53 protein-coding genes and 1 riboswitch are annotated in these 49,552 nt (G+C 31.7%); of the genes, 19 read left to right on the top strand and 34 right to left on the bottom strand.

The features are described from left to right. A partial coding sequence (locus RR539_RS02600) for an RMD1 family protein (RefSeq protein WP_332500178.1) occupies window positions 1-260 on the top strand: 260 nt, incomplete at its 5' end. Window positions 261-302: 42 nt separating this feature from the next. Here RR539_RS02600 and RR539_RS02605 read toward each other — a convergent pair. Beyond that, window positions 303-1,463 carry a class I SAM-dependent methyltransferase gene (locus RR539_RS02605; protein WP_332473089.1) on the bottom strand — a complete coding sequence of 387 codons (1,161 nt, stop codon included), beginning with the start codon at window positions 1,461-1,463 and terminating at the stop codon, window positions 303-305. Between the two features lie 131 nt (window positions 1,464-1,594). Between RR539_RS02605 and RR539_RS02610 the strand changes: the two genes are divergently transcribed. Next, complete coding sequence (locus tag RR539_RS02610) at window positions 1,595-1,897, top strand: Dabb family protein (protein ID WP_332473088.1); 303 nt, start codon at window positions 1,595-1,597, stop codon at window positions 1,895-1,897. A gap of 94 nt (window positions 1,898-1,991) precedes the next feature. Here RR539_RS02610 and RR539_RS02615 read toward each other — a convergent pair whose 3' ends face one another. Continuing rightward, entirely contained in the window at window positions 1,992-2,396 is a 405-nt protein-coding gene (locus RR539_RS02615; protein WP_332473087.1) for a hypothetical protein, read from the bottom strand. Window positions 2,397-2,490: 94 nt separating this feature from the next. Further along, entirely contained in the window at window positions 2,491-2,874 is a 384-nt protein-coding gene (locus RR539_RS02620; protein ID WP_332483392.1) for a universal stress protein, read from the bottom strand. Window positions 2,875-3,079: 205 nt separating this feature from the next. On the opposite strand from RR539_RS02620, the gene RR539_RS02625 reads away from it, so the two are divergent. Beyond that, window positions 3,080-4,201, top strand: coding sequence for an AlbA family DNA-binding domain-containing protein (locus RR539_RS02625; protein ID WP_332473086.1), 1,122 nt, complete (start codon window positions 3,080-3,082; stop codon window positions 4,199-4,201). A gap of 227 nt (window positions 4,202-4,428) precedes the next feature. Here RR539_RS02625 and RR539_RS02630 read toward each other — a convergent pair whose 3' ends face one another. The 3 genes from RR539_RS02630 to RR539_RS02640 form a co-directional block, all read right to left on the bottom strand. Next, window positions 4,429-4,797, bottom strand: a complete 369-nt coding sequence (locus RR539_RS02630) for a DUF6762 family protein (RefSeq protein WP_332473085.1) — start codon at window positions 4,795-4,797, stop codon at window positions 4,429-4,431. A gap of 24 nt (window positions 4,798-4,821) precedes the next feature. Beyond that, entirely contained in the window at window positions 4,822-6,210 is a 1,389-nt protein-coding gene (locus RR539_RS02635; protein WP_332473084.1) for a glycine--tRNA ligase, read from the bottom strand. Between the two features lie 269 nt (window positions 6,211-6,479). After that, window positions 6,480-6,800: a HesB/IscA family protein gene (locus RR539_RS02640; protein WP_332473083.1), complete on the bottom strand. Its 321-nt coding sequence runs from the start codon at window positions 6,798-6,800 to the stop codon at window positions 6,480-6,482. A 125-nt stretch (window positions 6,801-6,925) separates the two neighbouring features. Between RR539_RS02640 and RR539_RS02645 the strand changes: the two genes are divergently transcribed. Continuing rightward, the gene (locus RR539_RS02645) at window positions 6,926-7,192 is read left to right on the top strand and encodes a hypothetical protein (RefSeq protein ID WP_332473082.1); all 267 of its coding nucleotides are present in this window, start codon (window positions 6,926-6,928) and stop codon (window positions 7,190-7,192) included. Window positions 7,193-7,214: 22 nt separating this feature from the next. Here the strand turns inward: RR539_RS02645 and RR539_RS02650 are convergent, their stop codons facing one another. Then, the gene (locus RR539_RS02650; protein WP_332473081.1) at window positions 7,215-8,027 is read right to left on the bottom strand and encodes a pyruvate, water dikinase regulatory protein; all 813 of its coding nucleotides are present in this window, start codon (window positions 8,025-8,027) and stop codon (window positions 7,215-7,217) included. A 115-nt stretch (window positions 8,028-8,142) separates the two neighbouring features. Between RR539_RS02650 and RR539_RS02655 the strand changes: the two genes are divergently transcribed. Beyond that, window positions 8,143-9,036 (top strand): DMT family transporter, encoded by an 894-nt coding sequence (locus tag RR539_RS02655; protein WP_332473080.1) that lies wholly within the window; start codon window positions 8,143-8,145, stop codon window positions 9,034-9,036. Window positions 9,037-9,082: 46 nt separating this feature from the next. On the opposite strand, the gene RR539_RS02660 is transcribed toward RR539_RS02655, so the two are convergent. The 4 genes from RR539_RS02660 to pdxR form a co-directional block, all read right to left on the bottom strand. Beyond that, window positions 9,083-10,414, bottom strand: coding sequence for an MATE family efflux transporter (locus RR539_RS02660; RefSeq protein WP_332473079.1), 1,332 nt, complete (start codon window positions 10,412-10,414; stop codon window positions 9,083-9,085). A gap of 29 nt (window positions 10,415-10,443) precedes the next feature. Further along, window positions 10,444-11,349, bottom strand: a complete 906-nt coding sequence (locus RR539_RS02665) for a DMT family transporter (RefSeq protein ID WP_332473078.1) — start codon at window positions 11,347-11,349, stop codon at window positions 10,444-10,446. A 151-nt stretch (window positions 11,350-11,500) separates the two neighbouring features. Beyond that, entirely contained in the window at window positions 11,501-12,406 is a 906-nt protein-coding gene (locus RR539_RS02670) for a D-alanine--D-alanine ligase (RefSeq protein ID WP_332473077.1), read from the bottom strand. Between the two features lie 3 nt (window positions 12,407-12,409). Then, window positions 12,410-13,849 carry a MocR-like pyridoxine biosynthesis transcription factor PdxR gene (gene pdxR, locus RR539_RS02675; RefSeq protein ID WP_332473076.1) on the bottom strand — a complete coding sequence of 480 codons (1,440 nt, stop codon included), beginning with the start codon at window positions 13,847-13,849 and terminating at the stop codon, window positions 12,410-12,412. Window positions 13,850-14,019: 170 nt separating this feature from the next. Between pdxR and RR539_RS02680 the strand changes: the two genes are divergently transcribed. The 3 genes from RR539_RS02680 (at window position 14,020) to RR539_RS02690 (ending at window position 16,366) form a co-directional block, all read left to right on the top strand. Further along, the gene (locus RR539_RS02680) at window positions 14,020-14,376 is read left to right on the top strand and encodes a phenylpyruvate tautomerase MIF-related protein (protein WP_332473075.1); all 357 of its coding nucleotides are present in this window, start codon (window positions 14,020-14,022) and stop codon (window positions 14,374-14,376) included. A 92-nt stretch (window positions 14,377-14,468) separates the two neighbouring features. Continuing rightward, complete coding sequence (locus RR539_RS02685) at window positions 14,469-15,191, top strand: HAD-IB family hydrolase (RefSeq protein ID WP_332473074.1); 723 nt, start codon at window positions 14,469-14,471, stop codon at window positions 15,189-15,191. Window positions 15,192-15,211: 20 nt separating this feature from the next. Continuing rightward, the gene (locus RR539_RS02690; RefSeq protein WP_332473073.1) at window positions 15,212-16,366 is read left to right on the top strand and encodes an aminotransferase class V-fold PLP-dependent enzyme; all 1,155 of its coding nucleotides are present in this window, start codon (window positions 15,212-15,214) and stop codon (window positions 16,364-16,366) included. A gap of 46 nt (window positions 16,367-16,412) precedes the next feature. Here RR539_RS02690 and RR539_RS02695 read toward each other — a convergent pair whose 3' ends face one another. After that, window positions 16,413-17,306, bottom strand: a complete 894-nt coding sequence (locus tag RR539_RS02695) for a carboxypeptidase-like regulatory domain-containing protein (protein WP_332473072.1) — start codon at window positions 17,304-17,306, stop codon at window positions 16,413-16,415. 229 nt (window positions 17,307-17,535) lie between these two features. Between RR539_RS02695 and RR539_RS02700 the strand changes: the two genes are divergently transcribed. Further along, on the top strand, window positions 17,536-18,306 hold the full coding sequence (locus RR539_RS02700; RefSeq protein ID WP_332473071.1) for a carboxypeptidase regulatory-like domain-containing protein: 771 nt from the start codon (window positions 17,536-17,538) through the stop codon (window positions 18,304-18,306). Here the strand turns inward: RR539_RS02700 and RR539_RS02705 are convergent. The 5 genes from RR539_RS02705 to RR539_RS02725 are packed head-to-tail and all read right to left on the bottom strand — an operon-like array spanning window position 18,303 to window position 22,003. Continuing rightward, window positions 18,303-18,728 (bottom strand): hypothetical protein, encoded by a 426-nt coding sequence (locus tag RR539_RS02705; protein WP_332473070.1) that lies wholly within the window; start codon window positions 18,726-18,728, stop codon window positions 18,303-18,305. The two genes, RR539_RS02700 and RR539_RS02705, sit on opposite strands and share 4 nt — an antisense overlap. Next, window positions 18,728-19,483, bottom strand: coding sequence for an EFR1 family ferrodoxin (locus tag RR539_RS02710; RefSeq protein ID WP_332473069.1), 756 nt, complete (start codon window positions 19,481-19,483; stop codon window positions 18,728-18,730). Before RR539_RS02710 ends, RR539_RS02705 begins: the two co-directional genes overlap by 1 nt. A 12-nt stretch (window positions 19,484-19,495) precedes the next feature. Continuing rightward, window positions 19,496-19,669 carry a hypothetical protein gene (locus RR539_RS02715; protein ID WP_332473068.1) on the bottom strand — a complete coding sequence of 58 codons (174 nt, stop codon included), beginning with the start codon at window positions 19,667-19,669 and terminating at the stop codon, window positions 19,496-19,498. Between the two features lie 46 nt (window positions 19,670-19,715). Beyond that, window positions 19,716-20,861 (bottom strand): tRNA uracil 4-sulfurtransferase ThiI, encoded by a 1,146-nt coding sequence (gene thiI / locus RR539_RS02720; protein WP_332473067.1) that lies wholly within the window; start codon window positions 20,859-20,861, stop codon window positions 19,716-19,718. Next, complete coding sequence (locus tag RR539_RS02725) at window positions 20,861-22,003, bottom strand: cysteine desulfurase family protein (RefSeq protein WP_332473066.1); 1,143 nt, start codon at window positions 22,001-22,003, stop codon at window positions 20,861-20,863. The genes thiI and RR539_RS02725 overlap by 1 nt, the downstream gene beginning before the upstream one ends. 157 nt (window positions 22,004-22,160) lie before the next feature. Here RR539_RS02725 and iadA point away from each other — a divergent pair, with 157 nt between their 5' ends. The 4 genes from iadA (at window position 22,161) to RR539_RS02745 (ending at window position 25,686) form a co-directional block, all read left to right on the top strand. After that, window positions 22,161-23,309 (top strand): beta-aspartyl-peptidase, encoded by a 1,149-nt coding sequence (iadA, locus tag RR539_RS02730; RefSeq protein WP_332473065.1) that lies wholly within the window; start codon window positions 22,161-22,163, stop codon window positions 23,307-23,309. A 21-nt stretch (window positions 23,310-23,330) separates the two neighbouring features. After that, a complete protein-coding gene (locus RR539_RS02735) occupies window positions 23,331-24,647 on the top strand; it encodes a methyl-accepting chemotaxis protein (RefSeq protein WP_332473064.1) in 1,317 nt (438 codons plus the stop codon). 104 nt (window positions 24,648-24,751) lie between these two features. Continuing rightward, complete coding sequence (locus RR539_RS02740; protein ID WP_332473063.1) at window positions 24,752-25,195, top strand: cell wall hydrolase; 444 nt, start codon at window positions 24,752-24,754, stop codon at window positions 25,193-25,195. A 17-nt stretch (window positions 25,196-25,212) separates the two neighbouring features. After that, window positions 25,213-25,686, top strand: coding sequence for a hypothetical protein (locus RR539_RS02745; RefSeq protein ID WP_332473062.1), 474 nt, complete (start codon window positions 25,213-25,215; stop codon window positions 25,684-25,686). 59 nt (window positions 25,687-25,745) lie between these two features. On the opposite strand, the gene lysA is transcribed toward RR539_RS02745, so the two are convergent. The 6 genes from lysA to RR539_RS02775 form a co-directional block, all read right to left on the bottom strand. Then, entirely contained in the window at window positions 25,746-27,035 is a 1,290-nt protein-coding gene (gene lysA, locus RR539_RS02750; RefSeq protein WP_332473061.1) for a diaminopimelate decarboxylase, read from the bottom strand. A 100-nt stretch (window positions 27,036-27,135) separates the two neighbouring features. Continuing rightward, entirely contained in the window at window positions 27,136-27,816 is a 681-nt protein-coding gene (locus RR539_RS02755; protein ID WP_332473060.1) for an ABC transporter ATP-binding protein, read from the bottom strand. Window positions 27,817-27,818: 2 nt separating this feature from the next. After that, window positions 27,819-28,508, bottom strand: a complete 690-nt coding sequence (locus RR539_RS02760; protein ID WP_332473059.1) for an ABC transporter permease — start codon at window positions 28,506-28,508, stop codon at window positions 27,819-27,821. A gap of 48 nt (window positions 28,509-28,556) precedes the next feature. Beyond that, window positions 28,557-29,384, bottom strand: coding sequence for an extracellular solute-binding protein (locus RR539_RS02765; RefSeq protein WP_332473058.1), 828 nt, complete (start codon window positions 29,382-29,384; stop codon window positions 28,557-28,559). After that, a riboswitch (molybdenum cofactor riboswitch) is annotated at window positions 29,377-29,495 on the bottom strand. It overlaps the preceding gene by 8 nt. Before the next feature lie 65 nt (window positions 29,496-29,560). After that, window positions 29,561-29,905, bottom strand: a complete 345-nt coding sequence (locus RR539_RS02770; protein ID WP_332473057.1) for a DUF1634 domain-containing protein — start codon at window positions 29,903-29,905, stop codon at window positions 29,561-29,563. 1 nt (window position 29,906) lies between these two features. After that, on the bottom strand, window positions 29,907-30,740 hold the full coding sequence (locus tag RR539_RS02775; RefSeq protein ID WP_332473056.1) for a sulfite exporter TauE/SafE family protein: 834 nt from the start codon (window positions 30,738-30,740) through the stop codon (window positions 29,907-29,909). Between the two features lie 204 nt (window positions 30,741-30,944). Between RR539_RS02775 and RR539_RS02780 the strand changes: the two genes are divergently transcribed. Then, entirely contained in the window at window positions 30,945-31,985 is a 1,041-nt protein-coding gene (locus RR539_RS02780) for a hypothetical protein (protein ID WP_332473055.1), read from the top strand. A gap of 25 nt (window positions 31,986-32,010) precedes the next feature. Here the strand turns inward: RR539_RS02780 and RR539_RS02785 are convergent, their stop codons facing one another. Further along, window positions 32,011-33,432, bottom strand: coding sequence for a DUF445 family protein (locus RR539_RS02785; protein WP_332473054.1), 1,422 nt, complete (start codon window positions 33,430-33,432; stop codon window positions 32,011-32,013). Window positions 33,433-33,599: 167 nt separating this feature from the next. Here RR539_RS02785 and RR539_RS02790 point away from each other — a divergent pair, with 167 nt between their 5' ends. Beyond that, window positions 33,600-34,991, top strand: a complete 1,392-nt coding sequence (locus RR539_RS02790) for a L,D-transpeptidase family protein (protein WP_332473053.1) — start codon at window positions 33,600-33,602, stop codon at window positions 34,989-34,991. Between the two features lie 131 nt (window positions 34,992-35,122). Here RR539_RS02790 and RR539_RS02795 read toward each other — a convergent pair whose 3' ends face one another. Further along, complete coding sequence (locus tag RR539_RS02795) at window positions 35,123-35,377, bottom strand: hypothetical protein (RefSeq protein ID WP_332473052.1); 255 nt, start codon at window positions 35,375-35,377, stop codon at window positions 35,123-35,125. A gap of 167 nt (window positions 35,378-35,544) precedes the next feature. On the opposite strand from RR539_RS02795, the gene tyrS reads away from it, so the two are divergent. Next, a complete protein-coding gene (gene tyrS, locus RR539_RS02800; RefSeq protein WP_332483390.1) occupies window positions 35,545-36,762 on the top strand; it encodes a tyrosine--tRNA ligase in 1,218 nt (405 codons plus the stop codon). Between the two features lie 63 nt (window positions 36,763-36,825). Next, a complete protein-coding gene (locus RR539_RS02805; RefSeq protein WP_332474302.1) occupies window positions 36,826-38,322 on the top strand; it encodes an EAL domain-containing protein in 1,497 nt (498 codons plus the stop codon). A 36-nt stretch (window positions 38,323-38,358) separates the two neighbouring features. Here the strand turns inward: RR539_RS02805 and RR539_RS02810 are convergent, their stop codons facing one another. The 5 genes from RR539_RS02810 to queD all read right to left on the bottom strand — a co-directional run bounded on the left by RR539_RS02810 (window position 38,359) and on the right by queD (window position 42,835). Beyond that, complete coding sequence (locus RR539_RS02810) at window positions 38,359-40,215, bottom strand: LTA synthase family protein (RefSeq protein ID WP_332474303.1); 1,857 nt, start codon at window positions 40,213-40,215, stop codon at window positions 38,359-38,361. Window positions 40,216-40,387: 172 nt separating this feature from the next. Then, a complete protein-coding gene (folK, locus tag RR539_RS02815; RefSeq protein WP_332474304.1) occupies window positions 40,388-40,846 on the bottom strand; it encodes a 2-amino-4-hydroxy-6-hydroxymethyldihydropteridine diphosphokinase in 459 nt (152 codons plus the stop codon). Continuing rightward, complete coding sequence (folP, locus tag RR539_RS02820) at window positions 40,839-41,684, bottom strand: dihydropteroate synthase (protein WP_332474305.1); 846 nt, start codon at window positions 41,682-41,684, stop codon at window positions 40,839-40,841. Before folP ends, folK begins: the two co-directional genes overlap by 8 nt. A gap of 17 nt (window positions 41,685-41,701) precedes the next feature. Continuing rightward, window positions 41,702-42,478, bottom strand: a complete 777-nt coding sequence (folE2, locus tag RR539_RS02825) for a GTP cyclohydrolase FolE2 (RefSeq protein ID WP_332474306.1) — start codon at window positions 42,476-42,478, stop codon at window positions 41,702-41,704. Between the two features lie 3 nt (window positions 42,479-42,481). Further along, window positions 42,482-42,835: a 6-carboxytetrahydropterin synthase QueD gene (gene queD / locus RR539_RS02830; protein WP_332483388.1), complete on the bottom strand. Its 354-nt coding sequence runs from the start codon at window positions 42,833-42,835 to the stop codon at window positions 42,482-42,484. A gap of 466 nt (window positions 42,836-43,301) precedes the next feature. Here queD and RR539_RS02835 point away from each other — a divergent pair, with 466 nt between their 5' ends. Together RR539_RS02835 and RR539_RS02840 are read left to right on the top strand one after the other, a co-directional pair. Next, window positions 43,302-43,451 carry a zinc-ribbon domain-containing protein gene (locus tag RR539_RS02835; protein WP_332474308.1) on the top strand — a complete coding sequence of 50 codons (150 nt, stop codon included), beginning with the start codon at window positions 43,302-43,304 and terminating at the stop codon, window positions 43,449-43,451. A gap of 93 nt (window positions 43,452-43,544) precedes the next feature. Further along, window positions 43,545-43,976 (top strand): DMT family transporter, encoded by a 432-nt coding sequence (locus RR539_RS02840; protein ID WP_332474309.1) that lies wholly within the window; start codon window positions 43,545-43,547, stop codon window positions 43,974-43,976. A gap of 48 nt (window positions 43,977-44,024) precedes the next feature. Here the strand turns inward: RR539_RS02840 and mnmA are convergent, their stop codons facing one another. The 4 genes from mnmA to RR539_RS02860 all read right to left on the bottom strand — a co-directional run. After that, complete coding sequence (gene mnmA / locus RR539_RS02845) at window positions 44,025-45,146, bottom strand: tRNA 2-thiouridine(34) synthase MnmA (RefSeq protein ID WP_332474310.1); 1,122 nt, start codon at window positions 45,144-45,146, stop codon at window positions 44,025-44,027. A gap of 161 nt (window positions 45,147-45,307) precedes the next feature. Further along, a complete protein-coding gene (locus tag RR539_RS02850; protein WP_332474311.1) occupies window positions 45,308-47,443 on the bottom strand; it encodes a YhgE/Pip domain-containing protein in 2,136 nt (711 codons plus the stop codon). Between the two features lie 264 nt (window positions 47,444-47,707). After that, window positions 47,708-49,480, bottom strand: a complete 1,773-nt coding sequence (locus RR539_RS02855) for a sensor histidine kinase (protein WP_332474312.1) — start codon at window positions 49,478-49,480, stop codon at window positions 47,708-47,710. Then, window positions 49,458-49,552, bottom strand: a 95-nt coding sequence (locus RR539_RS02860; RefSeq protein ID WP_332500179.1) for a winged helix-turn-helix domain-containing protein, incomplete at its 5' end; no start/stop codon positions are given. The genes RR539_RS02860 and RR539_RS02855, both read right to left, overlap by 23 nt.

Consider the following 49,552-nt stretch of genomic DNA (forward strand, 5'->3'; position numbering starts at 1 on the left):
TATCCTATATTACTCTATTTGAAAAACCGGATATAGCCTGGGAAAACGAAGATGCAGAAAAACTCTTCCTAAAGGCTTCAGATTTATTTGAACTTGAAGATAGATATGATGTTATTAGACATAAGTCTGAAGTGCTTTTAGATGTTATAGAGACCTTTTCAGACCTATCACATTCTAAACGTACAACTAGACTTGAATGGATAATTGTTATATTTATTATATTTGAAATTTTAACAACAATAATCAATGCATTTAATTAAATGAAATAGGCTGCCTTAGTAGGCAGCCTATTAATTTTCTTATTAAAATGCTTCTATATAAGTTTCAAGTGATGGATATACTGAGAACATATTCTTAATATTATGATAGTCACTATAAGCCTTCTCATTAAAATCACTTGTTTTAACTGCTCTTAAAAGAAGGTTCTTTGGAGTTTCTAGTGGTGATATATACTCAACTGCTGAAACCTTATATCCATATGCTTCTAAAAGCAGACTTCTTAACGAATCTGTAAATACATCATTGAATCTAGCCTTAAATACTCCCTGCTTAAATAATGGTGAAAGTTCCCCGAATTGAATCTGAGGAAGTAATTCCTTATGACAACATGGTACACACATTAAAGCCTTAGCCTTAAGTCTAACCCCAAGCCCTAGTGCCATATCCGTTGCTGTATCACATGCATGTAAACTTAAAACAATATCTATATTTCTATCTGGTTCAAAGAAGTTCATATCCTCTTCGATAAACTCCATATTCTTGTATCCAAGGTTCTTTGCCATTTCCCTTGATGAATTAATAACATCCGGGTTTCTGTCTACTCCTATAAAGTAGCAATTTTTCTTCTTTACATCTTTAATATAATAATTAAGTACAAATGTAAGATAAGACTTACCACATCCACAATCAAGTATTGTTATAGCATCATTACCTGTTGACACCTCATCTATCATAGAATCAATAAGTTCTACAAAATGGTCAATTTGATTGTACTTTCTAATCATGTCGTTTTTGATTTTGCCTTCTTTAGTAAGTATTCCGATTTCCTTAAGCAGTCTATCAGCCTTGCCAACCTTAACGAAATAATTTCTCTTTAGAACCTGTGCAGTATTATTTTTAACTACATCTTTTTCCTTTTTAACCTCATCTACCTTGCGGGTCTTAACTTCTTTAGTGTTTGCAGTAACAATAGTTGCTGCTCCTCTTTCTTCTAGAACAAACTCAAGTTCATCATAGTTCATGGCCTCATTGCTTATAGCATCAGGTAAACTTCCTATACTTACATCCTTGCTTACCCCATTAAAATGAAGGGTCTTATTCTCTAAGTTATACTCTCCATTAAAACATTTAAGCCCTGTTTTAAATGTAAACTTAATTGAATTTATATAATCTATATTTTCTTCTATTCTTCCTGATAATCCCCATAAAATTAACTTTAACTTATCACATATACCTTTATTCACTTATAAATTACCTCCTAGTTAGGTCTAAAGATTATTATATATGCTTAGAAACTAATATTCAAATATATCCTATGAAATTTTTGCATTATATTGTAAAATTAATATTAAGCTTTATTTAGGAGGTAGAAATAATGATTAGACACATTGTGATGTGGAAACTTAAAGATAATGCACTTTCATCATCTAAAATAGAAAATGCAGTGAAACTTAAGAATTTACTTATTAATCTTAAACATGATATTAAAGAAATTAAATCAATATCCGTTAATGTTGACTCAAGTAATATTGAAGATAACTACGATATTATATTAACAGCTGATTTTGATTCATTTGAGGATCTTACTACATACCAAAACCACCCAAAACATGTTGAGGTAGCTAAGTTTGTATCTGAAATAAGACTATCAAGGGCATGTATAGACTATAAAATATAAAAAGTAGTATTATTACAATACTACTTTTATATTTTACTTAGTCTAGCCGTTAACTAAGTATGCGGGGATTATTTGTTGTATCCTATTTCTAAGTCTAGTCAATTTCCTCTATTCCTAAACCTGTTATAGAATTTTTATTTTCTCTTTCAAGTCCAAATAAAACCTTTACATTGCTTTTTTCTGAAATTTTATCAACTTCCTTTAAAAACTTCTCAATTTCATCATCCTTAAGCATTTTTGATAAATTATCAATTAAAATGATTTCAGTAGTTGAACTTTCATAACTAAGCTGTTCTACAACTGATGCTAAAACCCTTGAAGATAAAAACTCTATTTCAGATAAATCTAGAAACTTAATGTTATCATTTAAGTGGTTTTTAGCCTCATTACAGTTGCTAATATATATGATGTCTCCCTTTGATGAACTTGAAAGTTCGTTTGCAAGAGAAGCTACCTTCTTTGTCTTATCCTCTTTAAATATAAGTCCGTCTATTGTCATATAACACACTCCTTAAGTAATATTCTTTATTATGTATATTAGCCTAAGGCTTTTATTATTCCAAAAATAAAAAAGGAAGCAATGCTTCCTTTTATTACTTTGCTGGTATAATATGAAATTTTAAATCATTTGAACTTTCTTTTAGCATATCAACTACACAATTCTTAGCTGACTTAGGTGGCTGACCTAAAACTATATGTCCAATTGACCTATCACGTGCAAACTCCTTAAGTGTATCAACAACATCATCACTTCTTAGTACTGTAAGCTCTGCACCTGCTTCCTTAGAAACATTAAACAAATACTGTAGTGCATCTGGTTCACTATCATTGTATAAGAAATTATCCCTTTCCCTAACTACATGGATAACAAAAAGATCTGAACCAATTTCTTTTTTAAGTGCTGCTCCACTACTAATAAGTCTCTCACAAGTTTTTTGTTGAGTCACACATACCATTATATTATCCCTATTAAACATCTACATAACCCCTTTCACGGGTATACCGAACATAATTAATTTATTAACTTCTAGATAATTGTATCAAAAATATTATTTTAATACAACGAAGGTAACAACATCTTAACCTTTCCTTATCATAAGTTTCAATACTATTTATATTGTTTAAAAGCGCTCTTCATGCATACTATGAACTAATCCTAATATTTTTTAGTGAGGTATTGATATGGATAAATCAAAGCTAAAGTATATTATTACAAAGGGAGAAACCAATAAAATAGATTTTAAAAGAAAGCTAGTACTTGAATATGAAAGTAATAAAAAGGAATTTGTTAAGGATATTAGTGCAATTGCAAATACTAATGGTGGACGTGGATACCTTATTTTTGGTATTGAAGATAAAACAAAGGATGTTGTTGGAATTGATAAAAGTGACTTTAATGAAGAAAAGCTTCAACAGATCATATCCTCAAGGGTTGATCCCCCTGTTCCAATAAAGGTTAACTTTGTTGAAATGGAAGGCCTTGATATTGCTGTAATTACTATATTAAACTCTATTCATAAACCTCATCAGATGAGGGAAAATGGTGCTTTTTATACTCGGCGAGGTACGATTACTGATATTATGCGTAAAGATGAGATTGCATCAATGATTCATGAATATGGAATCCTTCCCTATGAAACTATTCCATTGCAAGCTGCAACTATTGAGGATTTAAGTGAAATTCTACTTTTAAAATACTTAAAAAAATTCAATATAACAAATAACGTTAACCATGAAATATTAGTGGGCCTTGGTGTGCTTCACCGTGAGCCTAATCACTCAAAACTTATTCCAACCTATGGTGGGATTATGCTTTTTAGTGATTATCCTCAAAAATTCATTCCTCATAACATAATAAGAATAAACCCATCACCTAAAAATCCCTATTTTTCACCTATAATATGTCAAGGAAACACCCTAGAAATGCTTAATAAGGCGTCTAATGAAATAATGACCTATATGTGTCCAAATATTCCAATCGATATAATAAACCACCTTCTAGGCAATTCTGTTGTCCATAGAGACTACTTTTCTAGTAATGATATTATAGATATTACTATAACAGATAATTCTATAGAAATAATAAACCCAGGATATAAAAGAAATTCTGACAATACCTGTTCCTATGTTAAAAGAAATATGTGGCTTTATTTGAAGCTACTAACCTTAGATGATGATAATAGATTTTTTAGTAATAATAAAAAAGAGGTATGTAAACTATATCCTGATATTAAAATACGCTTTTATAATATTAAATCAACAAATCAATTTAAGGCTGTAATAAAATATAAGCCCTGCAATTAGCAGGGCTTCAGATTTTAACAAACAAATATTTTAAATTCATGGTCAAGGGGGACATGTGCCGCCGCAGACCATACCTTTTAAGGGGTCAAGTGACGCTTTAGCGTCGTGCAGTAGCTTTAGCACCCCTTAGCAAAACTCATGAAAAACCTGTTTTGCATGACATGCTGTTGCCAAAGTCAACAGCATAAGCCCTGCAATTAGCAGGGCTTATAAAGTGAATAGCCTTCTTAGATATTATATATTCTCTCTAGCTCGTCAATATGGTGACTTATAACCATGTTTATAGTATCTTGCATTTCTCCATGTTCAGTGGAAAAAGGTAGCTTAATAACCCAAATCGGATTATAGAAACCATCTACCTCTTCAATTTCAAAATCGTGGTCTTCATAGAATTTAAAATCATATTCTTCAAATATCATCTCATACTCTTCATCGCTAACCTCTTCCTTATCAATTGTTAAGAATAGATTTAGCACATTGTCCTCAACAAAAACCTTGAAAACAAGCTCTAGTCCCTTATCTAGCTTATAACTTGCAACCTCTCTTGCGAGTATTCCTTCTTCTTTTTCCATTATTACTATACTTGACGTGTCCATTATATAATCCCCCAGCTCCTTTTATTAAAATTCAAGTTTAGATTCAATATATGCACAAACCTCATCTATTGGTATTCTAACTTGCTCCATAGTATCTCTCTCTCTTATTGTAACACATTTGTCTTCCTTTGAGTCAAAATCATAAGTTATACAGAATGGTGTTCCAATTTCATCTTGTCTTCTATATCTTTTTCCTATACTTCCAGCTTCGTCAAACTCAACATTAAACTTCTTAGAAAGCATAGTAAATACCTCATCAGCCTCTTCACTTAGCTTCTTTGATAGTGGAAGTATTGCAGCCTTAATAGGTGCTAGTGCAGGATGAAGCTTAAGAACCACTCTAGTGTCTCCCTCAGAAACTTCTTCCTCTTCATATGCATCTACTAAGAATGCTAGTGCTAATCTATCTGCACCAACTGATGGTTCAATGCAATATGGAACAATTTTTTCGTTAGTTTGTTGGTCCATATAAACCATATCTTCGCCTGAATGTTCCATATGCTTTTTAAGGTCGTAATCAGTTCTATCAGCAACTCCCCAAAGCTCACCCCATCCAAATGGGAACTTATACTCTATATCAACTGTAGCATTACTGTAATGGGCAAGTTCTTCCTTATCATGCTCACGAAGTCTCATATTCTCTTCCTTCATTGAAAGGTTAAGAAGGAAGTCTTTACAGTAATTCTTCCAGTATTCATACCACTGAAGATCCTCTTCTGGTCTACAGAAGAACTCAAGTTCCATTTGTTCAAACTCTCTAGTTCTAAAAATAAAGTTACCAGGAGTTATTTCGTTTCTAAATGACTTACCAATTTGACCAATACCAAATGGTAACTTCTTTCTACTTGAACGTTGAACGCTTTTAAAGTTAACAAATATACCCTGTGCAGTTTCTGGTCTTAGGTAAACCTCTGCCTTAGCATCCTCTGTTACACCTTGGAATGTTTTAAACATAAGGTTAAATTGTCTAATATCTGTATAGTTGTGTTTTCCACACTCTGGGCATACAACGTTGTTATCATTAATATATGTGGCCATTTCCTCTTTTGACCATCCATCTACACCAACAACCTCATCACCCTTAGCTGCAGCGAAGTCTTCAATAACCTTGTCTGCTCTAAATCTTGACTTACATTCCTTACAGTCCATTAGTGGGTCACTAAATCCACCAACATGTCCTGATGCTACCCATACCTGTGGGTTCATTAGAATAGCGCAGTCAAGTCCTACGTTGTATCTGCTTTCTTGGATAAATTTTTTCCACCAAGCCTTCTTAACATTATTCTTAAATTCTATTCCTAGTGGACCATAATCCCATGTATTCGCAAGGCCTCCGTAAATCTCTGACCCTGGGAAAATATATCCTCTACCTTTACATAGGGATACTATTTTGTCCATTGTAACATTTGACATATATAAACCTCCTAAATAAATATTTAAACAACAAAAAAACCCTTCGTCCCACCTAAGGGACGAAAGGTTAAACTTCCGCGGTTCCACCCTCATTGATTCTATAAAGAATCCACTTAATGAGTGCACTCAAGGACGCCTTCACAATGCTCTAATACCAGTATTCCACCCTCACCAGCTCTCTAAACTTAGTTTACACCACTACTAATTCCTCTCAAAGCGCTTATTAAATTCTATAGATATAATATCAAATATAAACTATTTGTCAATAACTATGAACCACATGAACATGACCCACAGCTCTTTTGAACTGGGTTAATTGTCTTAATAACGAATCCTTCATTTTCACCTTCGTTAAAATCAATATCAAGTCCATCTGAATATTGTGGAATGTATTCTGTATCTGTTATAAATGAAATTCCCTCTACTACTGTTATATCGTCGCTTTCCTTAGCATCATCAAATGCTAATCCAAATACAGCTCCACTACAACCTGCTTTTGCTACATATATTCTAAGTGTAGGCACCTCATCATTTGCCTTAACTACTTCGTTAATCTTCTCTATTGCTAGCTTTGATAGTCTTATTTCCATTACAAGACCTCCCTTATATTATTATTATTTATAGTATATCTTTTTACTCTGATTTATTCAATCAACTATTTGATTTTTTTCTAAGTTTTGCTATACTTATTAAAAAAACAAAAGGTGGTATAAAATTGCTAAGACTTTGGGGAAAGCTTATAAAAGATAATAAATTAATTTCTCAAGTAGAATATACCTATGAATATGATGATATAGAATATCAAGATCAGTTAAAGCTTTGCATTACTGAAATATGTAGAGAATTCGATATACAAAAGCCCTATTGGCTTAATTCTAATCTACGCGAGTATAATAAATACAAGAAAACATCATTTAGACAGGATAATTTTATTGAGGAAGTAGAATTTGATATATTTGAAATTGAAGTGCTAGACGAGTAAGTCTAGCACTTCAATTTTTATATTAATATTTTACATCCTCATGATACCCTATATATTCTAATATTTGTGATGCAGTTTCTTCAATAGCCTTACGGGTAACATCAAACACCTTACATCTAATTCTTCTCATAATCTTTTCTGAATACTCAAGTTCTGCAAGTATTCTTTCCGCATTTGCATACTCTATTTGATGAAGACTTGTTCCCATTCTAGTTAATCTATTGCGTCTTATAGCCATAAGTTCCCTTGGGTCAATAGTCAATCCAATAATTTTCTTTCTACTGATTTCAAATAAAGTCTCAGGAACCGGAGTTTCTGGTACAAGTGGCACATTAGCTACCTTTATACCCTTATTTGCTATATATATTGAAAGAGGTGTTTTAGATGTTCTAGACACTCCTATAATAACTATATCAGCATTAAGTAGTCCCCTTTCACTTTTCCCGTCATCAAAGCTTAAAGCAAATTCCATTGCCTCTATTTTCTTAAAATAATCATCATCAAGCTTTCTAACAGCACCTGGTTTGTATATTGGAGTTTCATCTGATATTTCAGATACAGCATTAATACAAGGACCTAGTACATTAATAATTTCTATATTATTCTCAACTGCTATTTTTACTAGAAACTCACGTGTTTCTTCTACTACTATAGTGGATAAAATTAAACAATTAGATTTGTCTACTATTGAGTTTATAAAGTTAATAGCGTCCGCCTTACTATTAATATATGACACTCTTTTGATTTTTACTTCCTTTTCGAACTGGGATGCAGTTGCCTTTGCAACCTGTTCTGCGGTTTCACCTATTGAATCAGAAACAGCATAAATAATCAAACAACCACCTACTTATATTTTTTATTTATATTTTAACATAATATAGGTCAAATTAACTATATTAGTGTTTATTATAATCTAACATATGTTATAATTCTCACGTGGAGGTAATGATATGAAACTAAAAGGAATACTAATCGCAGCACTTTCATCTATTATTTTTGGTAGCTCTGGCCTTATTCAAAGACCTTTATACCTTGAGAATGTTAACCCATTAAATGTATTAACATGTGCCTATTTTGTAGGTAGCATTACCTTATTTATTTATATACTAGCTAAAAAGGGTAAGGCATCTCTTGCACTTCCTAAAAAGAGCATATTAAGCCTTATAGTCCACTCTATATTTGGTACTATGGCTGTTACTATTTCATATGCTTTTTCTGTTAAGTATTTAGATGTCTCAATATCTACAATGCTACTTTATACATATCCAGTACTTATATCAATTTATTCAATTGTTGTGCTTAAGGAATATGTATCTAAAATTAAAATTTTATCTATTGTAGGTACACTATTTGGTTCAATGCTAGTTCTTAATATATTTAGTGGTTCTAAAGCAATTTCCACTATAGGACTTATAATTGGTATATTCTCAGCATTTGCATATGCATTTTTAAGTATATATGGAGACAAAATGCTTAAGTTTAATATAGAGCCTATAGTAATTGTTTTTTATAATAATGTTATAACCCTATGTGGCCTTTTAATCATTAATAATCAAATTTTCTCAAATATTAATGATTTAACACCTAAGGTTGTAATTAGTGCAGCACTACTTTCAATACTGTGTCAAATCATTCCTATGTCACTACTTTATATAGCAATTGGCATGATCGGACCTGTACTTACTTCAATTGTAACAACAGTTGAAATACCTGCTGCTGCAATACTTTCATTTCTTGTTCTTAATGAACAGCTAAGCCTCGTGCAGTGGACAGGAATTATAATTGTTTTACTATGCCTAATTCTCCTTAAGATGGAGAAACCAAAAATAATAAAAGAAAGCTAAACCTAAGGGTGCTGACAATGTCAGCACCCTTTAATAATAAATAGGATTATACCCAGTGTTTTGTTTTCTTCTTAAATAAATATGTTATAACTATTCCTTCAAATATCCACTGAATTGCAGTTACTATCCAAACAGTAACCACATCAAGTTCTAGAACGAATATTACTACATACATTAAAGGAAGCCTTATTAGCCAGTTTGATACAAGTGCAATATAAAATGGTGTTTTAGTATCTCCTGAACCCTTTAATGCCCCAGCTAGTACCATTGCTACTCCTATAAATGGCTGTTCAAGTGCCGCAAACATTAAGCACCTTGTTCCAAACTCAATAGTCTTAGGATCACTTATAAATATGCTCATAAGTTCCCTTGGGATAAGTATAAATATTAATGCACATATCATCATAATTCCAGTTCCAAATATTGTTGACTGAATTGCATATTCTCTTGCTGTTTTAAAATCCTTAGCCCCTATTCTTTGACCAACCATTGCAGTTGCTGCAACAGCAAATCCCCATCCAGGCATAAATGATATTGACTCAATAGTTACAACTATCTGGTTAGCTGCGTATGCAACGCTTCCTAAATGTATAATAAAAGAAAGTGTTATTAACTTACTAATACTAAAAGCCGCTTCTTGAAGACCTGCTGGTATAGAAAGCCTTACTAGCTTTTTAATTTTGCTTATATCTAAATTCTTAACTATTGATAACATAATATTAAGCTCTGAACTTTTATAGAAATAACATAGAACTGTAAATCCTACCACGTAGGATATAGATGTTGCAATGGCAGATCCTATAATCCCCATTTCAGGGAATGAAAACTTACCAAATATTAATGAATAATCAAGAAAAATATTTAAAACAACTATAATTCCTGATACCTTTAATGGAGTTATAGTGTTCCCACTTCCACGAAGCCCTGCATTAAGCATAGATGTTAACATATTAAAAATAAGTCCAATAGATGCTATTTTCATATACTGAGAACCAACATTTAGCACCTGATCCTTTGCGCCTACAACTGATAATATACTTTCTGAAAAGCTTCCAAGAATAATACATAAAATCAAAGCAGCAATAGACCCTATAAACAGTCCATGAGATAAAAATTCACTTGCCTTCTTACTACTTCCTTCCCCTATACTTTGAGCTACAAGTGTTGTTATCCCAACCCCTATACCAAATGCAATAAATATATTAGCTACTGTATATAAGACTTCAGATGCAAGTCCTACAGCACTAACTCCTACATTTCCATCATATCTTCCTACAAAGGCTGTATCCGCTACCCATACCATCATATATAGAAACATTTCAAGTGCTGCTGGGCAGGCAACCTTTAACACTTCCCTTGACCTTTGAAATCTACTCATTTAATCCCCCCTATAGATGAAAGGAAGCATTAAACTGCTTCCTTTCCTTTATTCTTTGGTTTAAATAACTTTTTTATAAATTCAAGCCGAGTCTCTGCTGTTAATATTGCAAAGAATATTGCAAAGCATCCAACTATCATCTTAAATGTAAACTCTTCACCAAGTATTAAACATGATAATGTACTTCCAAATACAGATTCTAAACAAAGTATTATAGCTGTATGCTCTGGTGAAGTATACTTTTGTGCAACATTTTGTATTGCAAAGCAAATAAGTGTACTAAATATTGCAAGATATATTATTCCCACTGTACTCTTTGTTGTAAATGTAGGAAATGGTTCAAATATAAGTGATGATGCTAGTGACATTATAGTTACTGTACCAAATTGAACTATAGTAAGTGCTAATGGATCATGCTTCTCTGCAAAGAACCCAACTGCTGTAATTTGTGATGCAAAGAATACTGCACAAGCAAGTGTTAATGCATCTCCAAAATTTATGGAAAGGTTTTCATTAAGGCTTAAAAATCCTATTCCAACTACTGCAATTACTGCAGCTAAAATATTATACTTATCAGGTCTTTTGCTCTTAACTATCCAATATAAAAATGGAACCATAACAACATTAGTACCTGTTAAAAATGCCTGTTTACCTGCTGTTGTATACTGTAGACCAATAGTTTGTAATATAAATCCACCATATAGGAAAATTCCTATAATTACCCCTGCCTTAAGTGTTTTCTTGTCTATTAGCTTGTACTTTTTATGGAATATAAGTGATATCCCAACAAATGCGATTAAGAATCTTATAAAGTTTATGTAGTTTGGAGTTATAGAATCTAATGCATACTCTGTTGCTATAAATCCCCCACCCCATAAAAATGCTACAAACAATAAAGACATATCTGCTACTAATGGTTTGTTATCTAACTTCATATGATACCTCCGTGTATTGCTACGTATAAAATTTTCTCTAATTCAACATTATATGATAATTTCTCCTTCATAACAATATAAAGGACAAATAAAAAAAGAGGCATATGCCTCTTTTAATTCTTTACTATACCATATGTTATAAATAATTCGATTATCCTCTTAATTTAAGTGAAGACTCTATAAATACTTCTAAAAGATCACTATAACTCATTCCTATATGAGCAGCACTTTTAGGAAATAAGCTATTGCTTGTCATTCCTGGAAGAGTATTTACCTCTAAAACAAACAACTCTGAATTACTTATTATTATGTCAACTCTAGCATATACATTACACTTAAGTGCCTTAAATGTATCTACAACCATTTTATCTATTCTCTTTTGCATATCTTCTTCAAACTCTACAACAAACTCTCTTGCTCCACCATCTGTGTACTTAGATGTAAAGTCAAAGAATTCCCCCTCTGGCTCTATTGCAACAATAGGTAGCATTTTACCTTCAATTACTGGACAGCTTATTTCATATCCCTTAACGTACTTTTCTATCATAACTTCAGTGTCATATTTTAAGGCCTCTTTAACTGCTGATTCTACATCCTTTTCTTCCTTAATAAGAACAGTTGCAAAACTTGACCCTCCTGAGTTTGGTTTAACAAACACAGGATATCCTATTTTATTAATAACCTCATAATTAATTTCCTCAACTGATGAAACCATAGTCCAATCTGCTGTATTAATATCTTCAAATCTTAAAACCTTCTTAGTCATATCCTTATCCATACATAAAGCACTTGAAAGTACCCCACATCCTGAGTAAGGTATTTGAAGAGTTTCAAGTACTCCTTGAACAACTCCATCCTCACCGAACTTACCGTGAAGTGCAAGAAAAGCAAAATCTATTCCCTTAACTTTTTCTAATATATCATCTACTGTATCAAGAACTATTGGTACAACATTATATTTTTCATTATTTAAATGCTGACAAACTTCCTTACCTGATCTTAAAGATATTTCTCTTTCTGATGAAATACCTCCCATAATCACTCCAACTTTTAACATATACTATCCCTCCAAGAATTCTACATACTTTCCAATTATCTTAAATCCCTTTTCTATTTCCTCATAAGAAGTTCTAGAAAATCCTATTCTAAAGCTTTTATCCTCTGTATCCTTTACAGAAAAAATATCTCCAGGTGTAAACACAACCCCATCATTATAACATAGCTCTAGAAGCTTTCTAGCATTTGCTTTTTCAAGCTTAATATATATATGAAGTCCACCCTGACCATAAATACTTTTACATGGAATATATTTATTTGCACATTCAAGGGCAAACTCATATTTATCCTTATATATTTTTCTAATACGCTTTAGATACTTTTCAAAGTATCCATTTGAAAGATATTCATATAATATACCCTGATCTAGAAATGAAGTGTGGATATTTCTACTTCTCTTAAGACTTTCCATTGTAGAAATAAGATCACGATCAGCAAGTATCCACCCAATTCTCATACCTGGGTATAGTATCTTCGAAAAGCTCCCAATATATATTACACTATTTCCTTCTCCGCATAAAGATACCATAGGGGTAACGTGTGAACCTGAATATCTAAGCTCCTCATTAAATCCATCTTCAATTAAAGGAATATTATAACTTGATAAAATATTATAAACCTCAATTCTCTTTTCAGGAGGCATTACTATTCCTGTAGGATTATGGTAAGACGGAACCATATATGCTATCTTTACATCATTATTTTCTAGGGAATCTTTAAGTAAACTACAATCTATACCATCTTCATTAAGGTCTACACTTAATATATTAAGACCATGAAGCTTCATGATTTTAAGTGCTGTATTATGAGTTGGATTCTCACATAGTATTGTATCTCCTTCGTTAGTTAGAGTAGAAATAGCTATGTCAAACCCTTCAGTAAATCCATTAGTAATTAGAATATCCTTCCCCTGTGTATTTACTCCCTTTTTTTCCATATACTCAAGTAGATAGTTAATTAACTTATCATATCCCTTTGCATATCCATAATTTAAAAGCTTAGTGCCTTCCTCAGAAATCCTATATAAAAAAGCCCTTTTAAGTTCATCAATATCAAATAATTCATTATCCGGTGATATGCTTTTAAATGATATCATTCCCTTTTTCCATTTAGGCTCAGTTTTTATAATATCAAGGTCCTCTGAAAGCATTGCAGCCTTTGAAATTATGATATTATAATCTATTTTTTTAGCATTAGTATCTGAAATTTTTATTTCTGACACAAATGCACCTCTATTTTTCTTAGTGTATATAAACCCCTCATCTTCTAGATATTCATAGGCCATCATCGTTGTATTTCTACTAACCTTAAGCATAGTGCTAAGTTCCCTTGTGGATGGAAGCTTACTATCTGGTTTAATAAAACCTTTAAGTATTAAAGACTTAATATGATATCCAAGCTGAAGATAAATAGGTGTATTTCCAGTAAATTTAATATTAAACATATACTACACCTCTACAATACAATTTTCTCACAACTTATATTATATATAAAGAACCACCTTAATTGTATTTTACAATATATGTGGCTTATATCAAAGAACTATGACTATTTACTTTAATAATAATGATATATATAATAGGTTTAAGTAGTTTATATATAGGAGGATATTTTATGCCTTATATTGATAGTAGCTTTAGCGGTAAGCTAACAACAAAGCATTCCGAAATTCTAAAAACGAAACTTGGAAAAGCGATTGAAATCCTACCTGGAAAGTCTGAGCAGTGGCTGTTTCTTAAGTTTAAGGATGGAGAAAGACTATACTTTCAAGGAGAAGAACTTAATAATGGAGCACTAGTTGAAATTAAAATGATAGGCTCTAAGAGTAGAGATGAAAAAGAAGCACTTACCAAAGAAATATGTAATATTTACAATGAGTGCCTTGGGATAGATCCTAAGCATATTTATATTATTTTCTCTGAAGTATCAACAGATAACTTTGGATGGAATGGAAAATTATTTAATCTTTAACATAATGCCGCCTATAAGGCGGCTTTTGTATAAACATAATTACACATAAATCAAACATACTATTATATAAGTAATATTAAGGAGGTTTTATTATGGGAAACGTTGCAGCTTTTTTCGATATAGATGGTACCCTTTACAGAGAGGGACTTATAACAGAGGTCTTTAAAAAACTTATTAAGTATGAAATAATAGAATCAGAAAAGTGGTATAAGGAAGTAAAACCTGAATACCAAAAATGGGATAGACGTCTTGGTGTATATGATGACTACCTTTTAAAAATGGCTGATATTTATATAGACGCTATTAAGGGTCTTCATAAATCACAGGTTGAGTTTATTGCTGATAAGGTTATTAACCAAAAAGGTGATAGAGTTTATAAATACACTAGGGATATGATTAAATGGCATAAAGACCAGGGCCACTATGTAATTACTATTTCAGGTAGCCCCCAGGAGCTTGTTCGTGAAATGTCTAAAAAACATGGCTTCCATGATTATCGTGGAACTGAATATGTTATTGAAAATGATATCTATACAGGTGAATGCTACCCTATGTGGGATAGCGTTAATAAACAAAAAGCTATTCACCAATTTGTAGAAAAGTATGATTTAGACCTTAGTAAAAGTTATGCTTATGGTGATACTAGTGGAGACTTCTCTATGTTTACACTTGTAGGTAATCCTGTATGCATTAATGCTACTAGAGAACTTTTAGATAAGGTTATAACAGATGATATTGTGAAGGAAAAAGCTAGAATTATAGTAGAGCGAAAGGATGTTATATACAAACTTTCTCCAAATGAACTTCACTTATAACATCTACTAAGGAGGCAAAAATGAAAAGAATTTACCTAGACAATGCAGCAACAACCTTCCCAAAGGCACCAAATGTTGCGCAGACTATGTCTGACTATATACTTAATAATGGTAGTAACGTAGGACGTGGAAGCTATGCTTCCTCCTATAGTGCTGGCCAAGTAGTATACGAAACACGTGAGATGTTATGTGATTTATTTAATTTTAACGACCCTTTAAATGCGGTTTTTACATCTAATATTACACAAAGTCTTAACATGATAATTAGAGGATATCTTAAGAAAGGTGATCATGTAATTATTTCATCAATGGAACATAATGCTGTTGTTAGACCACTTGTATCTATGGAGAGCCTTGGAATAGAAGTAGATAGAGTACAGTGTAATGTTGAGGGTAAGCTTAATGTAAGTGACATTGAACCACTTATTAAAGAAAATACTAAGCTTCTTATTATGACACATGCTTCTAATGTATGTGGTACTATTTTACCACTTGAAGAGGTAGGTAAGATATGTAAACGTCATAATATTCACTTTGTTATAGATACAGCTCAAACTGCTGGTGTTTATGATATTGACTTTAATAAGTTTAATCTAAGTGCCTTAACTTTTACTGGTCATAAGGGACTTCTTGGTCCCCAGGGAATCGGTGGTTTTTTAATTGATATGGATTTTGCTAACGAAATTAAATCTATAAATGAAGGTGGTACAGGAAGTCTTTCTGAATCTGAAATTCAGCCAAGCTATATGCCGGATAAGTTCGAGTCAGGTACTCTTAACCTACCTGGTATATATGGTCTTAATGCTTCACTTAAGTACCTTAAAGATCATGGTATAGATTCTATTCGAGAAACCGAAACTTCTTTAACTAAAGAATTTATTGATGGTGTTTTAAATATTAATAGTGCAGAAATTGCAGGTATTAAAGGTACTGATGGTAGAACATCTACTATTTCCATTAATTTTAAGGATTATGATAACTCAGAAGTTGCATTTATCTTAGATAGGGAATACGGTATTATGACTAGAGTTGGACTACACTGTGCACCTAATGCGCACAAAACTCTAAACACTTTCCCATCAGGAACTGTTAGATTCTCATTTGGTCACTTTAACACATCTGATGAAGCAAAATATGCAATTGATAGTATTAACAAAACACTAAAATCCCTATAAAAAAGGACTGGCAAAGCCAGTCCTTTTCTTTTTAAGAAGATATATATTAAACTGTAGTTGGGATAACGTACTTATTTGATTTGATTAGGTAGTTCCCCTCTTCAACGTTAATAAATAGATATGCTCCATCTTGATTAGTTTTAGTATATGCAACTGGTGTAAGAGTATCACTTTCCCCAACTCTGTATAGAGTAACATCAGCATTTGGTACTGCAAGATTATTACTATTAGTAATAAGTCCACTTACTGTACCACGTGATGCAGCTGGATTTGGTTGAATGTTTGCTTGAACATTTATAATTTGTCCACCTGAAGTAATCTGAGTAGTAGAAGTAAAGTTAAAGTAGCCAAGTCCATCTATTTTTACCTTATAGCTATCTTGTGGCACATCTGAAAATACAAACTGTCCATACTGGTTAGTAAATGAAACCGCAAATAGTTCTTCATCTCCATTTGCTGTAACAGTATAAAGACTTACTGCTGCACCATTAATTGGGACCCCTGTATCTGACCTAAACGCATCCCCTGCAATAATACCAAGATTAACATTAGGGTCAGCTGTCATTGTAAAATTCTTAGTAACTGACTGACTAGATAAAAACGAGAATTGTAATGCTTCTTCTAATTCATATCCAGGTGCAGATGCAAAAATTCTATAATTATCACCTGCTGGGAATGGGCTAAATACATATGTTCCATCTGATGCAGTAAATGTATGTGCAAGTGGCTCATATGTTGAGCTCATAATCTTAATTAAAGCCCCAGAAACTGGTTGCCCTTCTGGATCTACTACTTCACCTGTAATAGTGCCTCCCCCAAGGTTTGGGTTTGGATCAAGTGATAGGTCTAATCTAATTTCCTCTCCTATCTGATCTATAAGCTTCTTTTGAGATTGCCCTAGAACATACATATCCTGTCTTACATCATTGATTACTGTCATGAAATCACCTCTTTAATATATTAGTACCAATTAGCACTCATATATTGTATTCAATAATCCAAATTAGTTTCCAAATATTTAATAATAAAATTTATATACTACATTAGAAACTATCCTTTGTTTATATTAGCAATTTAATATATGTAATATATTTATTTAAAAAGTTCTAAACAATACTCTTTAATCATAGAATTTTAATAATTCTATCATTAAAGGTGTGAATATTACTGTGTTTCGAATAAAAACTACCTGTAGTCAAATAAAAATAAATTCCACTATAGACCCACATAAATATACATTCCCTATAATATATGGTATTGTAACTAGTAAAAATAAACCATTATATAATGTTTGCATTAGTATTACAACCCAATCTCTCGAACCTATAACCTGCTGTTATACTGATACTCAAGGCAAATTTCAAATAAATGTTTCTTTACCAAACATCATTTATATTTTAGCTTCGCATAAAGGATATAGAATATACTCTAAAAAACTAATAATAAATAATATATGTTCCCCTTATAATATAAAGTTAGAAAAAGAACCAGATTATAAAAATATAATAATTGGAAAAATAGTTGATGAAAAAAATAACCCTATATCCTATGCTAATATCTCAATTAAGGAACTAGGTATACAGATTTTTACCAACGAAAATGGGGATTTTATTATTGATAATATTCCACGGGGTACCTATCATTTTTCTGTCACTTCCCAGTTTTATAAATCATGTATAAGAAAGATTATAGTAAATTGTACTCAAAATGTTTATAATTTAAAAACAATTATGCTAACTGGAAAACTAATATCAGGTACAGTACACGGTCTTATTCAATGCGACAACAGTAATCCAATTCCTAATGCACTTGTTGTTCTATTTGATGCGGCTAAACATATTCCAATACGGTATACCTATACTAACCAAGATGGTATTTATTTATTTGGAAATGTTCCCCTTGGTGAATACTTTATAAAAGCCAATAAGACTAATATTTAATCAGTACTTATTGGCTTCAAATTTGAATTTATATTAATTTCGCCCTCTTCAATTACATCTCCGTAAAAAATGTTCTTTAAAGGACATCTACTCTTAAGAATGCTTTCTATATTACAACCTTCAAAGCATCTTTTAGATATATTAGTTACTATAATCTTAGCCTTATCAATAATAATAACGTCACCTATAGAAATATCCATATTCCCATCTATTATTATATTAGCATTAAATCTTTTAGTACAAAGTCCGTTAATCTTATCAATTTTCTCAAGATCATCCTTAAAAATAAATGATAAATTACGTCCCTTTTTAGAGGACTTTTTGTCCTCCTTTATTCCAACTTCCCTTGTTAAATATATACTACTTGGGTAATTCTCCACATCATCAGCTGACTTGTAGTATATCTTATATATACTTGCCATTATAATCTATATTGGTCAATTTTATGACCCTTATATAAAAACGCATTAACAGGACATGTATGCACACATTTTAAACACCCAATACAGTCTTCCCTAAATATAAATTCATCTGCCACTGTAATATTTTTAGTTGGGCAGTTTTTTGAACATTTACTACACATAACGCATTTATCCATGTCAACAGTAAGATTCTTTTTTGCCCATGTCTTATACTTTTTAGTAAAAATATTATGAATAGGTCTTGCAGCTATTTCCCTAACTTTTGAACAGTCTACTAATGTATTAACATTATTTAAAAATCCGTTAACTATTCTATCAACATGATCCTTTGCCCCTTCTTTTTTAAGGTTAATTTCTTCCTTAGTAGGCTTTTTAAATCCCTTTGCTAAGAAGAAATTATTTGGCATTAAAACTTCTGCCTCTATAGCTACTTTATAGGATTTACCTTGAAGAATCTCTCTAACCTCTCTTATGGCTACACTACTATTTCCACCTGGAGTTGATATAATAATGGCGCTACGGTTATTCCCTTCTGGTAGCTTATTAACTAGATAATCAATAAAGTATCTTGGAAATAAGTCTACATATACAGGTGCTGCAAGTATTAAAAAATCATAGTCATCTGTAATATTTTTTTTCTTAATAATATTTATATTTTTAATTTCAACTTCATTTTCTTTAAACTTGTCCTTAAATAGCCTAGCTACAAATTCTGTGTTTCCTGTTCCTGAAAAATATACAATACTTCCCTTCATGATGTCCTCCTTCTAGCTATCTAGTCTATCCATAGGTGATTCAGTTTCCCTACACCATCTAACCTTAATACAAACACCAAGGTTTCTTGGACAAAATCTACATAGACAATCTCTTAAGTCACCTTCACATCTACCTGTTTCAAAGTCTTGGCACTTTTTACAGTTACTATTAATTATCTTTTTCATATATCCCCCTAAAAAAGGCATGAAGACTCTCTTCATGCCTAGTTTCTTAAAGTTTAAATATTTCTGAGTCTCTAACAGCTTCCTCAAGCATTTCTTGAATATTTTCGATTTTTGTTTCTGATGCTTCAATATCCTCAAGTCTTGGCTTAGTCTTAGGGTGTTTTGGAACAAATATAGTACAGCAATCTTCATATGGAAGAATTGATGTTTCGTATGTTCCAATTTCACGGCTAATATCAACTATGTCTGTTTTGTCCATACCAACAAGTGGTCTAAATACAGGCATTTGAACAGCAGCATTAGTTACATACATACTTTCAAGTGTTTGTGATGCTACCTGGCCTAAACTTTCACCTGTTACAAGAGATAGCGCACCTTCTTTTTTACAGATCATCTCTGCAATTTGCATCATATATCTTCTCATTATTATTGTTAATTCATCATGACGACACTTATCTATAATATCCATTTGTATCTTAGTAAATGGTACTACATATAGCTTCATTCCACCTGTATAAGTTGAAAGAATCTTAGCAAGGTCAATAACCTTCTCCTTAGCTCTTTCACTTGTGTATGGATGTGAGTGGAAGTAAATTGATATAATCTCAAGTCCTCTCTTAGCCATCATATATCCAGCAACAGGGCTATCTATACCACCTGAAAGTAGTAATCCTCCCTTACCTGCTGTTGAATATGGCATTCCTGCAACGCCTTTGATTTCCTTAGAAAATACATATACTCTATCACGTACCTCTACTCTTACAACAACCTCTGGGTTATGTACATCTACCTTTAAGTGATTCATCTTAGAAAGAATTATTCCTCCAACCTTTCTTGATGTTTCCATTGAGTTAAGTGGAAATGACTTATCTCCCCTTTTTGACTCAACCTTAAAGGTTTTAACGTCTCCTAGTTCCTTAAGCTGGTTAACAGCAGCTTCTCCTATAGCCTCAGGGTTCTTCTCTACAACATCCGCAACTGATACTGAAAGAACACCAAAAGTCTTTCTGATTAAATCTATGTGCTCTGGGTTTGAACTTTCAATAAATAATCGCCCTGAATCCTTTTTCATTACTATGTCGTTACCAATTTTGTTCTTAATTTTCTTAATAAGCATATTTTCAAAGCTTTTTCTATTAAGTCCCTTAAGAGTAATTTCACTTGCAAATTTAACAAGTAGTAATTTTTCCATTATTTTATCCTCCTTAAAAAAGGTAGTACCTTTTTAATTGCATCTATTGTCTTATTAATTTCTTCAACAGTATTCATATGTGAAAAACTAAATCTAATGGTTCCCTCAACATATTTTGGTGAAAGTCCAATTGCTGGAAGTACATAATTCTTATCTGAGGCCTTCTTAGCTGAACAAGCTGACCCTGTTGATACGAATATATTATAATCCTCTAATGAGTGAAGTAATACTTCTCCGCGAACTCCACCAAAAGATACACTTAATATATTATCAACATGAAGTTCATCAACTGGGCTATTTATTATTATATCATCAATTGATAAAAGCCCCTTAATAAAATGCTCCTTAAGTCCTCTTATATACTGTTTATTCCCTTCAAAGTTCTCCCTTGCTATTCTAGCTGCAACTCCAAAACCTGATATACCAGGAACATTTTCTGTTCCACCTCTTCTATCCATTTCTTGACCCCCACCTTGAATAAGCGGTCTTAACACTAGGTTCTTCTTAACATATAGTGCCCCAACGCCTTTAGGTCCATGTATTTTATGACTACTTAGTGATAAAAGATCTACATCCATTTTTATAACATCAATTTCTACCTTAGATAGAGACTGAACTGCATCAACGTGAACCTTTGCTTTCTTAGACTTATCACGGACTATTTTAACTATATCAGAAATAGGTTGAATTGACCCTATTTCATTATTAACATGCATAACTGATACAAGCTTAGTATTACCCTTAATACTTTCTATAAGCTTTTCCAAGTCCACTATACCATTTGAATCTACTGGAAGATATGTAACCTCCACTCCGTCCTTCTCTAATTCCTTAAGTGTTTGAAGCATGCTTTTGTGTTCAAACCCTGAAACAATAACATGATCCCCGCTTTTAACAAGACCCTTTATTGCAGTATTATTTGACTCACTTCCACCAGATGTAAAAATAATATCTGTCTGTGCTGAATTTATAAGCTTTGCAATACTTTCCCTTGAAGTTTTAATCTTCTTCTCCGCATCTATTCCCATCTTATACGCTGCTGATGGATTTCCATAACAGTTCTCTAAGCAGTCTACAACTTCTTCAACAACCTCCTTATAAGGTTTTGTTGTAGCGCTATTATCTAAATATATAATATCCATAAATATCGCTCCTAAATCTACTCTTAAGTATTTACCATAACTATTATAATGTAAAATTAGATTTTTTTATATGGTTATATTAATTTTTTTAATAACTATAGTATTCACATGTTAAAAATATAAATTCTGGGAAAGCTAATTAAAATTTAATTTTGAGGTGATTTTTTTGATTCTTATTAAAAATATTAATATATTCACACCTGAAAGCATTGGTGTACTTGATATCCTCATTAGTGGAGAAAAAATTATACATATTGATAAAAATATTAATATCCCAAGCACATTTCCTGAATATACTGTTATAAATGGAGAAGGCCTTTATGCCCTTCCTGGTATTATTGATCTTCATATTCATATTTCAGGAGCAGGTGGAGAAGATGGATTTTCTAGTAGAACCGAGGAACTTAAATATCCCTCTATTGTTGAAAGTGGTATAACCACAGCTATAGGGTTGCTCGGTACTGATGGTTCTACAAGATCTATGGAAAACCTTCTAGCTAAGGCATATTCCCTTGAAGAAAGAGGTCTTACTACTTATCTTTGGACTGGTTCCTACCAAATTCCACTTGTACCCTTAACAGAGGATATTAAGAAGGATATTATATTTATACCTAAAATAATTGGAGTTGGAGAACTTGCAGTTAGTGACCATAGGGGTAGTCACCCCTCAACCTATGACCTTATTAAGATTTGTAGCATGACTCGTAACGCAGGTCTTATTTCTGGCAAATGTGGTATTACCCACTTCCACCTAGGTGATGGCAAGGAAAAGATGTCCCCTATATTTAATATAGTTAATAACTCTGAAATACCACTATATAATATACTACCAACACATATTAACCGTAATACTCCTTTATTCTTTGAAAGTATTGATTACTGTAAAAAGGGTGGCTATGTTGATATAACAACAGGTATTAGACCTGATGGAGATGATGTTGTTGACCCTCCTATAGCATTTAAGCAGTTACTTGAAAGTGGATGTAATGTTGATAATATAACTATGAGCTCCGACTCAGGTGGTAGTATGCCTATATTTGAACCTGATGGAACTCTAAAGTCTATTACCACCTCTCCTCCAACAACCAATTTAGATGTTTTTAGGGATCTCGTTCGTGATGGAATGGATATATCAACTGCTATTACTCCTTTAACATCTAGCCCTGCTAAACTACTTAAATTTAAAAACAAGGGATACATAAGTGTAGGCTTTGATGCTGACATTATGATACTTGATAACTCACTTAATCTTAAGTCCTTAATAGCTAGAGGAAATATACTATATGATGACTATAAACTAAGTTAATTTTATTTATGGGGGGATAATATGCTTTCGTTTTTTAGAAATCTTAAACTATCATACAAAATCCTAATTGGCTATTTATTAGCTGTTTTATCTATTTTAATAATTGGGTTAACTAGTATATATGGAATGTTTGCACTTAATAATGCGACACATGAAACAGAGGATATTATTTTTTCGAAGTTTACTAATTTAACACTTATTATAATGAGTGTATCTGCAGTACTTCTAATTGGACTTGGAATATTCCTATGTATTGTACTTAAAGGACAGATTAAAGGTATACTCTCCTTTTCAAAGGATATTGGCATGGGCAACCTATCTTACAGACTATCTATTTACTCAAGTGATGAATTTGGCACTCTAGCTAGTTCTTTAAACACTTCTGCTGATGGTATACAGTCACTTGTTTCTGACATGATAGATACTGCAAATAAACTTAACAACATATCTAGGGAAATTTCAGATGGAATAAATAATGTTACATCAAGAGTTGATTATATTAACTCTTCAACTAAGGATATTTCAAGGGGTACCCAGGATTTAAGCGCCTATACCCAGCAGGTCAATGCATCTATACATGAAATTAATACTATTGCACATAAGTTTTATGAAGAATCTAAGCTTCAAAGTAATAATTCCTCTAATATTCAATCTAAGGCCAAAACAACTAAAAAGCAGGGTGAAACATCCTATAGTGAACTTAATCGTGTATATTCTGAAAAGCAGGATAGAATTAAGGTGTCCATAGAAAAAAGCAAGGTAGTCGATCAAATCCACAGCATTGCACAGTCTATAGGTAATATTGCAAACCAAACAAACCTATTAGCACTTAATGCTGCTATAGAATCTGCAAGGGCTGGTGATCATGGCAAGGGATTTGCAGTTGTTGCAAATGAAGTTCGTAACCTTGCTGAACAAAGTAGTGAATCAGCAGAAAGTATTAAATCTCTTACTGAAGAGGTTTATAAGGCATTTAATGAACTTCTACAAAACTCACGTGATATTCTAGAGTTTATAGAATCAAAGGTTAGATCCGACTATTCCCTTTTAATTGAAACAGGTTCCCAGTATGAACTTGATGCAAAATCTGTTTACGAAGCATGGAATACCTTTACCTATGAAGCTAAGGTAATTTCTGACTCTATAGAACAGGTAGATGGTGCTGTAGATAAGGTTTCAAGTATAGCCGACTCATCTGCCGAAAGTAGTAATAATATTCTTAACTATACCCAAAATGCAAATGATGATGTTTATAAAATATCTGAAAAAATCTCAACTCAAACTATTCTTTCAGATAAGCTTCTAAACATTTCTAATAGATTTAAACTTAAAATTTAGAATAATATAAATAGGAGTTTTCTCTCCTATTTTATTTTTTTTGGAACATTTTAAATATGTTTTGTATATATTAATAGTGATTAAGACTTTGAGAGGTGAAATCGATGCCCCTTACTGACAGAGAACTTTTTGCAAGAATGCTGCAATGTGAAGCTGAGGGTGAAGGCGAAACGGGAATGAAGGCAGTTGCTGCTGTTATCATGAATAGGGTAACAGTACCTAATGGTGAATATCATAGAGTTAATCAAGGGGATCTTAGAAAGGTACTTCTTCAACCTTATCAATTTACCTGTGCACTTTCAACGGTAAATGGTAAACCAAACCCTCAAAACATATGGAATATGTCACCAACTCAAATTCAATATGATATTGTTGATTGGGCTTTGGCTGGCAACAAAATTTATGGTGTTGAAAAAGCACTATGGTATTACAATCCCTTTAGCCCAAATTGTGCTACTTATTTTCCAAAAAACAAAAGTGGGGTTTTTGCAACTAGAATAGTTCAGCACTGCTTCTATGACCCTACACCGAAATATGCAACAACTTAATTATTTAGGAGGTTTATATGTCAATTAATAAAAAATCATATCAAGATGAAATATTCGAAACAGATAGCTTTGAGGGCTCATACTATTTTCCACCAGTATTTGCATCAACTGATGACTTATACTCTGATGATGTATTAGATCAATATAGAGAAGAAACTTCTTTTAATAGCTCTTCATCTATGGATAGAATCGATGCATCTGGTTCACTGCTTGGTCTTGGTATTAACCCTTCAACAAGTCAAATGGAGCCTACCTTTGATAATAAGGGATATGTTCAATCTTACTTAAAAAGCATTATCGGTAGATATATAAGATGTGAATTCCTACTTGGAACTAATCTGTTAACAGATAAAGCAGGTGTGTTAAAAGAAGTTGGTATAAACTATTTCGTTTTAGTAGATGCTTCTAGGGATGAAGTTATGTGTGATTTATATTCACTTAAATTCGTTACTACTTCAACTGCAGTTGATCCTGTTCCATTACCAAGATAAAACTAAATATTTATTTATAATGAAGAAAAGCAGAGACCTAGCTCTGCTTTTCTTATTGTTTATATATCATTTCTTACGATATCCTCGTAAGTTTCTCTCTTAACTATTAGCCTTGAACTTCCTTCACTTACCATAACCACAGCTGGCTTTGGAAGCTTATTATAATTACTTGACATTGAATAATTATATGCCCCTGTGCTTAATACTGCAATATGCTCAGTTGACTTTCTCTCAGGCATTTCAAAGTCCTTAATAAGAATATCTCCAGACTCACAGCACTTACCTGCAACTGTCACTGTTTCAGGTGCTCTATCTGCATTTTCAACCGCTAGTGCAAGATATTTCGCACCATATAGTGGTGGTCTAGGGTTATCAGTCATTCCACCATCAACACTTATATACTTTCTAACACCTTCAATGTTCTTAATAGCTCCAACTGTATAAAGTGTAACCCCTGCTTCTCCAACTACCCATCTACCTGGTTCTATAATAACCATTGGTCTAGTAAGATTAAGCTCCTTAAACTGCTTGTCTACCTCACTATTCATAAGTTCAGTAAAGTATGCAACGTTAAGTCTTCTATCCTTTTCAGTATAATAAATACCGAATCCTCCACCTAGGTTAATTTCTTTAATTTCTATGTTAAACATATCTGTTAACTTTCTATATAGCTTAGCTAGCACTACAACTTCTTTTCTAAAAACATCGTTATCAAGAAGCTGTGATCCAACATGGGCATGTATACCTCTAAAGTTTATATACTTACAGCTTAGAAGCTTTTCTACTGCAACTTCTAGGCTTCCGTCATTTAGAGAAAATCCAAACTTAGAATCCTCATGACCTGTTTTTATAAATTCGTGTGTATCTCCCTCAACTCCTGGTGCTACTCTTACCATAACTCCAGTTATCTTTTCCTTTTCTGATGCGTATTTAATTACATTTTCAACATCATAAAAGTTATCAATTATTATTCTTCCAACACCAAAATCAACTGCCATTTCAATTTCATATGGCGCCTTGTTATTTCCATGGAATACTATGTTTTCCATAGGAAAATCTACTGAGTTTGCAGTAAACATTTCTCCACCTGATACAACGTCAAGTCCAAGTCCCTGTGATGCAATTAATCTACACATAGCCTTATTTGAAAATGCCTTACTAGCATATACAGCAAATCCATTATATTTATCAATGTGATTCTCTCTAATTTGCTTACATCTATTAATAATATCTCTTTCATTCATAACATATAGTGGACTTCCATATTCTTTTAGAAGATCTAGTGCGCTGCAGCCTTCAATTTCTAATACCCCATTACTGTCCCTAGTTAAAAAGTCATAACCGTACATTTCTTTTCCTCCTCTTGTTTTGTATAAATAAACTACTTCATATTATTTTAATAGAAAAATTTCTAAAAAACTAGATTTTTTTCATAAAAATTAAGTTTTATCAAATATTAACGTTTCCTGTAAACTCTAAAAGAGTTTTTATACTATCCCTCTTTAAAGCCTCTGCCTTAAGGCTTTGAGATAGAGATCCATTATCAAATTCAACTAAATAATCTCCAATTCTTAGAGCTTGAAAAATATTATGAGTTACTATTATAATTACCTTGTCCTGTTTGTTTTTTAACAAAATTTCCTCAAATATCCTACAAGAATCACTATCCATATTAGAGGTTGCCTCATCTAATAAAAGTATTTCACTTTGTTGGTGAAGAGCTCTTATAAATGATACTTTTTGGGCTTCCCCCCCTGAAATCCTTTTAGCATTTAAATCTAATATACCCCTTATTCCAAAAACCTCAATTAACTCTTCTATATTAATATTAGATTTTTTATCTATTTCACCTGACATTTCAATATTCTTCTTAACAGTAAAGTTAAACATATATGGCTTTTGATGAACATATGAAAGCTTACTTTTGTATTTTTCAATGCCTAGTCCTTCATAATCGATACTTCCTAAATATCCACTATCTAGTCCACCAATTATTCTAAGCAGGGTGCTTTTACCGCATCCATTAGGACCAACTAAAGCATATATATTTCCCTTCTTAAAGGTAAATTCCTTAATATCTAAAATACTTCTTCCGTTAAATTCTTTTTTAAGATTTTTAAGATTAAGCATCCCTATATCTCCTTTGTAAATCTTAAGGCAAAATGATTAATAATCAATGCTATTAATATTAATATTATTCCAATAGCTATGGCACGGGAGAAATTTCCCATACCTGTTTGCAGCATAATATAAGTTGTCATAACACGGGTTTTACCTTCTATATTTCCTCCAACCATTGAAACTGCTCCAACCTCAGAAATTGCACGACCAAACCCAGCTGTTATAGCTCCAAGTATTTGAAACTTCATTTCATATATAGTGTAATATATCTTGTGATATTTATTCCCACGAAGGGATGTTAATGCCTCATATACCTCAATTCCCTTAGTTGAAGAAATATTAATTACAAACCCACAAATTATAGGTGTAACAAGTATACACTGTGCTATTATCATAGCAGGTACTGAAAATAATATATTAAAATCTCCAAAAGGACCACTTCTTGATATAAAAACATAAACTAAAAGACCTGCAACAACAGGTGGTAGTGACATAAAAGTATTTACTATTTTAATAACCGTTCTTTTGCCTCTAAAGTTTTTGATGCCCACATACAAACCAATAGGAATTCCAATTACCGATGATATTACTGTTGATGCTATTGAAACATAAAGTGATAAGAATATAATCTCATAAATGTATTTATCAAAACTTAAAATTAGTGTTATAGCCTCACTAAAGGCTGAAAATAAATCCCTCACTATAAACACTCCTATAAAAATAGGGGTATCATCGATACCCCTAAAATATTACTTCTTAGCGTTTGGTGTAAATAAAGCCTCTCCGTACTTATCCTTACCAAATTCACCTATTAGCTTTTGTCCTTCTTCTGAAGTTACAAAATCTATAAGAGCCTGAGCTCCATCCTTGTTTATTGAATCATTTTTGCTATCATTAACAGCTATAATTCCGTATTGGTTCTTAAGATCATCACTCTTTTGGTAAGTAATATCAAGTGAACCTAGCTTATCCTTGTTAGCAAGGTAAGTTGCTCTATCTGAAATAGTGTAAGCATTCTTCTCATTAGCCATCATAAGTACTTCTAGCATACCTTTTCCTGCTGATATGTAGTTGTCACCAGACGGCTTAATATTAAGCTTTTTCCAAAGCTTCTTCTCAAACTTATCTGTACCTGAGTCATCTCCTCTTGATACAAATGTATTCTTGCTATCATAAATAGCCTTAAGTGCATCCTTTGCATCCTTAGCGTCTTTAATCTTAGCTGGATCATTTTTAGGTCCTACAACAATAAAGTCATTATACATAACTTCTATTCTTTCAGCTCCATGACCTTCTTTAACAAATTTCTCTTCTGAGTCCTTTGCATGTACTAGAACAACATCAACGTCTCCGTTTTCCCCAAGCTTAAGAGCTTGCCCTGTTCCTTTAGATATAACCTCAACCTTATATCCTGTTTTTTCTTCGAATCTAGGTAACAGGTAATCAAGTAATCCTGAATCCTGTGTACTTGTTGTTGTTGCAAGTCTAATTGGCGCCTTAGCCTCTTCCTTGCCACATCCTACTAGTAAGCCAACTGCTAATATTATAGTTAGCATAATACTTAGTAATTTTTTCATTTAATTCACCCCTTTTCAATAATGGAAGGCATTAAAATTTCTAATAATACCCTAACGTTATTACATTCATAGCACTGCCTTAGAATGTAATACTCGAAGTGTTCCATTTGGAATTATATCAAATGAACATAGACTCTATCAATATTAACGTCAAAATATATCGGTTTTTGTAATTACTACACTATAAAGCCAATTAAGAAACTTATACTAAGTATTATAAGCACAATTATAGTTATACATACATATGTCCTATCTTTTTGCTTATAAAACATGATAAGACTAGCTATAATTCTAAATACAGGAGTTAATATTAGTACTAGTAATCCAATCATAATTATATATGAAGGGTGAAGATTAGCTGCACTAGTAAAAACCATAGAAAAGCTTATATTATCGGTATTAAAGTCACTATTACCTGTTATAAATAATAGGCTAATTCCTAAAATAATTATTAAGGAGCTTATTACAACCCCAACCCTTAATACCCTAATTATAATACTTTCAACATTTGAACCTTTCAAATTATATTACCCCCATTCCCTTAAGAATCATTTCTATTGCCATATATACAATAATCGGGATAAATATAAGTCTAAGTGTTCTCGTTTTCATTCTTTGCATAAGTCTTGCACCAAGGAAAGATCCACATAATACACCTAGTGCAACCGGTCCTGCAATTAACGGGTGTATATCCCCTCTAAAGAAATAAATTGTAGCACTTGCAGCTGCAGTAACTCCCATCATAAAATTACTTGTTGCAGATGATACCTTTAGGGGAAGCTTCATAAATGTGTCCATAGCAATAACCTTAAAGCTACCACTTCCTATTCCAAGAAGTCCCGATGCAACACCTGCTCCTACCATAATAGAGAATCCTTGTTTAACTTTTTTTCCCTTATAATAAATGGTCTCATTAGAGGCCTTATCATAAAACTCCCCACTTAATGAAAATCTCTCTGCAAGTGGGTCCTCCTCTATAGTATTATCTACTGAACCTTTTCTATTTTTGATCATATTAATTGCAGAGTATACAAGTAGTGCTCCAAATATTATATATAAAAACTCCTCAGGTATAACTCCTGCAAGTAAAGCTCCTACTATAGCCCCTATAGTAGTTGCCATTTCAAGAAACATACCAATTCTAACGTTAGTAATATTCTCTTTTATGTATGCTATTGCTGAACCTGTTGAGGTTGCTATAACTGATATTAAGCTAGCACCAATTGCATACTTAATATCAATACCAAATAAAATAGTTAATGCAGGAGATAATATCATTCCACCACCAAGTCCAAGTAGAGCTCCCATTCCCCCTGCAATTATACTAATAAGAAATATTTCTATAGTGAATTCCAAGCTATCAACCTCCTTTATCACCTAAAATATCAATAAAATTATATCATATAATACCACTTAAGATAAATTATCTTAATTAATTCTATATTATTACATTTTTATACCTTGTTATACATATACTTTACATAGTATAATTAGGTTATATAGTATATTGTAAGTAAATTAGACATTTTTATATATAAAATTATAAAGGAGAGTCATAGAGTGGGGATTTTTAGCTTATTCTTTAAAAAATCGGACTCTTTAATTGAAGAGGACACTACAATCATTGAAACAGTAGAAACCATTTCAAACAAAATAGAAGTTATTTATGAAAGTGGTTTTTTATATAAATCTGAAAATAGTTATATACCTGATATAGATATTATGGAGGTTGCTGTTCCTATTGCCATGGATATTTTCAAAGATGAATATACAGTATATTCAACTGAGAAGATTATAAGTAGTATGATGCATAACCTATCATTTAATATATCTATTCGAAAAGAAATATATTTAAGTATGTATGGTAACTATCCATCACCTGAGAATTTCTGCTCTATAGCAGACTCTGAGGTTAAACTTCTAGATGTTTCATTTATACAGGAAATTATTGATGAAGATATTACAGCTGATACATATGGAAAACTAAGACAAACCCTAATTAATACATTTAATGAATGCGGTAAAACAGACCCTTATTTCAATTCTATATATAGGGTTTTTAGTGATTACTTTAATACATCTAGTATTGAGAGTATGGTTAGTATTATTCAAAACTCTAACTATACACCTATATTAACTAAATATGAAAGTTCATTAAAATATATAAGCAAACCATACTTCTCACACCCAGTTGAGGATATTATGGTTGTTGGTGAAGCTTGTCTTTCGGATGTACTTTCACAAAAATATAATTTTGATGCTACATTAAAGATTCTTTGTAATGCGGTTAATCATATTCACGTTGGTATACAAAGCAGAATAAATAGCTATGAAAATATTACTTCACTAGAATATTTATATGAAATAGAAAACGGAATTAAATTATCTGATGAGTATTTAATTACCCTTATAGATAAAAATATAATAGATGAAACAACTTATTTAACTATTCAAGATGTGTTAATTAATATGTTTTCAAAGGCTAGTTCATATGACCTATATATAGAGTCTATTACAACTAAGCTTATATCTTATATAGATAAGAATATCCTATTCAAACAATATATATGCCAAAATTTATATAGCATATTTGAAAAATAACAAGGCAAAAGCCTTGTTATTTTTGTTATCTTATTAAAATTGTAACTATCCCTATAAAAGCTCCAAGTACTGCGCCAAACATTGTTATAGCACGAAGCTCCTTATTAACTATAGATAAAATAATACCCTCAGCATATCTAACATCAAATTCTACTATTTTATTCCTAACAATACTTGATATATCAATGTAAGCAAGTATACTATCTATTCTCTCTGATAAAAACCCTAATATATTATCTGTAAATGAGTTTGTATAAATACCTATCTTATTCTCATCTATATTATAAGTATTAAAAGGCTTATTAATAATCTCCTCTACTCTTTTAAAGATAAATACCCTTATAATATCTAATACAGATCCACTATATGCAAAATGCCTTATCTTTTGGTATATTAAGCCCTTAATAGATGCTGAAACTTTATTTTCTACACCATTAATACCCTCCTCAATAAATAGTTCAATTATATTATTTAACTTAGAAGAGGTAATTCCCTTTTTAATTAGGTCATTTATATTAATAGTTGATTCAATATTGCTTATTATAGGCTTAACCTTAATAAACTGTATATTGTAAAGCCCCTTAACTATGATTTTTAATAGTTCTACCCTATTCTCTGTATCATTAACATAGTCTTTAATTGCCTCATTTGCCCTGTCACCTATAGTGTCTACTGATAGGAACATAGACACAAGTGACCCTAGTTGACTTTTAATAATCTTTGTTGCTGCATTTTGTATAGCTTCTTTAGTCTCGTCCTTATCAAGTATTCTATTAATCTCTAGTATTATTCTATCCTCATTATCTAGTATTAATGATTCACACTTAATATAGGGCACTTCACCTAAAATATCACATAGACAATCATCAGTACTAATACCTTCTATAATAGAATCTAAAACTCCACTAATATTATTAGAGGTTTTATCACTACTAAGTGTAGCCTTTATCTTTAAAAAAATTGTATTTTTAATTGCTTCTCTATTATTTGTTAATATTTGGTTAGCCTCACTATAAATAAAATCAGATAATAGTTCAATATTTCTTTCTTTTTGAAGGTTTTTCCTAATAACTTGAAGAATATAATCAGTAATACTATTTTCTAAGCTAGAAAAGCTTTGATCTCTGGTTATTAATGACTTAATTGTTCTGTCCGATAAAAGCAAATCATTAATATGTTTTGATAATGTGTTTTTAATTGTGATCTTTGTCTTCTCTTTAGTTAATAACTGCTTTAAATATTCCTTATTTAAAATGTGTGATGAAATAGCATCTGATATGCTTATAGCTATTCTTTCCTTTTCTTTAGGGATAATTCCTGGAGTAAATGGTACCCTGATACCTAAAATTCTAACCTCATTGTAGGGTCTAAATAGCATCTTTATAGCTATATAATTAGTAATATAGCCTATAATACTACACATAATTATGGTAAATACATTATCCATTGTGTCACTTCCTCGTAAAATTTATATAACACAGAGAATTCTACATTAATTTACTATATCCAACAAGTAAAATAATTAATTAATTATAAATAAATTAAATTTGTTAACAAATTTTATACTTATTGGTATATAATATATTTGCTTAGATATAAAGGGGGATATAATCTATGAAAGCGAAAAAATTACTCTGTACGTTAATTACTATTATACTAATTAATGTACTATCTTTCGGTAGCCTATCTGGCATAGTTTCAGCTAAGGCAATGACAAGAACCGATTCATTAATAGGTTCTACCGATTCTTCAGAAATTATACTTAATTCTATTACTTGTAATAAAACAACTCCAGTACAACCTAACACTGAACTAATATATACAATAGATGCTACTGGTACTAACCTTACATATACATATGAAATGTATTATAATGCTAAGGTAGTAAAGACTTTATCTACTAAAGATAATACATTTAGCTATATTCCAAAGGATACAGGATTATACTATATAGCTGTTAAAGTTGAGGATGCTACTGGAAAGTTTGTACAAGCTGTTTCAGATAGTATTGATGTTGAAAAACCTTATATTCCACTTAAGATTCAGTCATTTAAGGCTAGCACAACATATGACTATACTAATAAAACTATTAAGTTTAACGTTTCTGCAACAGGTGATAAACTAAAATATGTGTATGAAGTTTATAAAGACTCTACAAAAATATATACATCAAAGCAAACAACTTCAAATGCATTTAGCTATTCATTTAATAGTGCAGGAAACTATAAGGTAAAATGTATTATTACAGATTCAAAAACAACTGAATCAATATTCTCACCTATAGTTAAAATAGTTAACAGAAAGCCTGTTAAGCCTCCTACTCCATCAGTAGAAAGCTTAGTAAAGCCTTCAGTTGTTTATGCTACATTAAAGAAAAGTGTATCTATGGTTAATTCACCATCATCCCAATCTAAAATACTTACACTTTCTAAGGGTGTAAAGGTTGAAATATTAAGTGATAAAGATGGGAAATGGTACAGGGTTCGTGATACTAAATCAGGTAAGATAGGCTGGGTAGCAGGTTCATATCTATCAATACCTAAGGACCCTCCAACTAATAAAAAAAGATTATCTAAGGCACAACTTGAAGAGTATGTAAATAAGAAGGGCTTTAATAGTAATACTAAACACTTTATATGGGTTGATATTGATAGACAGTTAACAAACGTATTTGTTGGTAGTAAAGGATCCTTTAAGCTTTTAAAATCAATCTCTTGTTCAACAGGAACTAATAAAAACCCTACTACAAGGGGAACATTTACTGTTAGAGGACGAGGTAGCTGGTTCTCAGCTCCATCTAATCCTAAAGTAGGTGCTAAATACTTTGTACAATTTAATGGTTCCTATCTATTCCACTCTACACTATATAGTTCATCAAACAAAAACAAGTCAGTAGACTCAAGGGTTGGCGTTCGACTATCACATGGATGTATTAGACTTCCTATTAATGAAGCTAAGTGGATATATGACAATATAAAATCAGGTACTAAGGTATTTGTAAACTAAAAAAATCTATGGTCCTTGGCGGTGGTCATCCCATTGACCATGAATAAAAATATTTTTATAAAAAACAAAAGGAAGCAATACCTGCTTCCTTTTGTTTTTGTAAAATAAGTTAGACTTATTATTCCGTTAATTTATATTTCTACTATGTCTTTAACGTCATCTTTGTAAATATTAATCATCTCTCCGTCCTTCTCAGGAGTTCCGTTAAGTGCAGCATTCATATCGTCTGATGTAATAAAGTTAAGGTTCTTAATATTCTTTGTAAAGAAGCAGTACTTTCCTACAATATTTAGACACTCCCATATATCCTTAACGTTATCTAAGTTATATCCATATGTAGGGTCATTTTCATATTCTGTTCCATCCTTAAGTATAATCTTTATCATAATTTCCTCCTAGTGCCATTACCTATTTTAAGATGATTTTATCACTTTTTGTACTTTCAGTAAATATAAGACCTTCACTGATACACATATATTTGATAAATAATTACATGTTTGATAAAATGACTTTATACGCTAAAATACACACACCTATTAGGAGGTTTTTTTAAATGTCAGTATTTGATACTTTAAAGGAAAGAGGATACATAGCTCAGCTTACACACGAAGACGAAATTAAAGAATTACTAAAAAAAGAAAGAGTAACTTTTTATATAGGATTCGACCCAACAGCTGATTCTCTTCATGTAGGACACTTTATAGCTATGATGTTTATGTCACATATGCAAAAAGCAGGTCACAGACCAATAGCACTTGTAGGTGGCGGAACTGGTATGATCGGAGACCCAAGTGGTAGAACTGATATGAGAAACATGCTAACTAGGGAAGATATTGACCACAACGTTAGCTGTATTAAGAAGCAAATGGAGAGATTCATTGATTTTACAGATGATAAGGCTATTCTAGTTAACAACGCTGATTGGTTACTAGACTTAAATTATGTTGATTTTATTAGAGATATTGGTATGCATTTCTCTGTTAATAGAATGCTTTCTGCTGAGTGCTTTAAGCAAAGACTTGAAAAGGGACTTTCATTCCTTGAGTTTAACTACATGTTAATGCAGGGATATGATTTCTACGTTCTTCACCAAAAGTTCGGATGTAAAATGCAGCTAGGTGGAGATGATCAATGGTCAAACATGATAGCTGGTATGGAACTTATTAGACGTAAGGACCAAGAAAGTGCATTTGCTATGACTTGTACCCTTCTTACTAATAGTGAAGGTAAGAAAATGGGGAAAACTCAAAAGGGTGCTCTATGGCTTGATGAAAACAAAACAACTCCATATGAGTTCTACCAATACTGGAGAAATGTTGCTGATGCTGACGTTGAAAAATGTCTATCACTTCTTACGTTCCTTCCAATGGATGAAGTTAGAAGACTTTCTTCACTTGAAGGTTCTCAAATCAACGAAGCTAAGAAGGTTCTTGCATTTGAGATCACCAATTTAATCCATGGTCAGGAAAAGGCTCTTGCAGCTCAAAAAGCTTCAGAGGCACTATTCGAAGGATCAGGTAACCTTGATAATGTTGAAGCTGTTGAAATTTCAAGGGAAGACCTTGGCAGATCACTACTAGATATTTTAGTTTCAGCTAAGCTTATTCCATCAAAAAGTGAAGGAAAGCGACTTGTAACTCAAGGTGGTCTATATGCTAATGACGTTAAGGTTGAAGACTTTAATCTTCCTGTTGTAGAGGATATGTTCAATGATGGACATCTTCTTGTTAGAAGAGGAAAGAAAAAGTACAATAAGATACTAATTAAATAATCCTTTCATATAATAGATTAAGATTTATTCTTAATCTATTTTTTAATTTACCTGGAGGATATTATGAAAATTCCATATAAACAAAAACATTTATATCTAAGGCTACTACTTACACTTGGCATAATAGGTCTTATATTTCTATCTATATTAACTGCTGCTTTATTTGCTGATCATCTTATTTATATTAACTCTTCTCAAAATAGTAGCCTTGAACTGTTAATTCTTTTCTTTTCTATTGTATTAACATTTATTATTTTACTTCTAATAGATAACCTAAGACTTAAAAAATCCTTATATACAGACTCTCTAACCAATCTTCCAAATAGAATTTTTATTGAAAGATCTATTAAAAGTCTTAAATCCTCAGCTAATTCATATATTATTTTTATCGATTTTGACAACTCAGACTGTCTTTATAAAATCCTAATTAGAGAGGATATTAATGAAATTATTAAATCCTTTTCAAACACCCTCTTTCAAAAGGTAAAACCATATGGACATGTAACAGGGAGAATTGAAAAGACGAAATTCTGTATACTTGTTAAAAATCTTAGTTATAGAGATCTTTTACACTTTGCTGACTATATTTTTAAAAATCTTAATAATCATCAAATCAACTATAAGAATGAAAACTATGATATTAATATAAATATTGGTATTTCACATATTAAAGAGAATCAGACCCCATTATATAGCTTCTCCCATGCTGAAATGGCTCTAACTAAGGCACGTGAAAACTATAAAAAGAAAATTGTATATTTAAGTCCTGAAGATATCGAGAAAAATATATGTGAAATTCATAAGATGAGTAGAGTTAATACTTCTATAAAAAAAGCCTTAAAAGAGAATCGATTTATGCTCTACCTTCAACCTATTCTTAACGTTAACTCATCCTCTATATCACATTATGAAGGCCTTATAAGGATGATAGATGAGACAGGAGCCTTTATTTCACCTGGGGAATTTATTAGCGTTGCAGAAAAGTATGGGCTAATACCATATATAGATAAGTGGGTATTTGATAGAGCTATAACTTTTTTAAAAGATAGACCAACCATAAAAATATTTATTAACTTTTCGGCTGTAACACTTAATAATAATGAAATTCTTAAATATTTTGAGGATGTATTAATTGACCTTAGACTTCAAAAAATCCCTATTAATCTAGGTATAGAAATTACTGAAACAGCCGCTATTGAAAACCTTGAACCTGTTAAGAAGTGGATGGAGATATTTAAAACCCTTGGGTGTACAATAGCACTTGATGACTTTGGAGTTGGCTATACTTCACTATCATATCTTGGAAGCCTACCAATTGACTTTGTTAAAATAGATGGGTGCTTTATTAAAAAAATAACCGAGGATGAGGGACAAGAGTCTATTGTTAAAGCTATTAAAATGGTTTCAGAAAAATATAATAAGAAAACTGTTGGTGAGTTTGTAGAAGATAAACAAATACTTAATAAGCTACATGAACTTAAAATAGACTTTGCACAGGGATATTATATAGGTAAGCCCTTCCCCTCACTTGATATTGATAAACAAGTATATAATTTTTAAGGCAGGATAAACCTGCCTTGTTATTTTTATTATTATTTATTTTAAATTCTTAAGCAAATTACACTTTATGATATGTTCACTTAAATCATAGTATACTTCTCTTTTATTAAATAAATTAAAGTAATCCTTTTTATTTAATACACTTCCATCTTTTCTTGAATAAACCTTATCATCCTCTGCAATATATATAGCATCATCGTTAAATATACTACCTGCACTATTAACTGCAAATCCATTTTTACTGTTTAGTAAATCACGTCCTAATGTGTATTTATTATCTATATTAAGTAGATTTGCAAGTGTTGGGTACATGTCATACTGACCTGCAACTGCATTAACTTCCCCCTTAATATTACTACCTGGTATATGAATCATAGAAACAACCTTTTGGGCTTCTTCCCATTGAAGATTAGTCATAGTATCACTTCCATACAAAAGCTTTGCAAGCTCCCCTTTTCTATCAATTGATACCCCTCCATGATCTCCATAAATAGCTATTATACTATTATCATATAATCCCTCTTGTTTAAGTTTTTCTAAGAACTTACCTAGCATTTCATCTGTATATCTAGCTGATTTAATCATATTCCCTGTAACAGTTCCCTCAAGATCAGAAACATTCATATAACCATTAAGTTTACCCTTAGTATCCATAAATGGATAATGACTTGTAAGACTTATCATAAAACTATAAAAAGGCTGCTTATAAGACTTCATCTTCCCTATTGCTTGATTAAAAAATGACTCATCACTAAGCCCTAGTATTAATTTTTCATCTATATTAAAACTTAACTCACTTTCGAAAACATCAAATCCAAGTGACCTATACATTAAATATCTATTCCAAAACCCTGGTCTATTTGCATGCATTACAGATGTATAGTATCCCTTTTCCTTAAGCTTCTTAGGCAATGATTCATACGTGTTACCTGAGTAATCTGTATAAACAGACTTATCACTTAAAGGTAATAATGATGTATTGGTTAAAAACTCAGCATCACTTGTTCCACCTGCACCTATCTGAACATAACAATTATTAAAATTTACACTTTCCTTTGATAATTTATTAAGATTTGGTGTTATCTCAACACCATTAATACTTCTATTTAATAAAAAACTTTGAAATGCCTCTAGCTGAATTACAATTAAGTTCTTCCCCTCTGCTATTCCTTTATACTTAGGACTTTCATTAGGCTTTTTATCAAAGAACTCTACTACTTCATTCATATTGTTACTATGGTTATTTACTTCTATAACTTCATTAGATCCTTTTGCCTTGTTTATTTGACTAATAAGATCAACAACGCCATAGTTAGCAAGACCTGCTTCCTTAACAATCGTTTTCTTATCATAGAAATTCTTAAGTATTCCAGGTTGTGACTTATTTAAAGATGTGGTACTTATATAACAAAGAAATATTCCAAACCCTGATACTAGAATTAACTTTAATATAGAATATTTATTAATTTTGTTTTTGCTGTATATTTTACCCTTCCTCATTAGATATATAATAATAAATATATCTAGGAAAATAAATATATCGTATATCCTAGGAAATAAAAAAATCTTTCCTAATATCTCCATAAAATCACTATGAAAAAATATTCCACTTGTGAAAATATCACCGTAACATCTATTTACTAAAACGTTTAAGTAAATGGCAAAACTAAAAACTATATTACAAATTAAAAGAAATCTTGCCCTGCTTTTTCCTTCTAAAACAAGTGAAATACCTACAAAAAATAATGTACTACCCAAACACCCAAATAGAGTGTAATATCCTATTCCACTAATTCCAAGTATAAAATTACATGCTACTAACTTTATCATAATGATTATTGAAAAAATCATTATATCCTGATTATTTCTTGAATATATATCTAACCTACTCAAATGTATCCTCCAAATAAAATATTATCTGTTAAATTATAACACATTTATCAAATATTTTTACATATATTATATGTTATATCATATTTTTGTATAATATATCTAAAAAAAGAAGTAGCTTTAGCTACTTCTTTTTTATTCGTATATCACATAAACAACTTATATTATAATTAAATTACTTCTTAAGTTCGCTTAATAATTGACATATAGTCTTATTATGTCTTGGGTTTATCTTGTCCGGACATAAATCATTTAGAGGCTCTAGTACAAAAGTTCTATTATGCATATCAATATGTGGAACCTTAAGGTCCTCATCATCATGAACCTCATCATTAAACATTAATATATCAAGGTCAATTATTCTTGGGCCCCATCTTATAAGTCTAACTCTTCCAAGATCCGCTTCAATTGATAGAAGTGTTTCTAAAAGACCACGACAATCTAGTTGAGTCTCAACTTCTAATGCACCGTTTAAAAATGGTTCCTGATCTGTATATCCATATGGCTCTGTTTCGTACATTTTTGACTTCTTAAGTATTCTAACACCTCTTTGCTCTAGCATTTCAAAGGCATCTTCTACTGCTTTATGTCTATCTCCAATATTACTACCAAATGCTATATATGCTCTATTCATTTCTAAATACCTCTGTCATTCTTGCTGCTCTATAGTTTTCCTTAACATCGTGAACTCTTATCATCTCAATTCCTCTATCAGCAGCGTAACAAGTAATAGCCATAGTTCCCTCTAGTCTTTCTTCTGCCGGAAGATCTCCTAGGGCATATCCGATCATACCCTTTCTTGAAGCAGCTAGAAGTATTGGCATATCAAACTTGTAGAATGTTTCTATGTTTTTAATTATATCAACGTTATGCTGGTAATTCTTACCGAACCCAATACCTGGGTCTAGCATAATTTTATCTCTACTTATTCCCTTTGAAAGTGCATAATTAATTCTTTCCTCAAAGAACTGGCTCATCTCTATAATTACATCATCGTAATGTGGATTGTTTTGCATGTCCTTTGGAGTACCCTTAATATGCATTATAAATACTGGCACATTATATTTAGCAACTACATCTGCCATGTTCTCATCAAATGTAAGTCCGCTAATATCATTAACAATATCTGCACCAGCTAAAATAGCAGCCTCAGCAGTTTTTGCTCTATATGTGTCAATTGAAATTATAACTTCCTTATTAACTTCTCTAATAGCTTCAATCAGGGGTACTACCCTTGATATTTCCTCATCTACATCAACAGGCTCTGAACCTGGTCTTGTAGACTCTCCTCCTATATCAAGTATATCTGCACCATCCTCAATCATCTTAAGAGCAGTTTCAACAGCTACATCTACAGATGAAACCCTTGAACCTTCGAAAAATGAATTAGGAGTAGCATTTAATATACCCATTATCTTCATATTATCAAAATTATAGGCTTTTCCGTCTTTTAAAGTGACACTTTTTCTCATTTAAAACATCCTACCTCTTACAGAGTGCAACCCTTTTCAGTGTAAGCAAATGCACTGTGGTTGTGAATACTTTCAATACTTTCAACATATGTGCTGTACCAAGTAATTCCATCAAATTCTTCAAGCTTTGAAGCTGTTTCACGAGCTACGTCTTCAACGAATCTTGGGTTTAGGTAAGCTTGTTCTGTTACCCACTTCTCATCTTGTCTCTTAAGTAGTGTAAACACTGGTGAACTTGAGCTTTCTTCAGCTATCTTAACAAGGTCTTCAATCCAAACAAGTTTATCCATTTCAACCTTAATGTTAACAAGTGCTCTTTGGTTATGTGCACCAAACTCACTGATTTCCTTTGAGCATGGACATAGAGTCGTAACTGGAGTTTCAACTTCTAGTACAAACTTAAATCCGTCTTCTACTGAGAATTCAGCATCGAAGCAGCACTTAACATCATATGGTGCCATAATTCCTGTTACAGGTGATGGCTTAGTTATAAAGTATGGGAATGTAATTCTACAATGTCCCTTCTTAGCTTCTAGTCTTTCTACTAGGTGCTTAAGCATTTCCTCAAGTCCCTTAGGTGAAAGATTTGGTGCTTCCTTGACAACCTCAACGAATCTGCTCATATGAGTTCCTCTTTGGTCGTGTGGTAGGTAAACAGAAAGGTCCATTGTAGCAACTGTTGATTGTTCTCTTTCTGCCTTGTCCATAACCTTAATTGGCCATTTAAGTTCGTTAATTCCTACTTTTTTTAGAGCTATGTTTCTTGTATCTTTTTGGCTTTGTACGTCCTTCATGACTTACCCCCTATATATTAATCCACTAGTTTTTGTTTCCCAAACCTCGATTTCATATAATCTACAGTTATCTCTCTTAATCTCGTCAACTAGTTCATTCCATACGTATTTTGCAATGTTTTCAGCTGTTGGTTGCTCAATAATATCGTTTAGGTAGTAATGATCCATCTTATCTATAACCTTAGCTTTAACTATTCTTTTTAATTCAACAAAATCGAATACCATATCCTCTTCACCTGGCTCACCTTCGATTTTAACTATTAGTTTATAAGTATGTCCATGTAATCTCTCACATTTTCCATGATATCTTACTAAATTATGAGCTGCATCAAATTCAAATTCTTTTATTAGTATCATAATAAATTCAACTCCATTTTTGTTTTTTATATTTTTCTACACAATTATACAACATATATCCCTCTATATTCAATTGTATAAATTCTGTAATTTTGTCATATACATTATATATCATAGTGATTAAAGTAGCAATTAAAAGAATTCTAGACTATTATCTCATAAGTTTAGGTGAAAATGAATATCAAATTTTGTTGAAATATCAAGGTATAAGTGCCAATCTAGTAACATTTTATGAATTTTTACATATAATTTATTAATCCCTTATTTAAAGTAATATTTTTTGAATAATTTTTTCAAAGTATGGCTATAATTTTAATACTTTGTTAATTACTTATTTTACTATCTATTATTTCTATTTAAGTGATTAATGAATATTAGGAATTTAACTTAGATGACACTTTTTATCCTTGTTTTAGGATATGGGTCCTATTGTATCGTTAAATACCTAAATAAAGGAGGTAACAACATGGCTGACAAGACAATCGTATGTAAAGACTGCTCTAATGAGTTTATCTTTACTGAAGGTGAGCAGGCTTTCTATGCTGAAAAAGGCTTCGAAAATGAACCTAAGAGATGTCCTGATTGTAGACGTGCTAAGAAGAACCAATCTAGATAATAAATGCACTTAATGGAAGAGAATCTATCTCTTCCTTTTTTCACGTATAAAATCCCATATATTGAAAACACTATGTATGAGGTGAATAATATTATGATGGGATTTATTTATTCTGCAATTGCAGGTGCTCTAATGAGCTTTCAAGGGGTATTTAATACTAGACTTAACGAGAAGGTAGGTATTTGGGAAGCCAACGCATTTGTCCATGCAACTGCACTTATAACTTCACTTATTATTCTCTTATTCGCTGCACAGGGAGATATTAAGAGAATAGTTGAAGTTGATAAGCTATATCTTACAGGTGGTATTATTGGTGCCCTTATAACATTTACAGTTATTAAAGGAATGTCTGTACTTAGCCCCACATATGCAGTATCTGCTATACTTGTTGCACAGCTAGTTACAGCAGCTGTTATTGATAAGTTTTCGCTATTTGGAGCTGAACCTATGAATTTTGGATGGAACAAGTTCCTAGGTGTTGCAATTATGATAGCTGGTATACTTTTATTTAAGTGGAAAATCTAAAAAGCAGCCATATAAAATTGGCTGCTTTTTAGATTAATTAACTATCTTTTATAGTTTTTTTCTATAAGAATCCAGTGACTCTCTCGTCTTAAAATATGAATCTATAAATCCTCCTCCAAGGCATTCATCACCATTATAGAATACAACTGCTTGCCCTGGAGTTATTGCCCTTTGAGGCTCATCAAACATAACAAGTGCTGAATCACTAGTTAACATCTTAACCTTAACCCCCTGGTCTGGTTGTCTATATCTAAACTTTGCGGTGCAGCTAAATTCTTCACTTTCAGCAGCTCCTGCAACAAAATTAATATCTTTAGCTATAAGCCCATATGTGAATAATAGTGGATTTTCCTCACCTTGAACAACATATAATGTATTGCTCTTAAGATCCTTATCTACTACGAACCATGGCTCTCCTGCACCACCTATACCAAGCCCCTTTCTTTGCCCTAGAGTATAGTTCATAAGACCATAATGCTTACCTACAACCTTACCTTCTAGCGATTTAATATCACCTGGCTTTGCAGGTAGGTAATTAGATAGAAACTCCTTAAAGTTACGCTCTCCTATAAAGCATACCCCTGTAGAATCCTTCTTAGATGCTGTCTTTAGTCCTGCTCTAGCTGCTATTTCACGAACTTCCTTCTTATCTATATTTCCAATTGGGAACATAGTCTTTGACAGCTGGTCCTGTGTTAACTCACATAGGAAGTATGTTTGGTCCTTGTTGTTATCATTCCCTCTAATAAGGCAGTACTTATCTCCACGCTTTTCAACCTGTGCATAATGACCCATTGCAATATAATCAGCACCAATCTTCATAGCATGATCTAAAAATGCTTTGAATTTAATTTCCTTATTACACATAACATCTGGGTTAGGAGTTCTTCCTTTTTTATATTCATCTAGGAAGTATGTAAATACTCTATCCCAGTACTCCTTAACAAATGTAACTGTATAGTAAGGTATTCCTATTTGGTCACATACAGCTCTTACATCATCATAATCCTCAGATGCAGTGCAAACCCCATCATCATTCTTCTCATCCCAGTTCTTCATAAAGATACCTATAACATCGTATCCTTGCTGCTTAAGAAGTAGTGCTGATACAGATGAATCAACTCCACCTGACATCCCTACTACAACTTTAATATCTTTTTTATCCTTCATAACTTCACCTTCTCGTATATCTATTTAAAACAATCACTTGCATTATTATCTTTGCATTATACCATTATACTAATTTTTTAAAAACTCTTCTACCACTACTAAATATTCTTCTAAAATACAACTTAAGGATGCTTCATAAATATGTAGCATCCTTAATATTATTAGTCCTCTGCAAGACCACTTTCTTTAAATTTATTCTTAAATAATTCTCCAAGACTTCTATCCTTAGTAGACATATATACTCCAAGGACTAATGAGACTGAAAAGAATATTAATAATACAATAACATCCTGCATAACAGCTGATGGTATATATCCAGCTACTGCTTCTCTCATAAGTCCTATTGCATATGTGAACGGAAGGAATGGATTAATATTATTAAAAAATGTAGGTGTAACCTCAACAGGGAATGTACCTCCTGAAGATGATATTTGTAGGACTAATAAAATTACACTTAATGCCTTACCTACAGCACCTAAAATATAGGTTAAGCTATAAATAATTGTTACAAACACTATGCTTATCAATACTCCACTTAAAATAAATAATAATGGACTACTATTATATGTTCCAAGAATAAACACATCTCCAAGGGTTACTATTAAAGCCTGCATTATTCCTATTGTAATAAAGGTTAGTAACCTTCCTAAATACCTTGATGTTTGACCTATATTATCAGCTACTGCATTAGTTGATAATATTGAAACAAGAATCAATCCTCCAACCCATAATGCTAAAGTTGTAAAGAATGGTGACATAGCTGAACCGTAGTTAGGTACAGGATATATCCTCTTATCTACTATCTGAACAGGGCTAGACATAAAGTCACTTTCTTTTTTAGCGTCACTCTTAAGAAGCTTAAAAAGCTCCTGAAACTTCTCATCTGAATTAAGTGTTCTAACTTTATCTGCTGTACTCTTAATAAGGCTAACAGCATCATCCATATTACTATTTACATCCTTAAGAACTAGGCTTCCATCCTTAACTCCCTTATGTGTTTCCTCAACTAGAGACTTAATCTTTGGCATATTACCCTTAGCATCATTAAGAACTATACTTGCTTCGTTTAAAGTGTGTGAAATTTCTCCCACAGCCTTATTAAAATCATCTTTATACTTACCATTAAGTCCTGTAATTATTTCTGAACTCTTAGATGATACCCTTAATAATGCTGACTTAATATTATTAATTGTACCCTCTGTAATTTCAGCACCACTATTAATCTTACCTTCTAGTTCAGTTATCATGGTTATTGATTTCTCAACATTAGTACGTAAAGATACAAGTTCTACTCTTATCTTGTCTAGGTGTCCATTTTTATTGATACTATCTATATAGTCAATTGACTTATTAATAATAATTAATGCATTTTTCTCTGATCCTTTAATTATTGAAAGTCTTTCTAGTATCACCTTAGAGGCTAAATTTACATCCTCTGGTGATAAAATAGAATTCATATTATCCGCTGTGTTTTTAATGTGGATTAGGTCTGCTTTAATAACCTCTGAGGATGAAATTATATCATCAGCTGCTGTATTTACAAACTTAATAGAATTATCTATTATGCTACTTGACTCATTAACTATACTATTAATCCTTGGCATTTGGTTATTTAGATCTCCTAGAAGCTTATCTGCATCTACTGACCCATTATATAAATTCTTAACTGAAGACTTAATATTACCTGTTTGACCCTCAAGGTCAAATAATATCTTCTCAAACTTAGCTATTAAAGGAAGCTGCTCCTCAATCTTAATATCTAATTCATTAAGCCCCTTAATAGCTGTAGTTGTAACCTCTGCAATAAAGCTCTTAGTTATCTCATCTTTAATTACAGATGCGCTTTTTTCTGTAATCTTAGGTGCTACAGCATTTCTCTTCTCATTTACTGTATATATAAGCCTCGGCTTAACAGGATTCTCCTTAAGTATAGACATAATATCTTTGGTAAAATTCTTATCTATCTTAATAGATGCATAATATCTTCCCATTTCTAGTCCATTTGATGCCTCACTATCTGATACAAAATGAAAGTCTAGTGTTTTGTTGGCCTTAAGATTGTCTACAACTTGATTCCCTATATTAATCTTCTTATTATTAAGACTTCCTCCAATATCATCATTAACAATTGCAACAGAAACCTTTGATAAATTCCCATATGGATCCCATGATGACTTAATATTAAACCATGCATAAAGTGATGGTAATATGGCTAGACCTAAAATAACTATAATTGCAATAACGTTTTTAGAGATATTTTTCATATCCCTTGTATATACCTTAAAAATGTTTCTCATAGTATCCTCCTTTGTTCCTTGTTTATTCTCCCCATAATGTATGTAATTTATAAATAAAAAACTAACGGCAATTCATTGCCGCTAGCTTTTTAAACACCTATGTATATAATATACCCAATTAATACTGAGCAAATAACTGTTAAAATCCTTGTTGAATTATTACCCATTAAAATCACCGACCTTGAATTTCTTAATATTAGTATAGTACCTTTAATTGATATATTTTAAACATACTAATGTAGTTTCGTTTACAAATTAGTTAAATTATTTTGTAAAAGTAACAATAACCTTAAAAAGATCTCCATCAACTAATATATCAATAATTCCACCATGTGCATCTACTATACTTTTTGCAATAGAAAGTCCAAGTCCATTACCTTCAACCGATGAATTTCTCGCCTTATCTCCCCTTGAGAACCTTTCAAAGAATTCACCTTGGCTAATCAGTATCTTCTCTTTAGAAATATTCTTAAAGTAAATACTAACCCTATCCTCTTCCTGAGCAATATCTATATAAGCCCTAGTTCCCTTTAAAGAATACTTAATAATATTAGTTACTAAGTTCTCAAACACCCTAGAAACCTTATTTCCATCAAGACTCAGTTCTATATTATGACTGTCTGAATTAACAATAAACTCAATACCCGAAGACTCTATATTAGTAGAAAGCTCCCCTAGTGTTTGACTAATCAGTTCAACCACATTAACCCTCGAAAGATTAATCTGAGCCTTTCCGCTTGTAATCTTAGATATCTCAAATAAGTCATCAATTAACTTTTTAAGCTTATGTCCCTTATTATTAAGAACCCTAATATAATCTTCTCTTTCACTATCAGTAATATCCTTATTAAGAAGAATATCAGTATAGTTAATAATAGAAGTTAATGGAGTCTTTAAGTCATGGGATATATTAGTTACAAGTTCTGCCTTAAGCCTTTCATTTTTAATTCTGTCATTAACAGCATCACTATAACCCATTTTAAGGTCCTCTATATCCTTAGCAAGTATCTTTAGATTATAGCTTCTAACCTTGTCTTTAAACTCTGCTGAGCTTGAATCACTTGTATAGTCTTCTATTTTTCTAAGATCCATAGATAGATTAATCATATACACTAAACATATTACTACTCCCAAAAATAATACTGCCATAAATTCAAAATTCCATCCATATCCAAGTACTACTCCTTGAAACATACCTATTATAACTAAAGTTCCAACAACTATAACCTTGAAAGTTATTCCCTTCTTTGTAAACAGCTCAAAGAATACAGAATTAATCCATTTTAATATTAACTTAACTATTTTATATAAATATAAATTTTGAATAGTTTCCTTTAATAATTTTCTATTTCCAAATATAATCATTAAAACTATTAATACCATTGTAGCAACTGATGCTATATATAATATAAAATAAGTCTCTTGTTTTTTCTTGCATATATTTTTTTCTTTATCTATTATTGCAAATTCACCATCATTTACAAACTCATACCTTGGAATCCAGAATCTAAACTCATATTTCTCAGGATTTTTTGTATAAGAGTTTCCCTTATCATCCATATCATCAAAATTAGATCCGCTTAAATTAAATCCATCTAAATATTTAGGTTTTGCATCTTCCCTAATTAGTTTATCTAATATAAATTGATCCTCTCCAAGATTGTACTTATCATATACTTCCTTAGAATTAGTAAATAGAGCTTTATCTACTTTATTAAATACTACATATTTTATATGTTGCTGCTTATAAAAATCGTTAGCCATTGATTTATGATTACTTGCCTCTTTATATAAACTTAAATATTTAGTAGTCCCAAGTATTTCATAAGCAACTATATTTTTATCTCCACTAAAGTTCTCTAACTTTACTGTAGCATCAATAGATTCCCGTGTCATTGGCCCATTGTACTTTGTGTACCTACTCATTTGCTCAAAATAATCAGCTGTTATAAATAATCCCACTAATATAATAATAGAAATAAAAATATGTTTTATGAAAAAACTTGGAATAGACTTAAGCTTCGATTTTGTATCCAATTCCCCACACCACCTTTATATATTTTGGTTCTTTAGGATTAATTTCTATTTTCTCTCTTATCCTTCTTATAT

Origin of the sequence: Clostridium sp. (assembly GCF_036639235.1) — a bacterium.
Classification (GTDB): domain Bacteria; phylum Bacillota; class Clostridia; order Clostridiales; family Caloramatoraceae; genus Clostridium_AB.

Bases quoted from the DNA above. Each gene is read 5' to 3' on its own strand.
- RR539_RS02610 (WP_332473088.1), top strand. From the start codon at position 1,595: ATGATTAGACACATTGTGATGTGGAAACTTAAAGATAATGCACTTTCA.
- RR539_RS02615 (WP_332473087.1), bottom strand. From the start codon at position 2,396: ATGACAATAGACGGACTTATATTTAAAGAGGATAAGACAAAGAAGGTA.
- RR539_RS02620 (WP_332483392.1), bottom strand. From the start codon at position 2,874: ATGTTTAATAGGGATAATATAATGGTATGTGTGACTCAACAAAAAACT.
- RR539_RS02625 (WP_332473086.1), top strand. From the start codon at position 3,080: ATGGATAAATCAAAGCTAAAGTATATTATTACAAAGGGAGAAACCAAT.
- RR539_RS02630 (WP_332473085.1), bottom strand. From the start codon at position 4,797: ATGGACACGTCAAGTATAGTAATAATGGAAAAAGAAGAAGGAATACTC.
- RR539_RS02635 (WP_332473084.1), bottom strand. From the start codon at position 6,210: ATGTCAAATGTTACAATGGACAAAATAGTATCCCTATGTAAAGGTAGA.
- RR539_RS02640 (WP_332473083.1), bottom strand. From the start codon at position 6,800: ATGGAAATAAGACTATCAAAGCTAGCAATAGAGAAGATTAACGAAGTA.
- RR539_RS02655 (WP_332473080.1), top strand. From the start codon at position 8,143: ATGAAACTAAAAGGAATACTAATCGCAGCACTTTCATCTATTATTTTT.
- RR539_RS02660 (WP_332473079.1), bottom strand. From the start codon at position 10,414: ATGAGTAGATTTCAAAGGTCAAGGGAAGTGTTAAAGGTTGCCTGCCCA.
- RR539_RS02665 (WP_332473078.1), bottom strand. From the start codon at position 11,349: ATGAAGTTAGATAACAAACCATTAGTAGCAGATATGTCTTTATTGTTT.
- RR539_RS02670 (WP_332473077.1), bottom strand. From the start codon at position 12,406: ATGTTAAAAGTTGGAGTGATTATGGGAGGTATTTCATCAGAAAGAGAA.
- pdxR (WP_332473076.1), bottom strand. From the start codon at position 13,849: ATGTTTAATATTAAATTTACTGGAAATACACCTATTTATCTTCAGCTT.
- RR539_RS02680 (WP_332473075.1), top strand. From the start codon at position 14,020: ATGCCTTATATTGATAGTAGCTTTAGCGGTAAGCTAACAACAAAGCAT.
- RR539_RS02685 (WP_332473074.1), top strand. From the start codon at position 14,469: ATGGGAAACGTTGCAGCTTTTTTCGATATAGATGGTACCCTTTACAGA.
- RR539_RS02690 (WP_332473073.1), top strand. From the start codon at position 15,212: ATGAAAAGAATTTACCTAGACAATGCAGCAACAACCTTCCCAAAGGCA.
- RR539_RS02695 (WP_332473072.1), bottom strand. From the start codon at position 17,306: ATGACAGTAATCAATGATGTAAGACAGGATATGTATGTTCTAGGGCAA.
- RR539_RS02705 (WP_332473070.1), bottom strand. From the start codon at position 18,728: ATGGCAAGTATATATAAGATATACTACAAGTCAGCTGATGATGTGGAG.
- RR539_RS02710 (WP_332473069.1), bottom strand. From the start codon at position 19,483: ATGAAGGGAAGTATTGTATATTTTTCAGGAACAGGAAACACAGAATTT.
- RR539_RS02715 (WP_332473068.1), bottom strand. From the start codon at position 19,669: ATGAAAAAGATAATTAATAGTAACTGTAAAAAGTGCCAAGACTTTGAA.
- thiI (WP_332473067.1), bottom strand. From the start codon at position 20,861: ATGGAAAAATTACTACTTGTTAAATTTGCAAGTGAAATTACTCTTAAG.
- RR539_RS02725 (WP_332473066.1), bottom strand. From the start codon at position 22,003: ATGGATATTATATATTTAGATAATAGCGCTACAACAAAACCTTATAAG.
- RR539_RS02735 (WP_332473064.1), top strand. From the start codon at position 23,331: ATGCTTTCGTTTTTTAGAAATCTTAAACTATCATACAAAATCCTAATT.
- RR539_RS02740 (WP_332473063.1), top strand. From the start codon at position 24,752: ATGCCCCTTACTGACAGAGAACTTTTTGCAAGAATGCTGCAATGTGAA.
- RR539_RS02745 (WP_332473062.1), top strand. From the start codon at position 25,213: ATGTCAATTAATAAAAAATCATATCAAGATGAAATATTCGAAACAGAT.
- lysA (WP_332473061.1), bottom strand. From the start codon at position 27,035: ATGTACGGTTATGACTTTTTAACTAGGGACAGTAATGGGGTATTAGAA.
- RR539_RS02755 (WP_332473060.1), bottom strand. From the start codon at position 27,816: ATGCTTAATCTTAAAAATCTTAAAAAAGAATTTAACGGAAGAAGTATT.
- RR539_RS02765 (WP_332473058.1), bottom strand. From the start codon at position 29,384: ATGAAAAAATTACTAAGTATTATGCTAACTATAATATTAGCAGTTGGC.
- RR539_RS02785 (WP_332473054.1), bottom strand. From the start codon at position 33,432: ATGGATAATGTATTTACCATAATTATGTGTAGTATTATAGGCTATATT.
- RR539_RS02790 (WP_332473053.1), top strand. From the start codon at position 33,600: ATGAAAGCGAAAAAATTACTCTGTACGTTAATTACTATTATACTAATT.
- RR539_RS02795 (WP_332473052.1), bottom strand. From the start codon at position 35,377: ATGATAAAGATTATACTTAAGGATGGAACAGAATATGAAAATGACCCT.
- tyrS (WP_332483390.1), top strand. From the start codon at position 35,545: ATGTCAGTATTTGATACTTTAAAGGAAAGAGGATACATAGCTCAGCTT.
- RR539_RS02805 (WP_332474302.1), top strand. From the start codon at position 36,826: ATGAAAATTCCATATAAACAAAAACATTTATATCTAAGGCTACTACTT.
- folK (WP_332474304.1), bottom strand. From the start codon at position 40,846: ATGAATAGAGCATATATAGCATTTGGTAGTAATATTGGAGATAGACAT.
- folP (WP_332474305.1), bottom strand. From the start codon at position 41,684: ATGAGAAAAAGTGTCACTTTAAAAGACGGAAAAGCCTATAATTTTGAT.
- folE2 (WP_332474306.1), bottom strand. From the start codon at position 42,478: ATGAAGGACGTACAAAGCCAAAAAGATACAAGAAACATAGCTCTAAAA.
- queD (WP_332483388.1), bottom strand. From the start codon at position 42,835: ATGATACTAATAAAAGAATTTGAATTTGATGCAGCTCATAATTTAGTA.
- RR539_RS02835 (WP_332474308.1), top strand. From the start codon at position 43,302: ATGGCTGACAAGACAATCGTATGTAAAGACTGCTCTAATGAGTTTATC.
- RR539_RS02840 (WP_332474309.1), top strand. From the start codon at position 43,545: ATGATGGGATTTATTTATTCTGCAATTGCAGGTGCTCTAATGAGCTTT.
- mnmA (WP_332474310.1), bottom strand. From the start codon at position 45,146: ATGAAGGATAAAAAAGATATTAAAGTTGTAGTAGGGATGTCAGGTGGA.
- RR539_RS02850 (WP_332474311.1), bottom strand. From the start codon at position 47,443: ATGAGAAACATTTTTAAGGTATATACAAGGGATATGAAAAATATCTCT.